At 71.3% G+C, this 56,772-nt stretch carries 51 protein-coding genes (2 of these 51 running past the window's edge); 31 read left to right on the forward strand and 20 right to left on the reverse strand.

Features of this window, described 5'->3' with window-relative positions:
- Positions 1 to 478, forward strand: the final stretch of a protein-coding gene (locus OHS59_RS11530; protein ID WP_328493307.1) for a lysylphosphatidylglycerol synthase transmembrane domain-containing protein. Its footprint begins 578 nt before the window's first position; the window shows 478 of its 1,056 coding nt (coding positions 579-1,056); its start codon lies beyond the left edge, outside the window; it ends in the stop codon at positions 476 to 478.
- 35 nt (positions 479 to 513) lie between these two features.
- Here OHS59_RS11530 and OHS59_RS11535 read toward each other — a convergent pair whose 3' ends face one another.
- The gene (locus OHS59_RS11535; protein ID WP_328493308.1) at positions 514 to 981 is read right to left on the reverse strand and encodes an RpiB/LacA/LacB family sugar-phosphate isomerase; all 468 of its coding nucleotides are present in this window, start codon (positions 979 to 981) and stop codon (positions 514 to 516) included.
- A gap of 63 nt (positions 982 to 1,044) precedes the next feature.
- Positions 1,045 to 1,914 carry a LysR family transcriptional regulator gene (locus OHS59_RS11540; protein WP_328493309.1) on the reverse strand — a complete coding sequence of 290 codons (870 nt, stop codon included), beginning with the start codon at positions 1,912 to 1,914 and terminating at the stop codon, positions 1,045 to 1,047.
- A gap of 81 nt (positions 1,915 to 1,995) precedes the next feature.
- On the opposite strand from OHS59_RS11540, the gene OHS59_RS11545 reads away from it, so the two are divergent.
- A complete protein-coding gene (locus OHS59_RS11545) occupies positions 1,996 to 2,370 on the forward strand; it encodes a DoxX family protein (RefSeq protein ID WP_328493310.1) in 375 nt (124 codons plus the stop codon).
- A gap of 2 nt (positions 2,371 to 2,372) precedes the next feature.
- Here OHS59_RS11545 and OHS59_RS11550 read toward each other — a convergent pair whose 3' ends face one another.
- The 4 genes from OHS59_RS11550 to OHS59_RS11565 form a co-directional block, all read right to left on the reverse strand.
- Positions 2,373 to 3,389 (reverse strand): ion transporter, encoded by a 1,017-nt coding sequence (locus tag OHS59_RS11550; protein ID WP_328493311.1) that lies wholly within the window; start codon positions 3,387 to 3,389, stop codon positions 2,373 to 2,375.
- Between the two features lie 156 nt (positions 3,390 to 3,545).
- Positions 3,546 to 5,102: an LCP family protein gene (locus OHS59_RS11555; protein WP_443061424.1), complete on the reverse strand. Its 1,557-nt coding sequence runs from the start codon at positions 5,100 to 5,102 to the stop codon at positions 3,546 to 3,548.
- Between the two features lie 197 nt (positions 5,103 to 5,299).
- Complete coding sequence (locus OHS59_RS11560; RefSeq protein WP_328493313.1) at positions 5,300 to 6,232, reverse strand: M56 family metallopeptidase; 933 nt, start codon at positions 6,230 to 6,232, stop codon at positions 5,300 to 5,302.
- A gap of 6 nt (positions 6,233 to 6,238) precedes the next feature.
- The gene (locus OHS59_RS11565; protein WP_328493314.1) at positions 6,239 to 6,673 is read right to left on the reverse strand and encodes a BlaI/MecI/CopY family transcriptional regulator; all 435 of its coding nucleotides are present in this window, start codon (positions 6,671 to 6,673) and stop codon (positions 6,239 to 6,241) included.
- Positions 6,674 to 7,058: 385 nt separating this feature from the next.
- Between OHS59_RS11565 and OHS59_RS11570 the strand changes: the two genes are divergently transcribed.
- Together OHS59_RS11570 and OHS59_RS11575 are read left to right on the forward strand one after the other, a co-directional pair.
- Positions 7,059 to 7,634 (forward strand): TerD family protein, encoded by a 576-nt coding sequence (locus OHS59_RS11570; protein ID WP_328493315.1) that lies wholly within the window; start codon positions 7,059 to 7,061, stop codon positions 7,632 to 7,634.
- A 183-nt stretch (positions 7,635 to 7,817) separates the two neighbouring features.
- Positions 7,818 to 10,703 carry an NACHT domain-containing protein gene (locus OHS59_RS11575; RefSeq protein ID WP_328493316.1) on the forward strand — a complete coding sequence of 962 codons (2,886 nt, stop codon included), beginning with the start codon at positions 7,818 to 7,820 and terminating at the stop codon, positions 10,701 to 10,703.
- A gap of 16 nt (positions 10,704 to 10,719) precedes the next feature.
- Here OHS59_RS11575 and msrB read toward each other — a convergent pair whose 3' ends face one another.
- From msrB to OHS59_RS11595, 4 genes are all read right to left on the reverse strand, one after another.
- Positions 10,720 to 11,127 carry a peptide-methionine (R)-S-oxide reductase MsrB gene (msrB, locus tag OHS59_RS11580; RefSeq protein ID WP_328493317.1) on the reverse strand — a complete coding sequence of 136 codons (408 nt, stop codon included), beginning with the start codon at positions 11,125 to 11,127 and terminating at the stop codon, positions 10,720 to 10,722.
- A 28-nt stretch (positions 11,128 to 11,155) separates the two neighbouring features.
- Positions 11,156 to 12,556: a UDP-N-acetylmuramate--L-alanine ligase gene (murC, locus tag OHS59_RS11585; RefSeq protein WP_328493318.1), complete on the reverse strand. Its 1,401-nt coding sequence runs from the start codon at positions 12,554 to 12,556 to the stop codon at positions 11,156 to 11,158.
- A gap of 185 nt (positions 12,557 to 12,741) precedes the next feature.
- Positions 12,742 to 13,215, reverse strand: coding sequence for an indole-3-glycerol phosphate synthase (locus OHS59_RS11590; protein WP_328493319.1), 474 nt, complete (start codon positions 13,213 to 13,215; stop codon positions 12,742 to 12,744).
- A gap of 134 nt (positions 13,216 to 13,349) precedes the next feature.
- Positions 13,350 to 14,159 carry a pyrimidine reductase family protein gene (locus OHS59_RS11595; protein ID WP_328493320.1) on the reverse strand — a complete coding sequence of 270 codons (810 nt, stop codon included), beginning with the start codon at positions 14,157 to 14,159 and terminating at the stop codon, positions 13,350 to 13,352.
- Between the two features lie 37 nt (positions 14,160 to 14,196).
- On the opposite strand from OHS59_RS11595, the gene zapE reads away from it, so the two are divergent.
- From zapE to OHS59_RS11640, 9 genes are all read left to right on the forward strand, one after another.
- Entirely contained in the window at positions 14,197 to 15,309 is a 1,113-nt protein-coding gene (gene zapE, locus OHS59_RS11600) for a cell division protein ZapE (protein WP_328493321.1), read from the forward strand.
- A gap of 179 nt (positions 15,310 to 15,488) precedes the next feature.
- On the forward strand, positions 15,489 to 15,887 hold the full coding sequence (locus OHS59_RS11605; RefSeq protein WP_328493322.1) for a hypothetical protein: 399 nt from the start codon (positions 15,489 to 15,491) through the stop codon (positions 15,885 to 15,887).
- 154 nt (positions 15,888 to 16,041) lie between these two features.
- Positions 16,042 to 16,632, forward strand: coding sequence for a carbonic anhydrase (locus OHS59_RS11610; RefSeq protein WP_328493323.1), 591 nt, complete (start codon positions 16,042 to 16,044; stop codon positions 16,630 to 16,632).
- A complete protein-coding gene (locus OHS59_RS11615) occupies positions 16,629 to 18,137 on the forward strand; it encodes a SulP family inorganic anion transporter (protein ID WP_328493324.1) in 1,509 nt (502 codons plus the stop codon). The genes OHS59_RS11610 and OHS59_RS11615 overlap by 4 nt, the downstream gene beginning before the upstream one ends.
- 240 nt (positions 18,138 to 18,377) lie before the next feature.
- Positions 18,378 to 19,739 (forward strand): PhoX family protein, encoded by a 1,362-nt coding sequence (locus OHS59_RS11620; RefSeq protein ID WP_328493325.1) that lies wholly within the window; start codon positions 18,378 to 18,380, stop codon positions 19,737 to 19,739.
- A gap of 120 nt (positions 19,740 to 19,859) precedes the next feature.
- The gene (locus OHS59_RS11625; protein WP_328493326.1) at positions 19,860 to 20,789 is read left to right on the forward strand and encodes a PPK2 family polyphosphate kinase; all 930 of its coding nucleotides are present in this window, start codon (positions 19,860 to 19,862) and stop codon (positions 20,787 to 20,789) included.
- A gap of 128 nt (positions 20,790 to 20,917) precedes the next feature.
- On the forward strand, positions 20,918 to 21,727 hold the full coding sequence (locus tag OHS59_RS11630) for a polysaccharide deacetylase family protein (RefSeq protein WP_328499170.1): 810 nt from the start codon (positions 20,918 to 20,920) through the stop codon (positions 21,725 to 21,727).
- A gap of 104 nt (positions 21,728 to 21,831) precedes the next feature.
- A complete protein-coding gene (locus tag OHS59_RS11635) occupies positions 21,832 to 22,692 on the forward strand; it encodes an aldo/keto reductase (protein WP_328493327.1) in 861 nt (286 codons plus the stop codon).
- A 149-nt stretch (positions 22,693 to 22,841) separates the two neighbouring features.
- Entirely contained in the window at positions 22,842 to 23,603 is a 762-nt protein-coding gene (locus OHS59_RS11640) for a peptidyl-tRNA hydrolase (RefSeq protein WP_328493328.1), read from the forward strand.
- A 27-nt stretch (positions 23,604 to 23,630) separates the two neighbouring features.
- On the opposite strand, the gene OHS59_RS11645 is transcribed toward OHS59_RS11640, so the two are convergent.
- Positions 23,631 to 24,734, reverse strand: a complete 1,104-nt coding sequence (locus OHS59_RS11645; RefSeq protein WP_328493329.1) for a helix-turn-helix transcriptional regulator — start codon at positions 24,732 to 24,734, stop codon at positions 23,631 to 23,633.
- A 368-nt stretch (positions 24,735 to 25,102) separates the two neighbouring features.
- Here OHS59_RS11645 and OHS59_RS11650 point away from each other — a divergent pair, with 368 nt between their 5' ends.
- From OHS59_RS11650 to OHS59_RS11680, 7 genes are all read left to right on the forward strand, one after another.
- Positions 25,103 to 26,029, forward strand: coding sequence for a hypothetical protein (locus OHS59_RS11650; RefSeq protein WP_328493330.1), 927 nt, complete (start codon positions 25,103 to 25,105; stop codon positions 26,027 to 26,029).
- Positions 26,030 to 26,047: 18 nt separating this feature from the next.
- On the forward strand, positions 26,048 to 26,401 hold the full coding sequence (locus OHS59_RS11655) for a nuclear transport factor 2 family protein (protein WP_328493331.1): 354 nt from the start codon (positions 26,048 to 26,050) through the stop codon (positions 26,399 to 26,401).
- A gap of 211 nt (positions 26,402 to 26,612) precedes the next feature.
- Entirely contained in the window at positions 26,613 to 27,407 is a 795-nt protein-coding gene (locus OHS59_RS11660; RefSeq protein WP_328493332.1) for a DUF4142 domain-containing protein, read from the forward strand.
- A gap of 147 nt (positions 27,408 to 27,554) precedes the next feature.
- Positions 27,555 to 29,021 carry a DUF692 domain-containing protein gene (locus OHS59_RS11665; protein ID WP_328493333.1) on the forward strand — a complete coding sequence of 489 codons (1,467 nt, stop codon included), beginning with the start codon at positions 27,555 to 27,557 and terminating at the stop codon, positions 29,019 to 29,021.
- Between the two features lie 414 nt (positions 29,022 to 29,435).
- On the forward strand, positions 29,436 to 30,218 hold the full coding sequence (locus OHS59_RS11670) for a DUF4142 domain-containing protein (RefSeq protein WP_328493334.1): 783 nt from the start codon (positions 29,436 to 29,438) through the stop codon (positions 30,216 to 30,218).
- Between the two features lie 104 nt (positions 30,219 to 30,322).
- A complete protein-coding gene (locus OHS59_RS11675) occupies positions 30,323 to 31,096 on the forward strand; it encodes a TIGR04222 domain-containing membrane protein (RefSeq protein WP_328493335.1) in 774 nt (257 codons plus the stop codon).
- A gap of 150 nt (positions 31,097 to 31,246) precedes the next feature.
- Positions 31,247 to 32,821, forward strand: coding sequence for an alpha/beta hydrolase (locus OHS59_RS11680; RefSeq protein ID WP_328493336.1), 1,575 nt, complete (start codon positions 31,247 to 31,249; stop codon positions 32,819 to 32,821).
- A gap of 147 nt (positions 32,822 to 32,968) precedes the next feature.
- On the opposite strand, the gene hemQ is transcribed toward OHS59_RS11680, so the two are convergent.
- Positions 32,969 to 33,700 carry a hydrogen peroxide-dependent heme synthase gene (gene hemQ / locus OHS59_RS11685; RefSeq protein WP_328493337.1) on the reverse strand — a complete coding sequence of 244 codons (732 nt, stop codon included), beginning with the start codon at positions 33,698 to 33,700 and terminating at the stop codon, positions 32,969 to 32,971.
- 4 nt (positions 33,701 to 33,704) lie between these two features.
- On the reverse strand, positions 33,705 to 35,198 hold the full coding sequence (gene hemG / locus OHS59_RS11690) for a protoporphyrinogen oxidase (RefSeq protein WP_328493338.1): 1,494 nt from the start codon (positions 35,196 to 35,198) through the stop codon (positions 33,705 to 33,707).
- Between the two features lie 172 nt (positions 35,199 to 35,370).
- Between hemG and OHS59_RS11695 the strand changes: the two genes are divergently transcribed.
- Positions 35,371 to 36,366, forward strand: coding sequence for a DUF4349 domain-containing protein (locus OHS59_RS11695; protein WP_328493339.1), 996 nt, complete (start codon positions 35,371 to 35,373; stop codon positions 36,364 to 36,366).
- A gap of 67 nt (positions 36,367 to 36,433) precedes the next feature.
- The gene (locus OHS59_RS11700; RefSeq protein ID WP_328493340.1) at positions 36,434 to 37,834 is read left to right on the forward strand and encodes an FAD-dependent oxidoreductase; all 1,401 of its coding nucleotides are present in this window, start codon (positions 36,434 to 36,436) and stop codon (positions 37,832 to 37,834) included.
- 101 nt (positions 37,835 to 37,935) lie between these two features.
- Here OHS59_RS11700 and OHS59_RS11705 read toward each other — a convergent pair whose 3' ends face one another.
- Positions 37,936 to 38,283, reverse strand: coding sequence for a hypothetical protein (locus OHS59_RS11705; protein WP_328493341.1), 348 nt, complete (start codon positions 38,281 to 38,283; stop codon positions 37,936 to 37,938).
- 102 nt (positions 38,284 to 38,385) lie between these two features.
- Here OHS59_RS11705 and OHS59_RS11710 point away from each other — a divergent pair, with 102 nt between their 5' ends.
- Positions 38,386 to 39,207 (forward strand): rhomboid family intramembrane serine protease, encoded by an 822-nt coding sequence (locus tag OHS59_RS11710; protein WP_328493342.1) that lies wholly within the window; start codon positions 38,386 to 38,388, stop codon positions 39,205 to 39,207.
- 78 nt (positions 39,208 to 39,285) lie between these two features.
- Here OHS59_RS11710 and hemE read toward each other — a convergent pair whose 3' ends face one another.
- Complete coding sequence (gene hemE, locus OHS59_RS11715) at positions 39,286 to 40,353, reverse strand: uroporphyrinogen decarboxylase (protein ID WP_328493343.1); 1,068 nt, start codon at positions 40,351 to 40,353, stop codon at positions 39,286 to 39,288.
- 270 nt (positions 40,354 to 40,623) lie between these two features.
- Between hemE and OHS59_RS11720 the strand changes: the two genes are divergently transcribed.
- From OHS59_RS11720 to OHS59_RS11730, 3 genes are all read left to right on the forward strand, one after another.
- Positions 40,624 to 41,250 (forward strand): DUF3000 domain-containing protein, encoded by a 627-nt coding sequence (locus OHS59_RS11720; protein ID WP_328499171.1) that lies wholly within the window; start codon positions 40,624 to 40,626, stop codon positions 41,248 to 41,250.
- A 513-nt stretch (positions 41,251 to 41,763) separates the two neighbouring features.
- Positions 41,764 to 42,426 (forward strand): response regulator transcription factor, encoded by a 663-nt coding sequence (locus OHS59_RS11725; RefSeq protein ID WP_055514175.1) that lies wholly within the window; start codon positions 41,764 to 41,766, stop codon positions 42,424 to 42,426.
- A gap of 145 nt (positions 42,427 to 42,571) precedes the next feature.
- Positions 42,572 to 43,858 carry a ribonuclease D gene (locus OHS59_RS11730; RefSeq protein ID WP_328493344.1) on the forward strand — a complete coding sequence of 429 codons (1,287 nt, stop codon included), beginning with the start codon at positions 42,572 to 42,574 and terminating at the stop codon, positions 43,856 to 43,858.
- Between the two features lie 133 nt (positions 43,859 to 43,991).
- Here the strand turns inward: OHS59_RS11730 and OHS59_RS11735 are convergent, their stop codons facing one another.
- The 3 genes from OHS59_RS11735 to OHS59_RS11745 are packed head-to-tail and all read right to left on the reverse strand — an operon-like array spanning position 43,992 to position 47,193.
- Positions 43,992 to 44,855 carry a carbohydrate ABC transporter permease gene (locus OHS59_RS11735; RefSeq protein ID WP_328493345.1) on the reverse strand — a complete coding sequence of 288 codons (864 nt, stop codon included), beginning with the start codon at positions 44,853 to 44,855 and terminating at the stop codon, positions 43,992 to 43,994.
- Entirely contained in the window at positions 44,852 to 45,877 is a 1,026-nt protein-coding gene (locus OHS59_RS11740) for a carbohydrate ABC transporter permease (RefSeq protein WP_328493346.1), read from the reverse strand. Before OHS59_RS11740 ends, OHS59_RS11735 begins: the two co-directional genes overlap by 4 nt.
- Entirely contained in the window at positions 45,877 to 47,193 is a 1,317-nt protein-coding gene (locus OHS59_RS11745; protein ID WP_328493347.1) for an ABC transporter substrate-binding protein, read from the reverse strand. Before OHS59_RS11745 ends, OHS59_RS11740 begins: the two co-directional genes overlap by 1 nt.
- Before the next feature lie 159 nt (positions 47,194 to 47,352).
- On the opposite strand from OHS59_RS11745, the gene OHS59_RS11750 reads away from it, so the two are divergent.
- The 4 genes from OHS59_RS11750 (at position 47,353) to OHS59_RS11765 (ending at position 54,558) form a co-directional block, all read left to right on the forward strand.
- Complete coding sequence (locus tag OHS59_RS11750; RefSeq protein WP_328493348.1) at positions 47,353 to 49,782, forward strand: glycoside hydrolase family 2 protein; 2,430 nt, start codon at positions 47,353 to 47,355, stop codon at positions 49,780 to 49,782.
- Positions 49,779 to 50,810 carry a LacI family DNA-binding transcriptional regulator gene (locus tag OHS59_RS11755; protein ID WP_328493349.1) on the forward strand — a complete coding sequence of 344 codons (1,032 nt, stop codon included), beginning with the start codon at positions 49,779 to 49,781 and terminating at the stop codon, positions 50,808 to 50,810. The genes OHS59_RS11750 and OHS59_RS11755 overlap by 4 nt, the downstream gene beginning before the upstream one ends.
- 398 nt (positions 50,811 to 51,208) lie before the next feature.
- On the forward strand, positions 51,209 to 52,435 hold the full coding sequence (locus tag OHS59_RS11760; RefSeq protein ID WP_328493350.1) for a thiolase family protein: 1,227 nt from the start codon (positions 51,209 to 51,211) through the stop codon (positions 52,433 to 52,435).
- The gene (locus OHS59_RS11765; RefSeq protein WP_328493351.1) at positions 52,432 to 54,558 is read left to right on the forward strand and encodes a 3-hydroxyacyl-CoA dehydrogenase NAD-binding domain-containing protein; all 2,127 of its coding nucleotides are present in this window, start codon (positions 52,432 to 52,434) and stop codon (positions 54,556 to 54,558) included. The genes OHS59_RS11760 and OHS59_RS11765 overlap by 4 nt, the downstream gene beginning before the upstream one ends.
- A 200-nt stretch (positions 54,559 to 54,758) precedes the next feature.
- Here OHS59_RS11765 and OHS59_RS11770 read toward each other — a convergent pair whose 3' ends face one another.
- Complete coding sequence (locus OHS59_RS11770; RefSeq protein WP_328493352.1) at positions 54,759 to 55,790, reverse strand: hypothetical protein; 1,032 nt, start codon at positions 55,788 to 55,790, stop codon at positions 54,759 to 54,761.
- Between the two features lie 57 nt (positions 55,791 to 55,847).
- Between OHS59_RS11770 and OHS59_RS11775 the strand changes: the two genes are divergently transcribed.
- Positions 55,848 to 56,222 (forward strand): NTP pyrophosphohydrolase, encoded by a 375-nt coding sequence (locus OHS59_RS11775; protein ID WP_328493353.1) that lies wholly within the window; start codon positions 55,848 to 55,850, stop codon positions 56,220 to 56,222.
- A gap of 27 nt (positions 56,223 to 56,249) precedes the next feature.
- Here the strand turns inward: OHS59_RS11775 and OHS59_RS11780 are convergent, their stop codons facing one another.
- Positions 56,250 to 56,772 carry the 3' portion of an amino acid permease gene (locus OHS59_RS11780; RefSeq protein ID WP_328493354.1) on the reverse strand. Its footprint extends 974 nt past the window's final position, so 523 of the gene's 1,497 nt are visible here — the last part of the coding sequence; the start codon falls outside the window, past its right edge; it ends in the stop codon at positions 56,250 to 56,252.

Raw genomic sequence — 56,772 nt, forward strand, 5'->3', positions numbered from 1 at the left:
GGCCGTGGTCCTGGTCGCCGGGTCCGTCGCCGCCGGATTCGGCACGGCCGTCCTGCTCGTGACGACCGTACGTCCACTGCGCCGCCCGGCCCTCGACTGCGTGCGCACCGCCCTGACCGACGTACGGCTGCTGCACCGGCGGCCCGCCCGGGTCCTCGCTCTCTGGGGCGGGTCGGCGGCGACCCCGCTGCTGCAGGGCAGCGTGATCGCCACGGTCGGCTTCTCGCTCGGCCTGCCGCTGTCCTGGGCACAGGTGGTACTCGCCCTGCTCCTGGCCAGTACGGCGGTGGGGGCTGTGCCCGCACCCGGCGGGATCGGGCCCGTGGACGCGGCGCTGGTGTTCACCATGGTCGCGTTCGGCGCCCCCGTGGGGATCGCCGCGGCGACCGTCATCGGCTACCGCGTCCTGACGGTCTGGGTGCCGCTGCTGCCGGGCGCGCTCGTGCTGTCGGCCCTGGTGCACCGCAGGGTGCTGTGAACGGCTGCGGTCCCCGGACCCGGCCAGGGGGCCGTTCAGCCGCTGCCGGTGCTGGTGCCGGCGCCGCGGTCGAGGTCCGTCACATGTGACACGTTCTCGCGGTCGTCGGCGTCCGTGCTGGGCCCGCTGTCGAACCAGGCGTCCAGGATCTCCTTCAGCAGCGGTTCGGAGGTCAGCCGCAGACCGAGGGCCAGCACGTTGGCGTCGTTCCAGCGACGGGCGCCCCGGGCCGTGTAGGCGTCCGTGCACAGCGCGGCCCGTACGCCCGTCACCTTGTTCGCGGCGATGGACGCGCCCGTGCCGGTCCAGCAGCACACGACAGCCTGGTCCGCCCGCCCGGCGACGACGTCACGGGCCGCCGCCTCCGAACACACCGCCCACCGCGCGTCGCCCGCGGGCCGCAACGCCCCGTGCGCCAGCACCTCGTGGCCGCGCTCGCGCAGTTCCGCGACCAGCGCGCGGGCCACGGGTTCGTCCATGTCCGAGGAGACGGAGATCCGCATGCGCCGGAGACTACCCGGCGGGACGGCGGGCGTCAGCCGCGGCGGGTCGGCGGCGGACGGCGGTCAGCCGGCGCCCGTGCAGTGTGCTCCGTAGGCCGCGATCGCGATCCGGACGAAGGAGCGGAGCACGGGGTTCGTGTCGCCCTGGTTCCAGGCCACCACCACACGGCTCGGCGGCATGTCGATCAGCGGCACGACCGTGAGCCCCCGCGCCGGTACGTGGTCCAGGAGCGTCATACCGACCGTGCCGTTCCACAGAACGGCCTGCTGACATTCCTGGACGGCTCGCACCACCGGCCCCTCGCGGGGCTCCCCGCCGCTCCAGTACGACTGCCAGAGGGGGTCGGTGCCCTCCGGGAACCGGAACCAGCGGCGCCCGGTCAGGTCGGCCTGCTTCAGGCTCTCCCGGCGGGCGAGCGGATCGTCGGCGCGCAGCAGCGCCCCCACGGGGTCGGCCCGCAGTTCGCGCACGACCAGGCCGGTCTCGTCGAACGGCCCGCGGGTCAGGGCGATGTCGACCTGTCCGGCACGCAGTCCGCAGGTCGGATCGGTGAGGTCGGTCTCGCGGATCCGCACCTCCACGCGCGGGTGCCGTCGGCGGTAGGCGGCGGCCAGCCTGATCGCGCCCGGGTCGGTGCTGTCCCCGAGGATGCCGACGGTGAGGGTCGCGGAGCCGGCCGCCGCGGTCACACGTTCACGAAGGCGGTCGGCGCGGTCGAGCAGGTCGCGCGCCTCGTCGAGCAGCAGTGCCCCCACCGGAGTGAGCGCGACACCGGCGGAGGACCGGTCGAACAGCGCGGCGCCGATCTCGGTCTCCAGACGCTGGATCGCCCGGCTCAGCGGTGGCTGACTCATGTGGAGCCGGGTGGCGGCCCGGCCGAAGTGGAGTTCCTCGGCGACCGCCACGAAGTAGCGCAGCGTGCGTAGCTCCATGAGCGTCACGATACCCGTACGGTATCGAAGCGCCGGAATGGGTCTTGGACAGGTGCGGTGCTCCGGCGGTGGGATCGGGGCATGACCGACGAACTCGAATCCGTCTACTGGGTCGTTGCCGGCCTGCTCGCCCTCTTCTACCTCTACGGGGGCGGGGTGAAGGTGGTCCGCAGCCGGGAGGGGCTCCTGCCGATGATGGCCTGGGTGGACAGCACACCCATGCCGGCCGTCCGGACCATCGGCGTGATCGAGATACTCGGCGCGATCGGGCTGATCCTCCCGCCGCTGACCGGTATCGCGCCCTGGCTGGCCCTGGCGGCGGCCGTCGGGTTCGTGGTCCTGCAGATCGGCGCCACGAGGGTTCACCTGAAGCGCGGAGACCACCGGATCGCCCTCAACATCACGCTCCTCCTCACCGCCGCCGTGACCACCTGGCCGGCCACGGCCTGGCTCTGACCTCAGGTGCGCCCCGCGGGTGAGGGGACCCCCTCCGCTTCATGCGGTGGGGGTTCGGAGAAGCGCCGCAGACTCGCTTCGAGGTCGTCGAGGGCCCGTCGCGCGCTCAAGATCCGCTCCCGCAGCTCGCGTTCGGCCTCGCCTCCCGGCAACGACACCGATACCGATACCGGCGCCGGCGCGGCAGGGAGTACGCCGACCGGTCCCCCCGCCTCGTCCTCCCCCTGCTCCTGCCCGTACGCCTGTCCGTTCCCCTGCTCCTGCTCCTGCTCCTCCTCGCGCTCCAGTTCGCGGGCCTCGTCGAGGGAGCTGATGACCACCCCGATGAGCACGTTGACGAGGACGAAGGAGGCGAGGAGGACGTAGGAGGCGTAGTAGACGATGCTCCACCGGGAGATCTCCAGGCCCGCGCGGACCGAGTCGCCCAGGCCGTCCAGGGTCATCAGGAGGAAGAGGGTGAGCACAGCGCGGCCGAGGGAGCCGAAGTGTTCGGGGTCGCTCGCGGCGAAGGAGACCCAGCCCACCATCGCGTAGACGTAGAGCAGCAGGGCGCCGACGATCAGGAAACTCAGGGTGCCGGGCAGGCTGCGGCCCACGGCGACGAGGAAGACGCGCAGTTGGGGCAGGAACCTGGCCGTGCGCAGGACGCGGGCCAGGCGCAGCAGCCGCAGGATGGTGCCGTTCTCGCGGACGACGGGCAGGAAAGCGGAGAACACGACGGCCACGTCGAACAGGTTCCACGGGTCGCGGAAGAAGTCCCGTGGACGGTCCGCGTGGGCGCCCGCGCGCAGCAGCACCTCCACCGTGAAGGCCGCCAGGAAGCAGTGCTCGACGAACTTCAGTTCCCCGTGCCAGTGGTGGACGACTCCCGCGTAGGTCTCGACGCCGAGGACCAGCGCGTTGGCGACGATCAGTGCGAAGACCGCGACGGCGAACCAGCGGGCCTCGGTGACGCCGCGACAGTGTTCGGCCAGGAAACGGCGAGTGCCCGGTAAGTGCGTGGCCGCGTCTTCGGTCATCGCGCGCTTCCAGCCCCTCTTCGTGAAGTCGTACGTCACCCGCCGGAGCAGGGGCGGTCGCCGCACACTCCCGCTATCTTCTACAGTACTGTAGAAATAGGAGGCACCCGGCCCGCTCCGGACCGGGCACACCTCTCATGCGTACGAAGAGCCGGGTCACAGTATGCCGTTGGGGTCGAGGCCGGTTCCCACCACGAGGGTCACCACACCCGCGACGGCGTCCGTCCCCTGCGCGGCCCGTGTGTCGGGCAGCCGCGACGCGAGCACCTTCGCCTGCTCACCCATCCCCTGCGGATAGGTGGCCGTGGTGGCCTTGGTCGTCTCCGGGGCGTTGCCCGTGCCGACGACGGTGAAGCCGGCCTCACGCAGTTTCGCGGCGACGACGGCGGCACGCCCCGAGACACCGGTGCCGTTGAGGACCTGGACGCGGACACCGGACGCGTAGATCAAGTCGTCCTTGGAGTCTGCCTGCAGTTCCTTCTTGTCGACCTCCTTGTCCTTGGCCAGGGAGGTGAACAGGTCGTCGGCCTGCGGGTACTGCCACACGACGTTGGCCTTGTCGGCGGCCACGTCCGCCTCACGCGGGTAGTTGGGCACGGTGAGGAAGGTCAGCCTCTTGCTCGGAATGCCCTTCACCTCGGACGCCAGACCGTACAGCGGCTTGATGCCGGCCAGATCCTTGTCCGTGGTCAGGGACTTGGTGGCCGACTGCAGGAAGTCGTACAGCGAGGTCGGGCTGGTCAGCTTGGACTGCGCCTTCTTGGCCAGCGCCTCCATGAACTCCTGCTGACGGCCGATGCGTCCGAGGTCGGACCCGTCGCCGACGCTGTAGCGGGCGCGTACGTAGCCGAGCGCCTCCTCGTCCTTGACGGTCTGGCAGCCGGCCTCCAGGTCCAGGTGCGCCTTCTCGTCGTGGATGTCCTGCTCGGGACAGACCTCGATGCCGTCCAGGGCGTTGACCATGCCCTTGAAGCCCTGGAAGTCGACGGACATGAAGTGGTCGATGCGCAGTCCGGTGTTCGCCTCGACGGTCTTGATGGTGCAGGCTGCCGCGCCGGCCACCTCGCCACTGCTGCCGCCGATCGCGAACGCCTCGTTGATCTTGGCGTGGTGCGCGGTGGAGGTGGTGCCGCCGCCCTTCTCGCAGGCGGATATCCGCACCCAGGAGTCGCGCGGGAAGGACACCACCGTCGCCCATTCACGGTTGGCCGGGACGTGCATCACCATGAGGGTGTCCGACTGCATGGTGGTCAGGTCATTGCCGTACTTCGCGTTGGCGCCGTCACGGCTGTCCGAGCCGACCACCAGGATGTTCTTCGAGCCCGGACTGAGGTTGACGGGACGGTCCCCGCCGAGTTTGTTGTCGATGTCGGCGGCGCCGATGTTGCCGTTCAGGTCCTGGTATATCCAGGCACCGACCCCGGCGGAGCCGAGCAGGAGCACCGCGAACACCCCGGCCGTCCACACCAGGATCCGGCCCCGTCGCGTCAGTCTCGTCCGCCGCGCCGGACGCGCCGACCGCGACGGACCCGCCGCCCGCCCCGACCGAGCCGTCCCGCTTCCGGGCGGAGCGTGCCGCCGTTGTCCCCTACCGCCCACAGGCGCCCCTCTCCTCCGCTCGGCCGCACCCGGCCGGCCCCTGACGCACGAGCACTCGGCGCTCCCGCGTCTCCCGCATCTCCCGCGTTCCGAACGGCGAAACTCTACATTCATGTAGAGATACGGAGTGAAGCCGGGTATGTCTCACCGCGCCCGGCCGCGAACCCGCGGGCTTGCGGGCTTGCGGGCTCGCGGGCTCGCGGGCTTGCGGGCTTGCGGGCTTGCGGGCTTGCGGGCTTGCGGGCTTGCGGGCTTGCGGGCTTGCGGGGCACTGGATCACGGCGGCGGCGCGTTCGCGAGGTGCGCCGTCGTCACAACGGCGTCGCCGCGTACAGGATGAGCACCATCGTCACCGCGGAGTTCGCCGACGCCAGCGCGGACACCGCGGTCCCGGCAGCCGCGCCCCAGGCCGCGAGGCCCACCGAGGTGAACACCGAAGGCCAGTTGCGCGGCACGGGCGCGGGGCCGAGCAGGGCGGCGACCCGGCGCGGCACCGGGCCCGGCGCGGCGAGACCCGCGAGCGTGGGCACCGGGGTGCCGCGGGAGGCCAGCGCCGCCTTGCCGATCGCGCACGCCACGGTCCTGCGGCTGCCGACCGCCCGTGCGGCCTCCTCGTCCGCCCACCGTTCGGTCGTGTAGGACACGGCCGTGCGCAGCGGGCGCAGGAACGGGTTGGCGCGCGCGGCGAGTTGGGCGGCGAGCAGGAACCGGTGGTGCCAGGCGGCGAGATGGGCCCGCTCGTGGGCGAACAGGGCCCGCCGCTCGGCCGGTTCGAGGCAGGCAAGCAGCCCGGTGGTCACCACCACGCGGTCCCGTCGGCCGCCGGGAAGGGCGTACGCGTACGGCACCTCGTCGGGCAGTACGGCCACCTCGGTGCCGGGCAGGCCGGCGAGCGCCAGGTGGGCTCGGCGGCGCACCCTCCTGTGCCGCCACAGTGTGCGACCGCAGGCCAGGAGTACCGCGAACAGCGCCGGTATCGCCAGTTTCCCGGCTATCTCGTCGTACGGCACCGCCTCGCGCACCTCGGGATCCGACCAGGCGTCGGGCAGCGGGTTGCCGGGCAGCTGTGCCGTGCCGACCACCATCAGCAGCGCGAGGCACACGGTGCTGCACACCGCCATGACCACGGTCAGGCCGGTCAGCAGCCGGGTGGCGGTGCGCGGATCCAGCCGCTGTTCGGCGAGGCGCGCGATCGGCCACGCCGTCAACGGCAGGACCAGCGGCAGAAAGACGAACACCCCCATGAGGCTTCAGTCTTCCCTCTCCGCCTCGGGGTGGGCCGGTTCCGCGGCCGGTTCGCCGGCCGGTTCCGCGTCGGGGTGGGCCAGCAGTTCGCGCAGCAGCCGCTCGTCGTCCGGCTCCAGGGACGTCACGAAACTGGCCAGCACGGCCTCCCGGTCCCGCTCACCGTCCAGCACCCTGCGCATCCGGCGCGCGGCCAGCCCCGCCTCGTCCGACGCCGGCGTCCACACGAAGGACCGGCCGATCCGCTCCCGGGTCACCGCACCCTTGGCCAGCAACCGGGTCAGGATCGTGATCACCGTCGTATAGGCGAGGTCACCACCGAGCCGCTCCTGCACCCGGCCCGCCGTCGCGGGACCCTCCGCCGTACGCAGGGCCGACAGGATCTGGGCCTCCAGCTCGCCCTGCCCCCGCCGCGGGGGGCGCTGCCGCCGGTCCGTCACGTCCTGTCTCCCTTCCGCCGACTCCGAAACACGGGCGGTCCATCGTATCGACGCCGCACGGCCGGCCATGACGCCCGCGGTCCCCCCGGCGCCGCACGACGGGCCATGAAACCCACGCTCGCCGCCGGGGCCCCGGTGGCAGCGAGCGCACCGGCCCAGCCGACCGACCGCCTCACTCTCATCGGCGATTCCGTGACCGGGCGTCCCTCGCACCCCTCCCACCTCACCGTTCACCGCCCACGAGGCGGGCGGACGCCCGAGAAGCACGCCACCCCTTCCCCTTTTTCTACAGTGTTGTAGATTTTGTTTCGGGTCCCCGCCGGGCCCCTGCCACGACGCACATGCCATGACGCAATCGCCATGACGCATCGAGAAGGAGTTCGCAGTGGGAGTTTCCCTTTCCAAAGGCGGCAATGTCTCGCTCAGCAAGGAGGCACCCGGCCTGACCGCCGTACTGGTCGGCCTCGGCTGGGACGTGCGGACCACGACCGGTGCCGACTACGACCTCGACGCGTCCGCGCTGCTGCTCGACGCCTCCGGCAAAGTGCTCTCGGACCAGCACTTCGTCTTCTACAACAACCTGACCAGCCCGGACGGCTCGGTCGAGCACACCGGTGACAACCTCACCGGTGAGGGCGAGGGCGACGACGAGTCCATCAAGGTGAACCTCGCGGGGGTGCCGGCCGAGGTCGCGAAGATCGTCTTCCCCGTCTCCATCCATGACGCCGCAGCCCGCGGACAGAGCTTCGGGCAGGTCCGGGGGGCCTTCATCCGCGTCGTGAACCAGGCCGGCGGCGCCGAGATCGCCCGCTACGACCTGTCCGAGGACGCCGCCACCGAGACGGCGATGGTCTTCGGCGAGCTCTACCGCCACGGCGCCGAGTGGAAGTTCCGCGCCGTGGGCCAGGGATACGCGTCCGGCCTTGCGGGCATCGCCTCCGACTTCGGCGTCAGCGTCTGACAGGGCGCCGGCGATTGACGGGACGTCGGCGCCTGACGGGGCGTCGGCGTCCGCCACGGACAGCCCGCCCCCGGGCCTGATCCCCGGGGGCGGGCCCGGCACGACCCCGTCGGACGGGGACCCGCCGCGCCACCCGGGCGTATTCTCCGAACAGGCACTGGCACAGGCGCGAGGGGGAGCGCTATGCGGCACGTGCGATACGTGGTCTGGGGCGGCGCGTTCACGGCGACAGCGGCGGTGCTCGCCATCGCCGCCGCGAACGGGGAACTGGGCGACACCACGATCCTCACCACCGTCCTCGGCTTCGGGATCGCGGCGACAGGGCTCGCGCTGAATCTGGTGCACGCCTCCCCCTCCACCAGGGCACACCCTTCGCCCGCCGAGGTCCTGGGCACGCGCGTCGAGCAACTGGCGGCGGCCGTAGAGCAGCAGTGGCAGGCCGAGTGGCGGCTCCGGCGCCTGCAGGACCCGGAACCCATCGCGGTGCACTGGTCCTCGGCGGAACCCTGGCTGGCCGATCCGGGGGAGCCCGACGCGGACGGGGGTGAACTGGACGACCGGCTGGAGAACATCACGGCCGTGCTGGACCGGGTGGCCTCGCGGCGGCTGGTCGTCCTCGGCGAACCGGGCAGCGGCAAGACCGTACTCGCCGTCCGGTTCGCGCTGGACGTACTCGCGTCACGGGTCTCGGGGGCGCCCGTGCCCGTGGTGGTCTCGATGTCCGACTGGCGGCCGCAGAGCGAGAGCCTCGACACCTGGCTGGCGAGGTACATCGCCGGCCACTATCCCGGCGCGTCCTGGGCCCGTGAACTCCTGGACGCCGGCCGGGTGATCCCCGTCCTCGACGGGCTCGACGAGATGGCCCCTCCCCTGCGCGCCGCGGCCGTGCGCCGGCTGAACTCGGACCTCGACGACGGCCGCCCGCTGCTCATGACCTGCCGCACCGGCGTGTACGCCGAAGTCGTGCGCTCCAGCGACGTGTTCACGTCGGCGGCGGTCGTGGAACTGCAGCCACTCGGCTTCGAGACGGCGGCCGTCCATCTGCTGCGTACCGCCCGCCCCGCCCGCGGGCCCGGCGGCAGCCGCACCACCGGCTGGCACCCGGTGATCGAGCGCCTGCGGGCCGACCCCGACGCCCGCCCCTGCGCCGCGTTAGGAGCCGTACTGCGCACGCCGCTCATGGTCACCCTCGCCAGGACCGCGTACGACGACACCGAGGCCGACCCGGCCGAGCTTCTCGACGACGAAAGGTGGGAGAACCAGGCGCAGTTGGAGGCGCACCTGCTGGACGCCTTCGTGCCGGCGGCCTTCCGGGACGACAGCCGCGGAGTGGACAGGGCGCTCGACGCCCTCGGCTTCCTGGCCCGCCACCTGGAGCGGCAGCGGTCGCGCGAGCTGGCCTGGTGGGAACTGCGCCGCGAACTTCCTTTGCCGCTGCGGACGATGGGGCCCGTGCTGGTCGTCGGAGCCCTCGCCACGGTGATCATCCTGCTGACAACGGAAGCACCGCCTGGCTGGACGGTCCTCATCGCCGCCGGGTTGCTGGTTCCTCTCTGCGTCGGACAGGCACTGTCCCTGCGGGGCGACAGCGATCGCACGCGTGGCCACGGACCGGACGGATCCACGACAGCGCGGCGCGGACGCGTACCCCGTGAACTCATCTGGGTACTGGTGGGGGCCGCGCCTCTCGGCCTCGTCGTGGGCATGACCAGGAATCTCGGTCTGAGTCCCTATCCAGCTCTCCTCCAGCGATGGGAGTGGGCGGGAGCCGGCGCCCTCGCCATGGCCGGGGGCCTCGCACTCGCCACCGCTCTCGGGGTGCTCGATCTGCTGGGAAATCCGGTCCCCACCACGATTCCGCTCTCGGCCGGAAGGGGCGCGCGCTCCTGGCGCCGACGCGGTCTGGCGGTCCTGGTCGTGGCGGCAGCCACGGCGTTCGGCGCCCTCGTGCCCACCGCGCTGTATGCCCCCATCCACATCAGGGTCATCTGCGCCGCGTCCTTGGGACTGGCCGTGGCCCTGGCGCTCCGGCAGAACCCGGGCGCGGTCGGCCGAGTTCTCATCCCACGGCAGACCGCCGCCGGCCGCCGGGCCGTCCCGCGCGGTTCGGTGCTCGCCGCGGTGGGGCGCGGTCTGGTCAAGGGGCTGACCGCGGGATTCCTGCTTGGGCTGGCGTTCGGCGTCACCAACGGCACCACGCTTGCCGCCCGGGCTTCCGTGGCCCAGGACGACGCCCCCGCGCGCGGTTCGTGGCACACGTCTGCCGACGGCGGCAGAGTTTTCGTGGCCGACGGCTGGCGTCACCGGAAGCTCGCGGACGGCACCCGCGTGGTGTCCTCGTCAGGTCCCGTCCGCTGGGCCGTGGAGCGCTGGACCGACGGGGCTGTACACGCCGAGACCACGGCCTTGTTCGCCCAAGGGTGCGACGGCGCGTGCGAGACCCTGTACGACACGGTCGAGCTGCGCCAACACCCCGGTCAGGAAGAGCTCTTGGCAAAACTGCCCGACGGCACCTTCGCGCAGAGCTGGGACCTGGAGGACACTCTGCCGCCGGCCAGTCGGCGATGGCTGGAGCTGAGCACCCCCGAGCGGCTCCTGGTCCGGAACGTGAACGAGGGAGTCACGCTCGGCTTCTCCCTCGGCCTGATCAGCGGGCTGACGGTCGCCCTCCACCGCTGGCTGGTCAGCCCCACCGACATCGCCCGGGCCGGCACCCCCCTGGACGGGCTGCACGCGGACCGGGCGACCGCTGTCAGCCGCGGTGTCCTTCTCCTGGTGGTCGGCTCCCTCAGCTCGGCCCTGGCGGAGCGGTTGTGGCCGGAGACGACCTTCGCCCCGTCCTCGTTCGCGATCTGGCTGGTCACCGCGCCCCTCGCCATCGCCCTGAGCGCCTGGGGCTGGCTGCTCGTCACCCGGCTGTGGCTGTGCGGCACGGGCCGGCTGCCCTGGCGTCTGATGCGCTTCCTCGAAGACGCCCACCGCAGGGGAGTGCTGCGGCGGGCGGGTGCCCTGTACGAGTTCCGGCACGCCCGTCTCCAGGAACGCCTGGCCGCCGGCCCGGACGCATGAGACCGCGGGCGCTCCGTCAGTCCTCGGCCGGCGTCAGCCTCAGCGAGATCGAGTTGATGCAGTACCGCTGATCGGTCGGCGTCGCGTACCCCTCGCCCTCGAAGACGTGCCCCAGATGCGATCCGCACCGGGAGCACCGCACCTCGGTCCGTGACATCCCGTGCGAGCGGTCCTCGATCAGTTCGACCGCGTCGGAGTCCTTCGGGTCGTAGAAGGACGGCCAGCCGCAGTGCGACTCGAACTTCTCCGTGGAGGTGAAGAGCTCGGCGCCGCAGGCGCGACAGGAATACACACCGGTGGTCTTGGTGTCGGTGTACTCACCGCGGAACGCCGGCTCCGTGCCGGCCTGACGCAGGACGGTGTACTCGGCCGGGCTCAGCTCCGCACGCCACTGCTCGTCCGGCTTCTCGATGTCGTACGACATTCAGCTCAACCCCTCGACTCAGGTACGGCTACTTCGACAGGCGGGTCAGGATCTCGGGTCCGAGGTCCGTCACGTCTCCCGCGCCCATGGTGAGAACGAGATCACCGGGCTTCGCCATTCCCGCCACGATCGCGGGCACCTGTGACTTGTCGTGCACCGGGGTGACGTCCGCGTCCGCCGCCCACGCCGCCTCGATGATCAGGTCGCTCGTCACACCGGGGATCGGGTCCTCGCGGGCCGGGTAGATGTCCAGCACCAGCGAGGCGTCGGCGAGCGACAGTGCCTGGCCCATCTCCTTGCCCAGCTCCTGCGTGCGCGAAAAAAGGTGGGGCTGGAAGACGACCAGGATGCGGGAGTCCCCGGCGGCCGCCCGCATCGCCTCCAGGTCCGCCGTCATCTCGGTCGGGTGGTGCGCGTACGAGTCGATGACCTGCACGCCCGCCTCCTCGCCCTTGAGCTGGAGCCGGCGCTTCACACCCGTGTACGAGGCGAGGGCGGGGGCCAGCTCGTCCGCGGGGATGCCCAGGGCCACGCCCGCCGCCAGGGCCGCCACGGCGTTGTGGGCGTAGTGACGGCCGGGCACCGAGACCGTGAAGGTGAGCGTGGAGCCGTTCAGCTCGACGGTCACCTCGCTCTTCAGCCCCTGCGGGACCACCGACAGGACGCGTACGTCCGCGTCCTCGGACTCGCCGTACGTCACCACCTCGACGGTGTCCTTGACGGCGTCCGGCAGCCGCCGCGTCAGCTCGCGCGCGCCCTCCTGGTCCGCGGCGATCACCAGGGTGCCGCCCGGCACGATCTTGCCGGCGAACGTCTCGAAGGACTCGTAGATCTCGTCCATGGACGCGTAGTTGGCGTGGTGGTCCAGCTCCACGTTCAGCACGATCGCCACCTCGGGCGCGTACTTGTGGAAGCTGCGGTCCGATTCGTCGGCCTCGGCCACGAAGATCTCGCCCTCGCCGTGCAGGGCGTTGGATCCGGGGGTGTCGAGGTCGCCGCCGATCGCGTACGAGGGGGTCAGACCCAGGGTCGACAGGGACACGGCCAGCATCGACGTCGTGGTCGTCTTGCCGTGCGTGCCGGCCACGGCGATGGGCCGCAGGCCGTCCATCAGGCGGGCGAGGGCGTCCGAGCGGTGGACGACCGGGATGCCCAGTTCGGCGGCGCGGGCCAGCTCCGGGTTGTCCGCGCGGATCGCCGAGGAGACGACCACGCAGGTGGCGTCCGACGCGAGGTGGTCCGCCGCGTGCCCGATGTGGACCGTGGCGCCCAGCGCGCGCAGCGCCTCGGCGGTCGCGGAGTCCTTCGCGTCGCTGCCCGCCACCGCGGCCCCGCGCTGCGCGAGGATCTTCGCGATGCCCGACATCCCGGCGCCGCCGATGCCGATGAAGTGCGGTCGATCCATGGCGGTAGGAAGGCCGGGTGCCATACGTGTTTCTCCCAGGATGCGGCTGTGACGGTGAGCGCCCCCAGCCTATTCGCTACGACGCCGACCACTTCAAAGGGGCGCAGCCCCTCCCAGGGGCGCGGGGAACTGCGTGCTCAGCCACTCACGAGCCGCACCCGAAGAACCCGGGCACCCCACGGCGCCCCCGCCCAGGCACAGCGGCGGCGTTACGCCTTGCTGTGCGAGAACAGCTTCAGCACCGGCACGCCCACCTTGTGCCGCGCCCGAGAGGCCCAGTCCCGGTGGAAGAACTCCTCCACATAGTGGGGATCGGTCAGCACGATGACCTCGTCCGCCCCGACCTCCTCGACCAGCCCCTTCAGCGCGTCCAGCGGATGCGCCTCGATCAGCCGCCCCTGCGCCTCGCTGCCGCCGGCCCGCAGTGCCACCAGCGACACCTCAAGGGCCCGCTGTCCCTGCCCGACGGCCTCTTCGCCCTCGGGCGTCTCGTGCTCGCGGGCCGCCTCGTCCAGCTCGCCGAGCGCCACGTCGTCGATCGCCCGCAGCAGCCGGTCCGCCTGGTCGCCGCGGGGCTGGAGCAGTACGTGGAAGGCCACTGCCTCGTCGCCGTGCAAGGTGGTGACGAATTCCACGTCCGCGGAGGTGAGGGCCTTCTCGATCATCAATACGCTCGTGAACACGACAAACGCCCTTCTCATCCGTGGGCCGTTCGTAGACCCCTGCGGAAACCATCCTGCCCCGTGACCGCACGGGTACTGCGACTTTTAGTGTGCCCGTCGAAAGCTGACCGGAACAGCTGATTCCACTTCTTTGATCAGGTCCGACGGTAACGGCTGAAGAGGAACCCGGCCTCCTCCAACAGAGACGTCAGTTCGAACCGCTTCGGCACCGCGACCTGCGGCCCGCCCGCGATGCGCTGGGCGTCCCCGACGGTGAGCATCGGCGACACCGTCAGACAGAGCTCGTCGAGGACGCCGGCCGCGACCAGCTGGCCGAGCAGCCGGGGGCCGCCCTCCGTCAGGATCCGGCGCATGCCCAGCCCGGCGAGCGCCCGGACGGCCCGCGCGGGGTCCACGCCCGTGCCGTCGCCCGCGATCACGACCCGCGCGCCGGCCTTCTCGGCGGCGGCGACCCGGTCGGGCGGCGCCGCGGCCCCCGTGAGCAGCAGGGTGGGAAGCAGCGGCGAGGTGAAGAGCGGCAGCGAGAAGTCCAGATCGAGACTCGCGCTCACCACGGCGATCGCGGGCGCCGGGCCCTGTCCCGCCGCGGCCCGGCGCACGGCGAACTCCTCGCGTGCTCGCGCGGGGCGGTAACCCTCCTGGCGTACCGTTTCCGCACCCACCATCACGACGTCCGCGAGCGCCCGCAGCGTGCCGAAGATCCGCATGTCGGCGGCGCTGGAGATGGACTGCGAGCGCCCGTCGTGCTGGGCGGCCCCGTCGAGCGTGGAGACCATGTTGGCCCGCAGCCAGGGCTCCGGCCCCGTGGGCCCGGTGGATCCCGCGGCGGGTCCTTCGACGGCCGGCGGATAGGCGTACGCCTCGGCCAGTTCGTCGAGTCCCCATTCCCGGTCGGCTTCGGCCGGGGCTGCTGTCTCGTCGGTCACAGGGAGCAGGCGTCGCATGTCGTGCAGTCTGGCACGAGACGTAGAGTGGACAACCGTGTCAACCTCCACCACCGCCTCCGGAATCGGCCCGACGGCCGACGCGACCCCGTCGTCCCTGTGCGCCCGCGAGCCGCGCGTCCCCGCGGACCGGCTGGTCGCCGAGATGGTGCCGCCACCGCGCTTCGACTCGGTCCGCTTCGACACGTACATCCCCGACCCGAACCAGCCGAGCCAGACCGACGCCGTCCGCGTGCTGGCCGACTTCGCGGCGGGTCTGGGCGGGACGCACTCCGCCGCCTCCGGAAAGCGCGGTTTCCTCGGCCTCGGATCCGTCCTCGGCAAGAAGCCCTCGAAGGCTCCGGCGGGCCCCCGCGGTGTCTACCTCGACGGTGGTTACGGCGTCGGCAAGACGCACCTGCTCGCCTCCCTGTGGCACGCGACCCCGGCGGAGCCCTCGCTCAAGGCGTTCGGCACGTTCGTGGAGCTGACGAACCTGGTCGGCGCCCTCGGCTTCCAGCAGACCGTGCAGACGCTGAGCGGCCACCGGCTGCTCTGCATCGACGAGTTCGAGCTGGACGACCCGGGCGACACGGTCCTCGTGTCCAGCCTGCTCGGCCGGCTGGTCGAAGCGGGGGTGGCGCTCGCCGCGACCTCCAACACCCTGCCGGGCAAGCTCGGCGAGGGCCGGTTCGCCTCGGTCGACTTCCTGCGCGAGATCCAGGGCCTGTCGGCCCACTTCCGGTCGCTGCGCATCGACGGCGACGACTACCGCCACCGCGGACTGCCCGAGGCACCGGCCCCGTACTCGGACGAGCAGGTCACGAAGGCCGCGTACGCGACGCCGGGCGCCTCGCTCGACGACTTCCCGCATCTGCTCGACCATCTGGCCCGGGTGCACCCCAGCCGGTACGGCGCGCTGACGGACGGGATCGAGGCGGTCTGCCTCACCGACGTCCAGCCGGTGCCGGACCAGTCCACCGCGCTGCGGCTGGTGGTCCTCGCCGACCGGCTGTACGACCGGGAGGTGCCGGTGCTCGCCTCGGGGATGCCCTTCGACCGGCTGTTCAGCGAGGAGATGCTGAACGGCGGCTACCGCAAGAAGTACTTCCGCGCGATCTCCCGGCTCACGGCGCTGGCACGGGACGCCAAGGGACTCGTACAGGACTGACCGACGCACAGAAGTGACCGTCGTACCCCCGGCGGTTTCCGGCCTGTCAGCGTCGCTCTTCGGCCCTCTTCAGCCTCTCTTCAGGGTGAAACGTTAAGTTAACCCTGCAAACAACTTCCCGAGTTAACGTTCGTGTCAGCAAGGGAAGACATGACCTGGAGACGACGGAGAGGGGGCCCATGCGACGAGGTACGACGGTCCGCACACTGTTCGCCGTTCTCGCCGCCGTCCTGCTGGCCCTGCAGCTCTCCGCCTCCACCACGGCGTTCGCACCGACGTTCGCATCCGCGCACACGACACAGCTCGCCGGCCCCGGTGACGGCCCCCAGACCAGGGCCGAGTTCGTCACCTGTGGGGACACCTCGCACTCGCACGGCCCGACCGGCCCGCTGCGCACCCGCGAGCGGATCCGAGTCGCGGACCACGTCACCCCGGCCGCCGCGCGCCTCCTGCTCTGCAAGGACGTCGCGGTCGCCCACGAGGACCCCTCGCACACCGCGGCCCCCGCGGCGCACCACCGCGCGACGAGATCCTCCGCGGCCCACTCCTCGGCAGCCCTCCAGGTCTTCCGCTGCTGAGCTGACCACCGGGCACGAAGCGACTCCGACCTGACCCACCCCTCACCACGCCACGTCCGCCGAGCGCGTCGACGTGGGGTCATGTCGCCGTACCCGCATGCGCTCCGTTTTGTAGGCCGACGCGCTCGTGAAGCGCGCCAGGAGGAACTGACACATGCAGCCCCTCATCGATCACGCACGCTCCTTCCGCAAGCAGTCCGCGGACCGCCCGGAGGAGTTCGCCCGGCTCGCCGAAGGCCAGTCCCCGCAGGTCCTGTTCATCACCTGCTCCGACTCGCGGGTCGTCCCGGCCCTGATCACCGGAGCCCGGCCCGGTGAACTCTTCGAACTGCGCACCGCCGGCAACATCGTCCCCCCGCACACCTCTTCGCAGCCCACCAGCGAGGCCGCCACCGTCGAGTACGCGGTGGAGGTGCTCGGAGTCTCGGACATCGTCGTCTGCGGCCACTCCCACTGCGGCGCCGTCGGCGCGCTGGTACGCGGCGACGACCTGACCGCCGTACCCGCCGTGCGCGACTGGCTCGCGCACTCGACCCCTCGGCCCGAAGGCGCCACCGAGGACCCGACCGTCACCGAGGCCGTGCAGAACCACGTGCTGACGCAGCTGCTGCGGCTGCGCTCCTACCCATGTGTGGAGCGGCGGCTGACGGACGGTCACCTACGTCTGCACGGCTGGTTCTACGAGGTCCACACCGGGTCCGTCCTCGCGCACGACGTCCGCTCCGACTCCTTCGAGGCGCTGTGAGCGCCGCGACGGGCACCCCCACGACCACCGGTGGGACGGATCCGGCCCGGCGTACGCGATTCCCCTTCCTGCGGCAGGACTTCGCCGCCTCCCTGGTCGTCTTCCTGGTGGCCCTGCCGCTGTGCGTGGGCGTCGCCGTGGCGTCGGGCGTACCCGCCGAACTCGGCCTGATCACCGGCATCGTGGGCGGTCTGGTCACCGGCCTGCTGCCCGGCAGCAGCCTCCAGGTCTCGGGCCCGGCCGCGGGCCTGACCGTGCTGGTCTTCGAGGCGGTGCGCGAGTACGGACTCGCCGTGCTCGGTGTCATCGTCCTGGCCACCGGGCTGATCCAACTCGCCATGGGCGCCATGAAGTTGGGGCGCTACTTCCGGGCCATCTCGGTGGCCGTCGTGGAGGGCATGCTGGCGGGCATCGGGCTGGTCCTGATCGCCGGCCAGCTCTACTCGGTGGCCGGCGCCGAGGCCCCGGCCTCGGGTCTGGACAAGCTCGCCGGGCTGCCCGGTCTGGTCGCCGACTCCGCCGGATCCACCACTGCGCTGGTGTCCTTCGGGCTCGGCGCGGCCACCGTCGCCGTACTCGTGCTGTGGAGGCACCTGCCGAAGAAGGTCCGTACGGTGCCGGGGGCGCTCGCCGCGGTGGCCCTCGCCACCCTCGCGACCCTGGCGTTCGACCTGCCCGTGGCGACGGTGGAGGTGCGCGGGCTGCTCGACTCGATCCAGCTGCCGGGCCTCGAAGCCGTCGGCGGGCTGGCGAGCGTGGGGGTGCTCGGCACGATCGTCGCGTTCGTGCTGATCGCGTCGGCGGAGTCGCTGTTCAGCGCCGCCGCCGTGGACCGGCTGCACGACGGGCCGCGCACCCAGTACGACAAGGAACTGATGGCCCAGGGCGCGGGCAACACGGTCTGCGGGCTGCTCGGCGCGCTGCCGATGACCGCCGTGATCGTGCGCAGTTCGGCAAACGTGTCCGCGGGCGCCCGCACCAAGGCGTCCCGGGTGCTGCACGGGGTGTGGCTGCTGCTGTTCGCGGCGCTGCTGCCCGCCGTGCTCGCCTACATTCCGCTGCCCGCGCTCGCGGGCATCCTGGTGCACGCGGGCTGGAAGCTGATCCCGCTGCGCTCGGTCGCGGTGCTGTGGCGCGGACACCGGGGCGAGGCGCTGATCCTGGTGGTCACCGCCGTGTCGATCGTCGCGGTGAACATGTTCGAGGGCGTGCTGATCGGGCTCGCGCTCGCCGTCGCCAAGACCGCCTGGGAGGCCTCGCACATCAAGCTGGAGGTCATAGACAAGGGAGCGGGCCCGGTGCAGGCGTACCTGACGGGCAACGCCACCTTCCTGCGGCTGCCGAAGATATTGGACGAGTTGGAGGGGCTGCCCAAGGACCGCCCGGTGACGGTGGACCTGTCCGGGCTCCATCACCTGGACCACGCGTGCCGGACGGCGCTGGAGAACTGGTCGCAGCGGCACAGCGCGGCGGGGACCGAACCGGTGAAGGTCACCGCCGCGTAGGCACCTCGCGGCGGACACCGGGCCGTGCGGCCCGGCACCGTGGCCCGGTGCGGGACTCCGAGGAGTCCCGCACCGGGCCTTTCGGGCTGCCGGGTCTCCGTGCCGTCCGGCCTTCGCGCTGCCCCGGTCGACGGACGGTTCGTGAGAACGCCACGCTACGCGCGTGGTTCACGTGATCGGGACCGCGTGATACACACAGGCGGGTCACGTTCTCCTGTCCGCCAACAGGAAGGTTGCCCCATGTCCGCAACACGACGCGAAGTCCTCGCCCGCTCCGGTGCCCTGGGAGTCGGCATCGCCTTCACCGGCGCTGTGTCGGAACTCTTCACAGGTACGGCCGCCGCGCTCGGCCACTCCGGATACGGCCCCCTGCTCCCCGACCCGGCAGGCCTGCTGGATCTGCCGAAAGGTTTCCGTTACCGGGTGCTGTCCCGCGAGGGCGACCAGCTCCGCTCCGGCGAGGGCCAGGTGCCGAGCAACCACGACGGCATGGCCGCCTTCGGCGGCAGAAACGGCCGCGTCCACCTGGTCCGCAACCACGAGAACCGCGTCACCGGCAAGATCCCGGTCCCGACGGTCGACGGCCTCACCTACGACCCCGCGGGCAAGGGCGGCTGTACGGCGCTGACCCTCGACGCGCACGGAAAGGTGGTCGGCGAGCGGGTCGCGATCGCCGGTACGGCCGTCAACTGCGCAGGCGGGCCCACCCCTTGGGGAACCTGGCTGACCTGCGAGGAGACCGAGGACAAGGCCGGCACGAACGGCTACACCAAGGACCACGGCTTCATCTTCGAGGTCGACCCGGTGGACCCCCACCGCACCGGGGCCGTGCCGCTCACCGCGATGGGCCGCTTCCAGCACGAGGCGATCGCCGTCGACCCCAAGCGCGGCATCGTCTACGAGACCGAGGACGCCTTCGAGAGGCCGTTCGGCCTCTTCTACCGTTTCCTGCCCAAGAAGCCCGAGGGCGGCCGCGGTTCGCTCCGCGCGGGTGGCCGGCTCCAGGCGATGCGCGTGCCGGGTGTCCCGGACCTGTCCTCGATCCAGGAGACGGGTGCGAGCTTCGACCGCGTCGAGTGGGTCGACGTACCGGACCCGCTCGCGGCCGAGACCCCCATCCGCTTCCAGGACTTCGGCCCGAAGGGCATCACCCACGCGCAGAAGCTGGAGGGCTGCTACTGGGGCGGCTCGTCCGTCTACTTCGTGTCGTCCTTCGCGCACAGCAGCGAGGGCTCCGCGGGCGACCACTTCGGTCAGATCTGGCGGTACGACCCCGAGGCCCGCCGGCTCACGCTGGTGATCGTCTTCGGTCCCGACACCGACGTACAGCTGCCCGGCGAGTCCCCCGACAACATCTGCCTCGCCCCCAGCGGCGGCCTGATGGTCTGCGAGGACGGCGGGGGCGCGCAGCACGTGTACGGCGTGACCCGGCGCGGCGAGGTGTACCCGATGGCCCGGGGGCGGCAGAACATCGGCACGCCGGAGGCCCCGGAGTGGGGCGAGTTCGCGGGTGTCACCTTCTCGCCGGACGGCCGGACGATGTTCGTGAACTGCTACACCCCGGGGACGACGTTCGCGGTGACGGGGCCCTGGCACAGGTAGCGACCTTCGGTCCGGGGGGTACCCGGACGGTCCCAGCGGTCCGCGGGGGCGGGTGCGCCGCAGGTAGCGGCCCCCGCCCCCGCGGCGCAGGATCGAGAGAACCGCCCGAAGGGATGCGCGATGGCCGAGAAGGACAGCAAGGACAGGAAGAGCCGCAAGGGCGGCAGGGGCGGGGCGGGCGGCACGGGCAGGGTCGAGGAGACCGCCGTACGCGACCTGCTGCGCGTCCCCGTCGGGGAACGGATCTCCCTCTCCTCGTACGACACCTCGGCGGCCCCCGGCGGGACCGCGGCCCCCAGGTCCAAGACCGACGGTCTCGCCGCCATCACCCGGATGGCCGAACCCCTCGCCAACCTCCAGGAACGCCTCTGGGCGGCGAGCACGGCCGGTGACCGCCGCCGGATCCTGCTGGTCCTCCAGGGCATGGACACCAGTGGCAAGGGCGGCACGGTCAAACACGTCATCGGGCTCTTCAACCCGGTCGGCTGCCGCGTCCAGGGCTTCAAGGCGCCGACCCCCGAGGAGCAGCAGCACGACTTCCTCTGGCGCGTCAGGAAGCGGCTCCCCCAGCACGGCGAGATCGGCGTCTTCGACCGCTCCCACTACGAGGACGTCCTCATCGGCCGCGTCCGCGAGCTGGCCCCGCGCGGCGAGATCGAGTCCCGGTACGGCCGGATCAACGACTTCGAGCGGGCCCTCGCCGACGACGGCACGGTCATCGTGAAGTGCTTCCTGCACATCTCGTTCGAGGAGCAGCGCCTGCGCCTCCTGCGCCGGCTCGCCAACCCGCGCAAGCACTGGAAGTTCAGCCCCGCGGACATCGACGAGCGGGCCCTGTGGCCCGCCTATCAGGAGGCGTACGAGATCGCCCTCGAACGCTGCTCCTCCGACGCCGCCCCCTGGTACGTGATCCCCGCCGACCGCAAGTGGTACCGGAACTGGGCCATCAGCCGACTGCTGCTGGAGCATCTGACGGCCATGGACCCGCAGTACCCGGAGCCCGACTTCGACGTGGAGGAGTGCCGGAAACGGCTGCAGGAGGAGGGCTGACCAGCACCTCCCTCCACTCGACACCGAAAGCGATATAACCGGATTTTCCTATTTGCCCGGTTAATGTCGCCCGCGTGAACACCTTCCTGCCCCTGAAGACCCTGAAGGCTCCGAAGACCCCGCAGGCCCTGAAGAGAGTCACCGCCGCCTGCGTGGTGGGCGCGGCCACCCTCACGGCATGCGGCGCTCCCGAGGCCCCGCGCGCCGCCACGGTCCCCGCGCCCGCCGTGAGCGCGCCCTCGCGGCCGCCCACCCTCGCCCCGGGTCCGGGCGGCCTGACCCCCGTCTTCACCCGTGCGGCCCGGGCGCGCGACAGGACCGTAGCCCTGACCTTCGACGCGGACATGACGGCCGACCAGGGGCCCCGGGCGGCCGCCGGGGAACGGTTCGACAACCCGCGGCTGCTCGGGACCCTGCGACGGCTCAAGGTGTCGGCGACCGTGTTCATGACGGGGCGCTGGGCCGAGGAGTACCCCTCGCAGGCGCGGGCCATCGGGCGCGATCCGCTCTTCGAGGTCGCGAACCACTCCTACAGCCATCACGCCTTCACCGAGGACTGCTACGGGCTGCCGACCGTTCCCGCGTCGGGGATGCGGGCGGACGTGGAGCGGGCGTTCACCGCGTTCCGCAAGGCGGGGATCGCGCACCCGATGCCGTACTTCCGCTTCCCTGGCGGGTGTTACGACCGGCGGGCGCTCAAGGCGCTGAGCACCACCGGCGTGACGGCCGTGCAGTGGGACGTGGTGAGCGGGGACGCGTTCGCGACGGACGCGGGGGCCGTGGCACGGCAGGTGCTGGACGGCGTACGGCCCGGTTCCGTGGTCGTCATGCACTGCACGCGCAGCGCGGCCCCCGCGACCGAGGAGGCACTGCGCACGATCGTCCCCGAGCTGCGAAAGCGCGGGTACAGGTTCGTGAAGGTGTCGGAGCTGATCTGATTCATCGGCCGTGTCGCTCAAAGCGATCGCATTCTCTTGTTGGACGGTAAAAACGTCTCGGTGGAGGCTGGGAGTCACCGAACGAATCCCCAGGAGGAACCTCCATGCAGACACGCACCATCGGTGACGTCCGGGTCGGAGCGATCGGTCTGGGCGGGATGCCGATGTCCATCGAGGGGCGCCCGGACGAGGCCCGTTCGGTCTCGGCCGTCCACGCGGCGCTGGACGCGGGCGTCACGCTCTTCGACACCGCGGACGCCTATCACCGGGACGCCCACGAGGTCGGTCACAACGAGTCCCTGATCGCCCGCGCGGTGGCCTCGTACGGCGGCGACACCTCGGACGTGCTGATCGCGACGAAGGGCGGCCATCTGCGTCCGGGCGACGGCTCGTGGACGCTGAACGGCTCGCCGGAGTATCTGAAGAAGGCCTGCGACGCCTCGCTCGGGCGGCTCGGCGTCGAGGCCATCGGGCTCTACCAGTTCCACCGGCCGGACCCGAAGGTCCCCTACGCGGAGTCGGTCGGCGCGATCCGCGACCTGCTGGACGCGGGCAAGATCCGCTTCGCGGGGGTCTCCAACGCCGACCCCGAGCAGATCCGGCTGGCCGACGAGATCCTCGGCGGCCGGCTGGTGAGCGTGCAGAACCAGTTCTCGCCCGCCTTCCGTTCCAGCGAGCCGGAGCTGGAGCTGTGCGCGGAACTCGGCATCGCGTTCCTGCCGTGGAGCCCGCTGGGCGGTATCTCGAAGGCCGGTGAACTGGGTTCGCGCTTCGCCGTGTTCGCGGAGGTGGCGAGCGAGCACGGGGTGAGCCCGCAGCAGGTCACGTTGGCCTGGATCCTCGCGAAGGCCCCGGTGACGATCCCGATCCCGGGCTCCTCCCGCCCCGAGACCATCCGCGACTCGGTCGCGGCGGCGGACCTGAAGCTGACGGAGTCCGAGCTGACGCGCCTGGACGCGGCGTAAAGACAAAAGATCGCGCGGTTCCCCGCGCCCCTGGGCACCCAGGGGCGCGGGGAACCGCGCGACCGGCCACGACGCACGCACACGTCATGTCACCGCCCCCGCGCGCAAGCGCCCCACCCCGCCGATCACCCGGCTGGCAGACTGGGGGCGTGAGCAGTGACGAGACGACGGCCGCTTCGGGCGCCGCACAGGACAGCCCCTTCCGGCACGAGCAGACCGCCCGCGACGAGGCACCGCAGTTCGTGCTGCCGCTGGTCGTCCGTATCGAACGGAACGAACCACCGGCGCGTACGGACGCACTGGAGACCGCGGCCCGCGCCGTCCTGGTCCTCCTCGGCGACGAGCGCTCACTCGGCGAGGGCGAGTGGGCGCAGGCCGTCCACGACTGGCAGGACGCCCGGATCCGCAAGGTCGTCCGGCGGGCCCGCGGCGCCGAGTGGCGTCGGGCCGAGGCGCTGCCCGGCATCACCGTCACCGGCAAGTCCGCCGAGGTCCGCGTCTTCCCCCCGGTCCCTCTCGACGGGTGGCCCAAGGACCTCGCCCGCCTCCAGGTCTCCGGCACGGACCTCGACGACCCGGAGCCGCCCGCGGACACGGACGCGGCCACGCCCGTGCTGTGGCTGAGCCCGGACCTGGACATGTCGGCGGGCAAGGCGATGGCCCAAGCGGGCCACGGCGCCCAGCTGGCCTGGTGGGAACTGTCGGGCGAGGACCGCGCGGCCTGGCGCGAGGCGGGCTTCCCGCTCGCCGTCCGCACGGCCGGCCCCGAGCGGTGGGAGCGACTGGTCACGAGCGGACTGCCGTTGGTGCGCGACGCGGGCTTCACGGAGATCGCCCCGGGTTCCTGCACGGTGGTCGCCGACCACCCGGCACTGCGCCTCGGCCGGCCGGCGGCCGACGGACCGGAGTGACGGGGCACCGCCTCGACCCGCGCCCCCTCAGCCCCGGTTCCCGCCGCGCATGCGGCCGTCCATGGTGAGCGGCGGCCGGTCGAGGTAGGGCAGGTAGTAGCGCAGGAAGAGCTCGGCGGTGAGTTCACGACGGCTGCGTACGCCCGCTTTGTCGAACACCTTCCTCAAGTGGTCCTGAACCGTGTACTCGGTGATGTGGAGCGTCGCGGCGACCTCCGTGGTGGACCGGCCCAGGAGTACCTGCTGGGCGACATCGCGCTCGCGGGGCGAGAGGCCGTACGCGTCGAGCACGATGGCGGCCAGCTCGCCGGGTCGGCTCAGGTTGAGCGAGACGTAGGTGAGGGTCTCACCGCCGGAGCCGCCCGAGCCGTCCGGACCGCCCGCCTCCTCGCGCCACGCGTTGAGCGTGATCCAGTGCCCGGAACCGCTCAGGGCACGGGAACTCACCTGCGTGCCCGGAGCGCAGGCGCGCGCCTTGCTGCCGATGGCCTCCAGGCACAGCGGGTAGGCGCGTCCCGGTGCCGGGTGGGCCTCCTGGATCAGGCCCAGCCAGTGGTCCGCCGTGGACGTGCAGAGGCGGATCCGGAGATCGTCGTCCAGGACGACGAGGCCGGGCGCGTCCGGTACGTCGCCGCGGTCGATGCCCGCCAGCAACAGCGACCGGCGCAGGGCCAGGGCGGCCGGTGAGCTGATCGCGGCGGCGACCTCGACGTCCGCGTCGCTGAAAGGCCGTGACCCCTCGGCGCGACAGAGGACGAGCAGCCCCCAGGTCCGCGGGCCGTCCCGCAGGAGGACCCGCAGTTCGTCGGCGAGCCCTTCGGGCCGCAGAATGTCGCGGTAGTAGACGCTGTCCTCGATGTGCTCGCCGGTCGACCGGCTCAGCAGGCTCGCGGGTCCGGCACGGCGGGCCATGGCCCGGATGTTGTCCACGCCGGTCTGCTCCGTGTGCTCGATCTCGAACAGCCGGGGCATGACACGCTGGGGAAAGCCGTGCTCGTGCTGGCCTCCCGTGTCCAGGAACGTCGCCGGATCCAGCATGACGGCACACCAGATGTCGGCGGGAACGGACGCGGTGAGCGCCGTACCGGCCGCCTTCAGTACATCGAGCCCGGTCGTCCGCGCACCGCGCATGTGCTGCGTCAGGCCGTCTGCGACGGAATGGTGGTCCAGCGACCGGCTCGGACGACCCCGACCCGAGCGTCGGTCGGAACGTGGCTGAGAACTCACGTCCTCAGGTTACGAGCTATCCCAGATATCTGGGATGGGATCGCCGTAAATATCATCCTAACGTAGTTGATAACGAGGGGAGTTGTCGGGGGAGGCGCTTGCCGGCCTCCCCCGGCACAAGGGAGTCGGGCGACCCGGGGGGCGCGCGGAACTCAATCGTCCGGCCACCGACCACAGGACGAGCAGGAAAGGAGAGGGTGCACACCATGACGACACCGCGGGGGAGTTCCACACCCGAAGGGGATCGGGGACGGAACGGTGTACGGCATCGAGTGAACCGCGTGCTGGCCGCGTTCCTGGCGGCCATTCCGTTCGCCGCCGTTCTGAACATCTTTCAGGACTGGCTCGGCAACGGCATCAGCGCGTCGCAGACCGGCCTGCTCATCGGGGTGCTGGTACTGCTCGCCTTTCTCGTGTACTCCACCATGAGTACCTCGGCCGACACCGCGCACGAGGGGCGGCTGACCCGTAACGCGGTGTGGGCCCTGCACGACCGCATGGAGCGGTCGTTCGACGAGTTCCGGGACCAGGCGGCATCCATCAGGTACTTCCCCGCCCGGCACGGCCCCGAGGCAAGGCATCTCAAGCAGGCAGCGACGTTGTACGCCAAGGCGGGCGAGGTGATCGACACCGCCCGGGACGGCGACGAGATCCTGGCCGTCAACTCCTTCGTCGAGGTGTTCCACCGGCGCTCCGATCCCGCGATCGAGCGGCTTCAGGAGGACTACCTGCGGCGTATCGAGAACCGGCTCAGGCACGGTGCCTCCTACCACCGGCTCGTACAGCTCCCGTCCCTCGACGTCCTCGACAGTTCGTCCGTCTTCCTCTCCGACTCCATCGAGCCGAGCTACCTGGAGCACTACCGGCGGATCATCGGCCTCAAGTCGGACGCGCCCGGCCAACGGGTGTCCTTGGACGCCGTGACCGCCAAGTACCCGATCTCGTTCGTGGTCGTGAGGCGGCGGAACACCGACGGGAGCGCCGGTGGCGCGATCATCTGGCAGGTCAACGAGCACATCCAGGGCAACGGCCTGCCGGAATCCGCGAACTTCCAGCTCACGGGCATCGCCATCGTCAAGGACTCGAAGGGCGACGTCGTGCGCCATTTCCTCGACTGGTTCAAGGAACTGCAGCGTGGGCAGCGCTCCCTGGAACTCAACGACGTCCGCTCCCGCGGCGGCCGGCGCCCGGCCGCGTGACGGTCGAAGGACACCGCGGTGAACCTCCACGAGGACCTGGTCCTGAGACTCTTCACGATCGTCGACACCGAGAAGTGGGAGGCGCTTCCCGAAGTCTGCGCCGAGTCCATCCGCTACGAGCGGCCGGGTTATCCCCCGATCTGCGGAATGGACTCCCTCGTCACCTTCTACCGCACCGTACGCGTCATCGCTCATGGCAGGCATGAGATCCGTGGTTGTCTGGGCAGCGGGAACGAGGCCTGCTGCTGGGGCGGTTTCAGCGGAGTCTCCCGTTCCGGACAGGCGCTCTCCGAGGGCTTCGCGGACTGGTACCGGATCGACGACGGACTGATCATCAGCCGAAGGACCTTCTTCTACCGTCCGGCGGTCTGAGTCCGGCCGTCCGAACGTGGCGGTCCCAGTCCGGCGGTCCCAGTCCGGCGGTCCCAGTCCGGCGGTCCGGGACAGGACCGTGGAGCGACCGTCGGGAAATGTGACGCAGGAGACACGAACCATTGAACAGTTCCGCCGCCCCGTGCGTATCTTCTGGCGCTGGCCAAGTACAGATTCCCAACGACCAGTTGGTTCACATCCGGAGGCACCTGTGCGGCGTATCAACGGTACGGCCCTCGTCATCGTGGCACTCGTCGGAACGCTCGGCGCGCTCGCGTTCCCCGTGTGGTCGTACGCCGACCGCGCCGGCACGGGACCGGCGAACCTGGCCGCCGGGACCGTACCCACCAAGTGGGGACCCCTGACCGCCACCGACCGCGACCTGATCGTCCGGGTGCGGCTGGCGGGTCTGTGGGAGCTGCCCGCCGGGCAGCAGGCCCTCGAACGCAATCCCAGCCCCGCGATGAAGGAGGCCGCCGACCACCTGATCGTCGGCCACACCGACCTCGACAAGCGGGTGCGGGGGATCGCGCGGGAACTCGGCGTCGAACTGCCGAACCAGCCGAACGAGCAGCAGCAGGGCTGGCTGCAGCAGATGACCAACGCGAGCGAAGCCGACTACCCCAAGGTGTGGGCGAACCTCCTGCGCTCCGCCCACGGCAAGATCTTCCCGGCGATCGGGGCGGTACGGAACCAGACGCGCAACACGCTGGTACGTCAGCTCGCCTCGGATGCCAACCAGACGGTGCTCGACCACATCACGGTGCTGGAGAAGACCGGCGCCGTCGACTTCGAGGCGATCGCCAACGACTCGGTGGCAGGAACCACGGCCAGCCCGTCCGGTCCGGCGGCACCGGTCCCCGGCGTGGTCCCCAGCTCGGCGCCGCCCGCCGAGGCGACCGGTGACATCAACACCACGTCGCGGCCCTCCCCCGGAGCCCCGGGCACGGTCAACACGAACCGCCCCGACCCCGAGGACCCGGACGCCACGCCCTCTTCGCAGTGAGTGTCGGAACCTCAAATGTTGCTCTGAACGTCCCCGCCGATGGGTTGGGCCCCGCTCGGCGGGGCCATCACCCGGTCACGCCGGAACACAGGTCCGTCGAAGGAGACGCGCACAGGTCCTGGTGAAGCCGTGGTGAAGGAGGGGACGATGAAGAACCTGGGTACGGGAATCGGGTGGCGGCCGGAGATCGCCGAGGCCGTGGAGCGCATGCCCGGCATCGACTGGGTCGAGGCCGTCGCCGAGAACATCTGCCCCGGCCATCTCCCCGAATCACTGGTACGGCTGCGGGAGCGCGGCGTCACGGTGGTTCCGCACGGGGTGTCGCTCGGACTCGGCGGCGCGGACCGCCCCGCCGAGGGCAGACTCGCCGAACTGGCGGCCCGCGCCGAGGCCCTCGGCTCCCCGCTGGTCACCGAGCACATCGCGTTCGTCCGGGCCGGCGGGGCGCTGACCGCCTCGCCGCTCCTTGAGGCCGGGCACCTGCTGCCCGTCCCCCGCACCCGGGACGCCCTCGACGTCCTGTGCGAGAACATCCGTATCGCCCAGGACGCGCTGCCCGTGCCCCTCGCGGTGGAGAACATCGCGGCGCTGATCTCCTGGCCGGGCGAGGAGATGACCGAGGGCCAGTTCCTGTACGACCTGGTCGACCGCACCGGCGTACGCCTGCTCATCGACGTGGCCAACCTCCACACGAACCACGTCAACCGCGGCGAGGACCCCGCCAAGGCCCTCGACGAACTGCCCGTCGAGGCCATCGCGTACGTCCATGTCGCCGGCGGCTTCGAGCGCGACGGCGTCTGGCACGACAGCCACGCGCACCCCGTGCCCCCCGTGGTCCTCGACGTGCTCGCCGAACTGGCCTCCCGGGTCCGTCCGCCGGGCGTGCTCCTGGAGCGCGACGAGAACTTCCCCGAGCCGGCCGAGCTGGAGCGCGAACTGATCGCGATCCGCGAATCGGTGGAGAAGGCCGCCGCGCCCGGCGCGGCGGCACCGGCAGACACCTCGCCCGCACGAGCCGACCGCGCTTCAGAGACCGACAGCGGCCCGAAGACCGGCGGCAGTCGACAGACCGGCAGCCGCCCGCAGACCGGCAGCACCTCGATGGCCGACGGCGCCACGGAACCGGACGGTGTCACGGAGACGGACGGCGGCCCGGCTCCCGTCGAGGGCGCCGGGGTACAGGCCGCGGCGGCCACCGGGCCCGCCCGTCAGCGGCTCGCGCTGGCGCAGGCCGCCCTGCTGTCCGCGCTCGTCGCCGGGACGCCCGTGCCCGAGGGGTTCGACCGGACCCGGCTCGCCGTCCAGGCCAGGGCACTGGCGGGCAAGCGGGCCGATGTGGTGGCCAAGGTCGCCCCGGAGCTGCCGGAGCTGCTGACGGACTCGTACCGGAAGGCCTTCCTGGCCTACGCGCACGGCCACCCGATGACCGACGGCTACCGGCGGGACGCGCTGGACTTCGCCGAGCATCTGCTGCTCGACGGACGACTGGAGGACGCGGACGTGCGGCGCGGGCTGAGCGAGTGGTGGCTGGAGCGCTCGGGCCCCGCACCGCTGTCGCAGCGCCCGGCGGCCCGGCTGGCACGTGCCACACGCCGGGTCCTGCTGAGGCGTTGAGGCATCAGGGCACCAGGGCACCAGGGCTGAAGCGTTGAGAATCGGTCGACGCGGAGTGTAGAGGGCCCTCCTCGCCCGTGACATCGCTCACCCGGGCGACAGACGTACCCGGTATGTACACGAACGCGGGTCCCGTGCCTGTTCAGCGCGGCCCCGCGACGACCGGGCCGCGCGGGCACGCACCCAGCGGGCACACAGCGACTCCGGTACGTACCTGTCGCGCGCGGAGCCCGGCCGGGCCGCGACCGCCGCCCGCGGCACCGCTCCCGCCTGCGGAAACACCGTTCCCAACGGCCCGTTCAGGCTGCATACTGCATTCGTCCAAACCCGTACCACAGTTGGCGTACGCCACGAAGTAATATGCCAACCCACACCAGAAGCGCACTAACGTGCGGTGCCGCAACAGGAGGCACCATGCGATCCATCAACGCCCGCGGACTGTTCACCGGCACCGGGCTGATCATCACGGCCCTGACGGCGACCCTCGCGGCACTGGTCTTCCCGATCTGGTCGTACGCCGACCGGTCGGGCACCGGCGTGGACACGCTGAACGCCGAGACCGTGTCGACGAACTTCGGCCCGCTGTCCGCGCTGGACCGCGAGTTCGTCACGAAGGTCCGGCTCGCGGGCCTGTGGGAGCTGCCCGCCGGCCAGCAGGCCGAGGAACGCGGCACCACCAAGGCCGTGCGGACGGCCGGCGAGCACCTCGTCGAGGGCCATACGTTTCTGGACGCGCGCGTGCGCAACGTGGCCGCGCGGCTCGGCCTCGAACTGCCCAACCAGCCCAGCGAACAGCAGCGGGCCTGGCTCACCACGCTGAGCGCCGCACGGGGCGAGGAGTACGACAGGCAGTTCGCGAACATCCTCCGCGGCGCGCACGGCAAGGTGTTCGGACTGGTCGCCCAGGTCCGTGCGAACACCCGCAACTCGCTCGTCCGCGGCCTCGCCGACGACGCGAACACCACGGTCCTCGACCACATCACGGTCCTGGAGGCCACCGGCCTGGTCGACTTCGAAGCCCTGGCCCGTGACGCGGCCTCCGCGAGCGCGCCCCCGCTCACCAACTCCCCCGCGCCGCCCGGCCCGACGGCCTCGCCCAGTCCGCCCGCCCCCGCCTCGGCCTCCCCCTCACCGACCTACTCCCTGCCGCCGGCCGCGACCGCCCCACCGCCGGACGGCAAGGACAGAAAGCCGTAACAACCGGAGTGGCACCGACTCGAAACGTCACCCCATGGCGATGCTTCGTCCAAATTGTGAACAAGCCGTGGCGGAGCCGGTCCTCCGTCGCATAGAAATCCCGCATGCTCTGGGTCCTCCTCCTTCTCCTCGCCTGGGCCGCGGCGGGCATCGCCTGTACGCGCCTGTGCCTTGCCTCCGTCCGCGCCGCCGCCGCGGACGACAATCACACGCTCCAGGGACGCGGCCTGACGCTCTACGAGGCCGCGTTCCTGTCGGGCGGCCCCGCGCGGGTCGCCGATCTGACCCTCGTGTCGATGGCCCGCCAGCGCCGCCTGCTGCTCGCCCACACCGGCTGGGCGACCGTCGTGGACCCGCGTGGCCAGGACGAGATGGAGCGCTCCGTCCTCGGCGCGATAGGCCCCGACGGACAGTCCCGGATAGCGCCGGTCCGCAGGAGCGCCGCCGCCGCGGAGTCCGTACGCGCCCTCGCCGACCGTCTCGTCGCGGCGGGCCTCGCCGTGCCGGACGGTGCGCGGACCACCGTCGCGGGCGCCGTGCGCCAGGTGCGGTCGGCCGCGGCGGCCGTCCTGGTGCTGGCCGCCGTCGCGCTGCTGCTGCCCTCTCAGGTCCAGCACGAGCGGGCGCTGGTGGCCGTCTGGTTCACGCTGCCCCTCATCCTCACCATGAGCTGCCTCGCCATCGCCCGGATCGAGGTGCACCCCTACACCCGCTGGGCGTCCCCGGCCGGACAGCACCTGCTCAGCGCCCTGACCCGCCGCGCGGACACCGACTGCGACGACCGTACGTACCTCACCACCGTGGCCGTACGGGGTATCCGCGCGGTCGGCGAACCGGATCTGCGGGCGGCTTTCGGGCACCGCGAACCACACACCTGAGCGCTCGGCCTGAACGCGCGTCCGGAGCACGGGGCGCGCGCCGGACGCGCATCGGGGTCATTGGGCCGACATCCGCGGGCCGGTGCTTTACTTCGCCGAGCCCCGAACGAAGCATCCCTTCTGTTGCTGCCGTGCACTGAAGGGAAAGCGATGAGAGCCGCCGTCCTCTACGGAACAGCCGGATCCCTGGTCCTGGCCACTGTCGTCGCCGCGCCCGCCGGCAGCGCGCAGATCCGGTCCGACCGGGCCGAGCGGCACGGCACGGCGGTCGCCGCCGCACGCGCCGCCGACGACGGCATCCGCTTCGGGACGTGTTCCGAGGACCAGGACGGTCCGGGCAGCCTGCAGTGCGGCACGGTGACGGTCCCGCTCGACTACGCGCACCCCGACGGCGAGCAGATCAAGCTGACCGTCAGCCGGGTGCGGGCGACCGGCAGGGACCCGAGGAACGGCAAGCGGTCCGTCCCCCGGCAGGGTGCGCTCGTCTACAACCCGGGCGGCCCCGGCGCGTCCGGCATGTACTTCCCGCTGATCGGCATGATCCCGGAGTGGAAGCGCATCGCGTCGGCGTACGACCTCGTCGGGTACGCCCCACGCGGGGTGGGCCGCTCGGCGCCGATCTCCTGCCAGGACCCGAAACTGCTCCTGAAGGGGCCCGCTCCGTCACCGACGGACCCCTCGGAGTCGTACAAGGAGGAGCGCGTCGCCCGGGCGAAGGCCTACGCCCGTGGCTGCGTCGAGCGGTCGGGCCGCGCGATCAGGCACTTCACCTCGGTCAACAACGCCCGCGACCTGGACGTCCTGCGCGCCGCCCTGGGCGAGCGGAAGCTGACCTTCATGGGGGCGTCCTACGGCACGTACTTCGGAGCCCTGTACGCGGAACTGTTCCCGTCGCACGTACGCCGGATGGTCCTCGACTCGGCCGTGAACCCGGACCCGGCGAAGGTCTGGTACCGGAACAACCTCGACCAGTCGGCCGCCTTCGAGACCCGCTGGGCCGACTTCCGCACCTGGATCGCCGAGCACCACAAGGTGTACGGGCTGGGCCGCACGGCGGAGGAGGTGCAGCGCAGTTACGAGACGGCGCGGGCACGGCTCGCGGCGGAGCCCGCGGGCGGCGAGGTCGGGCCCGGACAACTGCAGGGCGCGTTCCTGCAGGCCGGGTACTACGACGACTACTGGCCGCAGCGGGCGCGGGCGCTCTCCGCGTACCTCAGCGGCGACCCGCAGCCGCTGATCCGGCAGGCGGCGCCGCACCCGGACTCGGTGAAGGAGCAGGAGAACGGCAAGGCCGTCTACACGGCGGTCGAGTGCAACGACGCGCCCTGGCCGCGGGCCTGGCACACCTGGGACCGCGACAACACACGCCTCGCGCGCGTGGCGCCCTTCGAGACGTGGTCCAACGCGTGGATGAACCTGCCGTGCGCGTTCTGGCCGCTGCCTCGGCAGCGGCCGCTGGATGTCCGCACGGTTCCTGGTGAGCTGGCGCCCACGCTCATTCTCGCCGCCGAGCGGGACGCCGCGACGCCGTACGCGGGGGCGCTGGAGATGCGTCGGCGGCTCTCCGGCTCCGCGCTGGTCACCGAGCGGGCGTCGGGGTCGCACGGGATCGGTGGCGGGTCCAACCGGTGTGTCAACGCCCACTTGGACGCATACCTGCTGGAAGGCCGGGTCCCGGCCGCCGGGGCGACCTGTGCCCCGCACAGGCCCCCGGAGCCCCGCTAGGGGCTTCTTGGGGGCGCGGGGAACGGCGTGACCGGCCCCTACCGGGCCTCAACGATTGCGCCGTTCCCCGCGCCCCCAAAAGACTGCGCCGTTCCCCGCGCCCCTGAAAGGCAAAAGACTGCGCCGTTCCCCGCGCCCTTTGGAAGATCAGGCCAGGCCCGCCACCAGTTCCGTCACGGACTTGCGGCGGCCCGTGTAGAACGGGACCTCTTCCCGGACGTGCATGCGCGCCTCGGACGCCCGCAGGTGCCGCATGAGGTCGACGATGCGATACAGCTCGTCCGCCTCGAAGGCGAGGATCCACTCGTAGTCGCCGAGCGAGAACGAGGCGACCGTGTTGGCCCGCACGTCGGGGAAGCCGCGGGCCATCTTCCCGTGGTCGGCGAGCATCCGGCGCCGGTCCTCGTCCGGCAGCAGGTACCAGTCGTAGGAGCGCACGAACGGGTACACGCTGATGTAGTCGCGCGGCGTCTCGTCGGCGAGGAACGCGGGCACGTGCGAGCGGTTGAACTCCGCCGGCCGGTGCAGCGCCATGTTCGACCAGACCGGATCGAGCGCGCGGCCCAGCTTCGTACGGCGGAAGAGGTTGTACGCCTCCTGCAGCTGGTCGGCGGTCTCGGCGTGCCACCAGACCATGAGGTCGGCGTCGGCGCGCAGCCCCGACACGTCGTACGTGCCGCGGACCGTGACGTCCTTGGCGGCGAGCTGGTCGAAGAGCTCCTGGACCTCGTCCGCGTAGCCGGTGCGGTCCTCCGGGAGCACGTCACGCAGTTTGAACACGGACCAGAGGGTGTAGCGAATGACCTCGTTGAGGTCCTTGGCCTTCTTGCCGGCGTTCGGGGTCCTGGCCTGGCCGGTGGTGGGGGCGTCGTCACTCATGGGGCTATTCTCCCGCTCCGCCGTGCAGGCTCTGCACCGGGTTCGCGATCAGCGCGTCCGTCAGCCGGTCGTCGCCCCGCAGCCGGTCCACGGCGGCGTTCGCGCTCGCGACGCAGGCCGGGATGCCCACGCCGTCGTACGCCGCTCCGCACACGGCGAGACCGGGCAGCCGTGCGACGTGTGCGCGGATGCGGGCCACGCGCGCGTGGTGCCCGACCGGGTACTGGGGCAGTCCGTCGTCCCAGCGTGTCACCCGGGTCTCCAGGGGCTCCGCGGTGAGTCCGGTGGCCTCGCGCAGGTCGTGGCGGGAGACGTCGACGAGGTCCGCGTCGTCTCGGCCCAGGATCGCCGTCTCGCCGTACCGGCCGACCGAGGTGCGCAGGACCACCACGTCCGGGTTCTCCTCGGCGATCCAGCCCCACTTCTGGGACGCGAACGTCGACGCCTTGATGGTCCGTCCGTCGACGGGCGGGACGAGGAAGCCGCTGCCTTCGGGGAGCGCCGTCCCGTCGCGGCGGTAGGCGAGGGTGATCAGCGCCATGGACGCGTACTCGACGGCCGTGAGCTCGGCCGCGGCGGCGGGGGCCTCGGCGGCGAGCAGTTCGGCGGCGGCTCCCGCGGGCAGGGCCACGACGACGGCGTCGGCCTCCAGCACCCGGCCGCCCGCCACGACCCGCCAGCCCTCGTGCCGTTCGGCACCGGCCGCGTCGCCCACGACCCGGCGCAGCTCCGTGACCGGCGCTCCCGTGACGATCCCGCCGCCCCGGGCGCGTACCGACTCGGCGACGGCGAGCGGCAGTTGACCGACGCCGCCCTCGATGCCCATGAAGACCGGGGCCGCCGGCTGATCCGGCCGCCGGTGGTGCGCGGCCTTCGCCTGGATCTCGCGGACCGCCTCCGTGAGCGAGGTGTGCGTACGGGCCGCCTCGAAGAGCTGGGGCACGGCCGAGCGCATCGAGATGCGGTACGCGTCGCCCGCGTAGACGCCGCCGAGCAGGGGCTCGACGAGCCGGTCGACGACCTCGCGGCCCAGGCGCTCCGCGACGAAGCCGCCCACCGCCACGTCGTCGCCGACCTCCGTGCGCGGCAGGTCGCGGTCGCGCTCGACGCGGCGCAGTCCTTCGTCGGAGAGGACTCCGGAGAGGGCGGCCGCGTCCCCGGGGACGCCCATGACGTGTCCCTTGGGCATGGGCCTGAGCTCCCCGCGCGTCCAGATCGAGGCGCCCGCCGTGTTCGGCGGCCGGAGCCGGTCCGCGAGGCCCACCTCGTGGGCGAGCGCGACCGCCTCGGGCCGTCGCGCGAGCATCGACTCGGCGCCGAGATCGACCCGGGAGCCCGCGATCGAGCCCGGCAGGAGCTTGCCGCCGAGCCGGTCCGAGGCCTCCAGGACGGTCACCCGCGCGCCGCCGTTCAGCAGCCGGTGCGCGGCGGCCAGACCGGCGATGCCGCCTCCGATGACGACGACGTGACCCGGGCCCGTACGTGTGTCTGCGTGCATGTCTCCACTGTCCCAGACCCCGCACGCCGTCCCCCGGGCCCCCGGCGGGCGAGGAGGGTATCCATGACGAGGCCGGACCGTGACCGCATCGGGACCGGATCAGGCCAACGTCGTACGGGGCTCGGGCGTCGAAGGAACGTCAGACATCACGACACCTCGGGGGTACACCGACATGCGGACACGCGGCAGCGGCAGCGGCACCAAGCGGTATCGATCGGCCCGGCCCGTCCAGGTCCTCTCGGCGCTGCTGCTCGCCGGCGCCCTCGCCCTCACGGGGTGCACGGGCGCGGACGACACCGGCGGGGACAGCTCGGCCGACAACAAGGCGGCCCCTCCGAACGCCGCGCAGGCGGGACCGGGCGCGGCCGACAGCGGCGCGGGCGGCGGCAAGGCCGAGCAGGCCGACTCGCCGACGCGGCCGACCACCCACATCATCCGCACCGCCTCGCTGACCGTGCAGGTCAAGGACGTGCCGAAGTCCCTCGCCGAGACCCGTACCACGGTCGAGAACGCGGGCGGCATGGTCGGCAACGAGACCACGGACCGCGACTCCGAGGGCCGCGAGCGTTCCCGTGTCGTCCTGCGGATCCCGGCGGACAAGTACGAGGAGGTCCTCACGGAGCTGGAGGGTTCGGGCAAGCTCATCGACCGCAAGGCGAAGGCGGAGGACGTCACCGAGCAGGTCGTCGACGTGGAGAGCCGGATCAAGTCGCAGCGGGTCAGTGTGGCGCGGATCCGCGAGCTGATGGACCGGGCCACCAAGCTGAGCGATGTGGTCACCCTGGAGGGCGAGCTGAGCACGCGTCAGGCCGACCTGGAGTCGCTGCTGGCGCTGCAGGCCTCCCTGAAGGACCGTACGAGCCTGGCCACGATCACGTTGTCGCTGTCCGAGACGCCGGTGAAGAAGGCCGCCGAGGACGACGACCCCGGTTTCGCGGACGCGCTCGGGGGCGGCTGGGACGCGTTCGTCACCATGTTCCGCTGGATCGCGCTGGCGCTGGGCGCGCTGCTGCCCTTCCTGGTGGGCACGGCGCTGCTGCTGTTCCTCTGGGTGCGGTTCCTGCGCGGCCGGACGCCGGCCCGTCCGGCCGCGGCGGCCCCGGGTACGAGCACGGGGTCACTGCCGGTGGCTCCGCCCGTCCGGCCGGAGCGCGACGACAAGGACTGAGCGAGAACGACCAGAACCGAGCGAGCCCGCGCGGGACTGAAATGCCCGGTCCCCGTAGCGTGTTCGCATGACTATGAGCCGCGAGAACCGTACGAAAGAGCGTCTGGTGGTCGTCGGAGGGGACGCGGCGGGCATGTCCGCCGCGTCCCAGGCACGCAGGCTGAAGGGCCCCGACGAGCTGGAGATCATCGCTTTCGAGCGAGGGCACTTCAGCTCCTACTCGGCGTGCGGCATCCCGTACTGGGTGGGCGGCGAGGTCGAGACCCGGGACAAGCTGATCGCCCGCTCGCCCGAGGAGCACCGGGAGCGCGGCATCGACCTGCGGATGCGTACCGAGGTCACGGAACTCGACGTCGGGGGCGGCCGGGTGCGCTCGCGCGACCTGGAGGCCGGGACCGAGGCGTGGACGTCGTACGACAAGCTCGTGATCGCGACGGGCGCCCGTCCGGTGCGGCCGTCGCTGCCCGGCATCGACGCCCCCGGGGTGCACGGTGTGCAGACCCTCGACGACGGACAGGCCCTCCTCGACACGCTGAGCCGTACGGAGGGCCGCCGCGCGGTCGTGATCGGCGCGGGCTACATCGGCGTGGAGATGGCCGAGGCGCTGATCAACCGCGGGTACGAGGTGACGGTCGTCAACCGCGGCAAGGAGCCCATGTCCACGCTCGACCCGGACATGGGCCGCCTGGTGCACGTGGCCATGGAGGGCATGGGCATCACGATGGTGAACGACGCCGAGGTCACCAAGATCCTCACCGGCGGGGAGGGGCGGGTCCGCGCGGTCGCCACGGAGGACGCCGAGTACCCGGCGGACGTGGTGGTCCTCGGCCTCGGCGTCCGGCCGGAGACCACGCTCGCCGAGGCCGCGGGGCTGCCGCTGGGCGATCACAAGGGGCTGCTGACGGACCTGGCGATGCGGGTGCGCGGCCACGAGAACATCTGGGCGGGCGGCGACTGCGTCGAGGTGCTCGACCTGGTCTCGGGCCGCGAACGCCACATCGCGCTGGGCACCCACGCCAACAAGCACGGCCAGGTCATCGGTTCGAACGTCGGCGGCGGCTACGCCACGTTCCCCGGTGTCGTCGGCACGGCGGTGAGCAAGGTCTGCGACCTGGAGATCGCCCGTACGGGCCTGCGCGAGAAGGACGCGCACCGGGCGGGGCTGCGGTTCGAGGCGGTCACGATCGAGTCGACGAACAGCGCGGGCTACTACCCGAACGCCGACCTCATGACGGTGAAGATGCTCGCCGAACTCCGCACCGGCCGCCTCCTGGGCGTCCAGATCGTCGGCCGCGAGGGCTCCGCCAAGCGCGTGGACATCGCAGCGGTGGCCCTCACGGCGGGCATGACGGTGGAACAGATGACAGCCCTGGACCTCGGCTACGCCCCACCGTTCTCCCCGGTCTGGGACCCCATCCTGGTAGCGGCCCGCAAGGCGGTGGCGGCGGTACGCAAGAGCGCCCGGTAGGCCCGTGTCCCTGAGGGCCGCAGGCCTCTTGGGGGCGCGGGGAACCGCGCGCCCAGCCCTCACCGGCGGTCAGCCGAACACGACGCCTGAAAAAGGGCCGCTCAAGCCCCTTGCGCATTCCCGTTGATCTTCTCTATGGCCTGCCGGGCCTGCTCCCCCGGCGTCCTCGACAACGAGGAGACCGCGGACACCTGAGGTCCGCCCACGGCGGGCGCGGCCGCCGGCATGGCGGACGCGGGGGCCTGCCGCGCATGCGACCCCACCTGCCGCGCCCGCAGCCGATGACTCGCCGCCTCGTCCAGTGTCACGGGCCGCTGCATGCTCGCGGCCAGCCGCCCCGCCTCCTGGCCGAGCGCGGCCACGTCCTCCCAGGACAGCCTGAGGACCACGGCGAGTTCCGCCTCGCCGTCCGGGGTTGCGATCAACGGCTGAGTGGCTCGGTCGTTCATGACCTGTTCCTCACGTATTGCTGGGATCACGGGCGGTTGCCGAAACATACGCATGCCGCCGCGTCCCCGTTCAGACTCCCGGAACCGGGGCAGGATTTCCCCGTGGTCATACCAGTCCATGACGTGAACCCGGCACGCCGCACGCCCTATGTGACGTACGTGCTGATCGCCGCCAACCTCGTGGTCTTCCTGGCCACTCCGGGGGTGGCCAGTTCGCTCACCGGCGAGAGCGGCGGTCCGGCCCAGCTGTGCCATCTGCAGGCGTTCCTGGACCACTGGGCGCTGGTCCCGCGGGAGCTGATCCACGGGCAGCTCCCGACGTCGGTCCCCACCGGTGCCGTGGGCGTCGGCTCCGGCGGACGGGGCTGTGTCGTCGGCCCGCCCGGCTACGACAAGTCGCCGCAGCTCTCGGTGCTCACGGCGATGTTCCTGCACGGCGGCTGGGTGCACCTGCTCGGCAACATGCTCTTCCTGATGATCTTCGGCAACAACATCGAGGACCGCCTCGGCCACATCCGCTACGCGCTCTTCTACGTGGCCTGCGGCTACGCGGCCGCCTACGGCTTCGCGCTCGTCAACTCGGACTCGGGCGACCCGCTGATCGGTGCGTCGGGCGCGATCGCCGGAGTGCTGGGCGCGTACCTGGTCCTCTACCCGCGGGCCAGGGTCTGGGTCCTGGTCCCGTTCCTGATCTTCCTGCCACTGCGGCTGCCCGCCTGGATCGTGCTGGGCTTCTGGTTCGGCCTCCAGGCGGTGTACTCGTCCGGCACGGGCGTCTCCCGGGCCGGCACCGTCGCGTACGTGGCCCACGTGGTCGGCTTCCTGACGGGCATGCTCCTGGCCTGGCCCCTGCGCCGGGGCACCCCGCCCCCACCGGAGCCCCGCGGCCTCCTGTGGGGCAGGAGAGCCCACCACCGCTGGTAGCCCTATCAGGGGCGCGGGGAACCACGCGACCGGCCCCCACCGGCCCGCAGGTGAAGACCGACCCGGTGGCCCCCGGCCTCAGCGCTGCGAGTTCGCGTGCACGTACTCCACGAGCCCCGTCAACGCGTCAGGGCTCATGGACGGCAGAACCCCGTGCCCAAGATTGAACACATGCCCCTCCAGCCCCGCGGCAGCGTCCAGCACCTCCTGGGCCTTCTCCTCCACGACCGAGGTGGGGGCGAAGAGAACGGCCGGGTCCAGGTTCCCCTGGAGCGCCCGCCCGGGCCCGACCCGCCGGGCGGCCTCGTCGAGCGGCACCCGCCAGTCGACGCCGACGACATCCGCCCCGGCCTCGCCCATGAGCCCGAGCAGCTCCCCCGTACCGACACCGAAGTGGATGCGCGGGACGCCGTACTCCCCGACGGCCTGGAAGACCTTCGCGGAGGCGGGCATCACGGAGCGCCGGTAGTCGGCGGGGGCGAGGGCGCCGACCCAGGAGTCGAAGAGCTGGACGGCGGAGGCGCCGGCCTCGATCTGCACCTTCAGGAAGGCGGCCGTGATGTCGGCGAGCCGGTCGAGCAGATCGGCCCAGAGCTGCGGGTCGCCGTACATGAGGGACTTGGTGTGCTCGTGGTTGCGGGAAGGACCGCCCTCCACGAGGTAGCTCGCGAGGGTGAAGGGCGCGCCCGCGAAGCCGATGAGGGGGGTCGAACCCAGCTCACGGGTGAGCAGCCCGATCGCCTCGGTGACGTACCGGACGTCGTCCGGCGTCAGATCGCGCAGCTGGTCGAGGTCGGCGCGGGTGCGGATCGGCTTCTCGACGACGGGGCCCACACCGGGCTTGATGTCGAGGTCGACACCGATGGCCTTCAGCGGTACGACGATGTCGCTGAAGTAGATCGCCGCGTCCACGTTGTGCCGGCGGACCGGCTGGAGGGTGATCTCGGCGACCAGCTCGGGCCGCATGCAGGACTCCAGCATGGGGATGCCCTCGCGCACCTTCAGGTACTCGGGCAGTGAGCGCCCGGCCTGCCGCATGAACCACACGGGCGTGTGCGGCACGGGTTCACGCCTGCACGCCTTGAGGAAGGCGGAGTCGTATGTCGCGGTCGGCTGCTGGCCCTTGGGGCGGTCAATGACGCTCACGACGAAAAGTCTCGCACGGTCGGGAGGCGCCCGGAGCCGGGGTCCGGCGCGGGCACGCCCCGGCCCGCACCTGATCCGCACCCGGCCCGCGCCCCGGCCGTACCTCCGCCCGCGCCTTCGCGAACCGGCGCGTTCAGGGGCGCTTTTCGGCAACGCGATCCGGACAGTGGTCCGGCGCACGGGTGTCTCTCCCTGCGCAAAGGCTCCGTTCCCCTTAATCTTCCCCGCATGGCTGCGGCTCAGGGACGACTGTCGGACGGCACTGGCGGAATGGACGACCCCAAGGAGGGGGAGCGGGATGCGATGGAGGCGGCTCCGCTGCCTTTTCGAGCCGCCGTCGATGCGTTGAAGGCCGCGAGGTTGCGGCCGCAGATCGAGATCGATCCGACGAAGGCACCGCGACGGCTCGCGCCGTTCGCGTACGCGCTGGAGGCCGCCGTCGTCGACGGTGACGAGGATCTGGCGGACGGGCGGCTGATCCTGCTGCACGACCCGGCCGGGCACGACGCCTGGCAGGGCTCGTTCCGCATGGTGACGCTGGTCCGCGCGGAACTGGAGGCGGAGATGGCCTCGGATCCGCTGCTGCCCGACGTGTGCTGGTCGTGGCTGACGGGTGCGCTCCAGGCCCGCGGTCTCTCGTACGGCGAGCCCAGTGGCACGGTCACCCGGGCCAGCTCCCACTATTTCGGCGGGCTCTCGGAGCGGCCCCCGGCGTCCCAGATCGAGATCCGGGCCTCCTGGACGCCGCGCGAGGGTCTGGGCGGGGTGCCCGACACCGCGTCGCATCTGGCTTCCTGGTGCGACCTTCTCGCCCAGATCGCCGGGCTGCCTCCGGCGGCGCCGGGTGACGCGTCGATCGTCACTCTGCCGCAGCGGCGGGGGCCACAGAGCCGCTGAGCGCTCCGCTGAGCGGCTGGAGTTCGTCTGCGGGTCCGCTGTGGCCGGTCGCGCAGTTCCCCGCGCCCCTCAGGGGGCTTGTCTGAAGCCGTGCCTCCATGGGAGGTGCGGCTTCAGTCGTGTGCGGGGCTCTTCCATGCGCTCGCGGTCAACCTTCCGCCGGGTCTCCCTCTTCCGGGGTGCCGCCGGAGGGTGGTGAGCCGTGTGAGCGCCCCGAATGCGCTCCTGTGACCTTCCGACGCGCCCCCGAACCGGCTGCGGCCTGCACGAAAACACGTTTGCCCTTTTATCGATACGACCACTTTCAGCCCCGTATCGAAGCGGAGCGGACTCGTTTCGATCTTCGGATGATCGATCGTGCGTCCGAATTGCACGCATTATTACTCACCAAATCGTGATCATTCTCTAAAGGCGGACGTGTTTGATGCCGAAGACCTCTGTGACCTTGAAAGCACGGTTCGTCCCGGCTTCATCCCCACAGCCGGTCCCCCGTCCCGCACCCCCGGAGGCCTGGTGTCCGTTCTCCTTGAGCAGCCCGCAAGCCTGGTCGCCTACCGCCCGAACAAGCCGACCGCGATGGTGGTCGTGGCCGACCCCCGCGTGCGCTCCACCGTCACCCGCCACCTGTGGGCGCTCGGTGTTCGCGACGTGATCGAGGCTTCGTCCGTCGCGGAGGCTCGTCCCCGCATCGGCAACCCCCGCGACATCTGTGTCGCGGACGTCCATCTCCCCGACGGCTCCGGCCTCACCCTCCTGTCCGAAACCCGCGCCGCGGGCTGGCCGAACGGCCTGGCCCTGTCCGCCGCCGACGACATCGGCGCCGTACGCAACGCCCTGGCGGGCGGCGTCAAGGGCTACGTCGTCACCGGCACCCGTACGAACGTCGGGCTTCCCACCCGGCCGGGTGTCGCCCCCATCGGCTCGGCAGCCGCCCGTATGCACCGCCGTCCCCCGGGTTCCCCGAGCCACCCGGGCGGCTACCGCGAACTGTCCGGCCGTGAGGTCGAGGTGCTCCGGCTGGTGGCGGAGGGCCAGTCGAACAAGGCCATCGGCGTCTCGATGGGCCTGTCCGCGCTGACCGTCAAGAGCCACCTCGCCCGCATCGCCCGCAAGCTCGGCACGGGTGACCGCGCCGGCATGGTGGCGGTGGCCCTGCGCACCGGAATCATCCACTGACCCCCGCCGCAACCGTCCCCTCCGCACGAACCAGGACGCTCGACTGATGCAGGATTCACCGACCTGACTGGTTTACGACCCTCAGAGGCCCGTCGACGGAACGTTCCGTCGACGGGCCTCTGTCATACACAGATACCCTTGACAGGTGACCGACGCCCAAGAGACCGCAGCAGACAGTTCACTGCGAACCACCGGAGGCGCTCCTCCGGACGACGTCGAACCGGCGCCGATCCCCCTGCTGGAGCCCCGCGACGGAATTCCGCCGGTGATCACCGACGAGAACGCGCTCGCCGAGATGATCGCGGCGTTCGCCGCCGGCACCGGCCCGGTCGCCGTCGACGCCGAGCGGGCGTCCGGCTATCGCTACGGCCAGCGCGCGTATCTGGTGCAACTGCGCCGCGAGGGCGCGGGCACCGCGCTCATCGACCCCGTCGCCTGCCCCGACCTGTCGGGCCTCGGCGAGGCGCTCTCCGGAGTGGAGTGGGTGCTCCACGCCGCCACCCAGGACCTGCCGTGTCTGCGCGAGATAGGTATGGTCCCCAGCCGGCTGTTCGACACCGAGCTGGCCGGCCGGCTCGCCGGGTTCCCACGGGTCGGCCTCGGCGCGATGGTCGAGGGCGTCCTGGGCTTCGTACTGGAGAAGGGCCACTCGGCGGTCGACTGGTCGACCCGTCCACTGCCCGAGCCGTGGCTGCGCTACGCCGCGCTCGACGTGGAGCTGCTCGTCGACCTGCGGGACGCGCTGGAGAAGGAGCTCGACCGGCAGGGCAAGCTGGAGTGGGCCCGCGAGGAGTTCGACGCGATCGCCTCGGCGCCCCCGCCGGAGCCCCGCAAGGACCCGTGGCGGCGCACCTCGGGCATGCACAAGGTGCGCCGCCGCCGGCAGATGGCTGTCGTACGGGAGCTGTGGGAGACCCGGGACCGGGCCGCGCAGCGCCGGGACATCTCGCCCGGCAAGGTCCTCGGTGACGGGGCGATCGTCGAGGCCGCGCTGGCCGTACCGGCCAATGTGCACGCGCTCGCCGCGCTGAACGGCTTCGGGCACCGGATGGGCCGGCGTCAGCTGGAGCAGTGGCAGGCGGCCGTGGACCGGGCGAAGGAGCTGCCGGACGCCGAGCTGCCGCAGCCAGGTCAGCCGCTGAACGGGCCGCCGCCGCCGCGTGCGTGGGCCGAGAAGGATCCGGCGGCCGCGGCGCGGCTGTCCGCGGCGCGGGCCGCTGTCTCCGCGCTGGCGGAAAGCCTCAACATGCCTCAGGAGAACCTGATCACTCCGGATACGGTCCGGCGGGTCTGCTGGGAGCCGCCGGCCGCTCCGGACGCGGCGTCCGTGGCCAGTGCCCTCGCGGGGTACGGGGCTCGGGCCTGGCAGGTTGCGCAGGTCACGCCTGTGCTTGTTGCCGCGCTGGCTGTGCAGGCCAAGCCGAAGGAGTAGGGGCCGGTCCTTCTGGGCCGCCCCTTCGCCCTGAGTGGTGCGGACTCTTCGCGGGCCGGCCGTCCGTCGTGGCTGGTCGCGCCCACGCGGCGGAGCCGCAGAATGACACAGCCCCGCGCCCCTGACGGGGCGCCTACTTCGTCGCGCCCCTCGTGAAGCCGTTGTAGATGTAGCGCTGGAGGAACAGGAAGACGAGGAGGGTGGGGAGGATGACCAGGACCGCACCCGCCGAGATGTTCTCCCAGTGGGCTCCGAAGGGGCCCTTGAAGCGGAACAGGGACGTTGAGATCACGCCAAGATCCTCGGACGGCATGTAGAGGAACGGGATGTAGAAGTCGTTGTAGACGGTGATCCCCTTGACGATGACCACCGTCGCGATCGCGGGCTTCAGCAGCGGCAGGATGATCTTCCGGTAGATCGTGAAGGCGTTCGCGCCGTCGAGCCGGGCGGACTCGTCGAGCGAGACGGGGATCGACCTGACGAACTGCAGGAAGATGTAGATCGAGACGATGTCCGTGCCCATGTAGAGCACGATCGGCGCCCAGCGGCTGTCGAACATGCCGAAGCTGTCGACGATCTGGAAGGTCGCCACCTGCGTGGTCACGCCGGGGACGAGCGTGGCGACCAGGAACAGCGCGACGACCAGCTTCCTGAAGCGGAACGTGTAGCGGTCGATCGCGTACGCCGCCATCGACCCGATGATCACCGTGCCGGTGACGGAGAAGAGCAGGATGAACGCGGTGTTCCCGAACGCCGAGAGCATCCGGCCGTCCTGGAACGCCGTCACGTAGTTGTCGAAGTTCAGCAGGTCGTCGGGGAGTTGCAGCGCCCCGCTGTCGTTCGCCATCTCCTTCTCGGACTTGAGGGAGGTGAGGAGGACGACGAGGAGGGGCAGCAGGACGACCACGCTCGCGACGACCAGCGACAGGTGGGTGAGGGTCCGGGCGATCCCCCGGCGTGAGGTCCGGGGCCTGCGGCTGCGGGGCGTGCGGCTCATACGAGGTCCACCTTGTCGTCCGGGACGAGGCGGCGCTGCACCCAGGTCACCGCCAGGATGATCAGCAGCAGCACGACCGCGGCCGCAGAGGCGAGCCCCGTCTTGTTGAACTGGAAGGCCAGCTTCACCGTCTGGATCACGAAGGTCTCCGTGCCGGTCGCGCCGCCGGTCATGATGAACGGCACCTCGAAGGCGGACAGCGAGCCGGAGATGGAGAGGATGACTGTCAGGCTCAGCACGGGCCTGATGCCGGGCGCGATGATGTAGCGGAACTGGTGCCAGCGGTTGGCCCCGTCCAGCTCGGCCGCCTCGTACAGCTCCCCCGGGACGGACTGGATCGCGCCGAGGAACAGGACGAAGTTGAGGCCCAGGTAGCGCCAGACGGAGACCCCGGCCAGGGAGACGTTCGCGGAGACCGGGGTGCCCAGCCAGGCGCGGTCGGAGTGGACGCCGAGCAGGCCCAGCACCGAGTCGAGGGTGCCGCCGTCCTGGAAGAAGTACAGGAAGACGAAACCGATCGCCACCCCGTTGATCAGGTACGGGAAGAAGAGCACGCCCTTGAAGAAGTTCCGGAAGCGCACGTCGAAGCTGAGGACCGTCGCGAAGTAGAGCGCGACGACGATCTGTACGACGGAGGCGGCCAGGTAGTAGCCGCTGACGAAGAAGACCTCGAACAGCTCGGGGCGGGTGAAGAGTTCGACGTAGTTCTCGGCGCCCGTGTAGCTGAGCTCGGGGCTGACGCCGTCCCAGTCGGTGAAGCTGTACGCGACCATGTTGGCGACCGGCGCGTACGTGAACGTGATCAGCAGGACCAGCGGGGCGGCGAGGAACAGCCACGGGGTGAGGCCCCGCCGCAGCCGCAGTCCCCGCGGGGCCCGGTCCCGGCCCCGGGCGAGTGCCGTGCGGGCGGCGGGCGCGGCCTCCGCGCGCCGCGCCGCCCTCTCGGCCGGGCGGCCCGTCCCGGTCGGGCCCGTCCCGGTCGTGTCCTTCTCGTTCGTGTCCGTCCCGGTCGTGTCCGCCATCAGGACCCCGTGGACTTCCGGGCCTCTTCCCAGCGCTTGCCGAGGTCGCCGAGGAAGTCGTCGAGGCTGCCCTTCCGCGCGCCGCGGGCGAGGTCGACGAGGTCCTGGCGGTAGTCGGGCTTGTAGAGGCCGACCTCCGACTCGTTGTCGATCTCCTTGACCACCGCGCCCTTCGTGTCGTCCAGCTCGATGAACCGCACGCCCTCGTCCTTGTACGGCTGCAGCACCTCGGGCAGCGGGGCTCCCTTGACCGGGGAGAGGGTCAGGTTGTCGGCCGCGTACCCGGACTTGTCGGTGAACCAGTCGATCCAGGCGCGGGCCGCCGCCTTGTGGTCGGAGTTGATGTTGACGGCCTGGTTGTAGTCGGGCGACATGGTCGCGCAGAACTTCCCGTCCCGCTGGGCCGGGAAGGGCATGAAGCCGATGTCGTCCGGGTTCGCGCCGGCCTGCTTCGCCGCCGCCCGGAACTGGGTGATCGCCCAGGAGCCGAGCCACATCGTCGCGATGTCGCCCTTGGCCAACTTGGGCTTGGAACCCTCCCAGTTGGTGGTCGTCGGGTCCTTCTCGATCAGCCCGCCGCGCACGATGTCGTACAGCAGGGTGTCGGCGACGCGCAGGTCCTCGCCCTTCGCCCACGGGTCGCCCTCGGCGAGGCGGGACGTCGCCCGCTGATCGCAGCTGACCGCGCCGTCCATGTACGTCCAGTGCGTCAGCGGCCACATGTCCTTGAAGTTCGTGTAGTACGGGATCGCGTCGGTCTTGGACCTGACGGCCTTGAGACCGGCGACGAACTCGGCGGGTGTGGTGGGCCAGTCGCTGATCCCGGCCTCCTTCCAGACCCGCTTGTTGTAGAGGAAGCCGGGGAGCGCGCCCATCGGGCTCTGCCCGTAGACCTTGCCGTCGACCGTGGTGAAGTCGGTGAACAGGTACTTCTTCGCGCGTTCGGTCTCGGCGCCGAGCGAGGCGAAGAACCTGGGATAGTCGTTCTTCTTGATCACGGCGGGGATCATCAGCACATCGCCGTAGTTCTCGGTGTTCATCCGGATCTTGACTTCGCCCTCGTAGTCCGTGAGGGCGTCGAACTCGACCCTGACCTTCGGGTAGGTCCTGTTGAACTCGGCCGCGTACTTCTTCATCGTGCCGTCCTGGACGAGGTCGGTCCGGTGGGTGAGGACCGTGATCGTGCCGGACACCTTGTCCGGGTCGTCGGGGGCCTTCGCGTCCGCGCCCTTCGACGTGCCTCCGCTTCCGGTACAGCCCGCGGCCAGCAGTGCGGCGGCGAGGAGGCTTCCGGCGATCTTCGTGCGGTGGTTCATCTGCACCAGCTCCGTTCAGGGACGGATGAGCACGGGTGGGATGGCTGGTTCCGCACTCTGGCAGCCGGTACTAAACCGGTAAAGTCCTTATTTCGCCAAGGATGCAGAAGCGTTTACTACACCTGGTCAGCATTGGCCTATACCGGTTTAGGAGTGCGCATGCTGGATGTCACGCCGATCCACGAGGGATGGATCCTGCGGCACGACGGGGCCGCGCTCCCGGCCACGGTGCCGGGCTGTGTGCACACCGATCTGCTGGCGGCGGGGATCATCCCGGACCCGTTCCTCGGGCGCGGCGAGACCGAGGTGGCCTGGGTCGGGCGGCGCGACTGGATGTACGAGACGACGCTCGCTCCGGAGCCGGGCGGGCACGAGCAGACCGACCTCGTGTTCGACGGCCTCGACACCGTCGCCGAGGTCCGGCTCGACGGTCGGCTCCTGGGCGCCGTACGGAACATGCACCGCTCGCACCGCTTCGACGTCACGGGCCTGAGCGGCCGTCTCTCGGTCCACTTCCGGTCCGCGTACGGCGAGGCCGAGGCGGTGCGCGGGCGACTCGGCGAACGGCCGAACGCCTACCCCCAGCCCTTCCAGTACCTCCGCAAGATGGCCTGCTCCTTCGGCTGGGACTGGGGTCCGACCCTGGTGACGGCCGGCATCTGGAAACCGGTGCGTCTTGAGCACTGGACGACGGCGAGGATCGCCCGGGTGCGTCCGCTCGTGACGGTCGAACAGGGCGTGGGGCGCGTCGAGTTGCATGTGGAGGTAGAGCGGTCCCGGGTGGAGGCCGGGCTCACGCTGAGCGCCCGCGTGGGCGGGTTCGAGGCGACCGTGGACGTCGCCGGTACGTGTGCGGTCGTGCGCGTCGACGTGCCGGACGCCGATCTGTGGTGGCCGCGCGGCTACGGCGAACAGCCGCTTTACGAGGTGGAGTTGACCCTCTCGGACGCGGACGGGCCGCTGCACTCCTGGCGTCGTCGCGTCGGCTTCCGGACCGTCGGGCTGGACCGCCGGGAGGACGAGCACGGCTCCGGCTTCACCTTCGTCGTCAACGGCGAGCGGCTCTTCGCCCGTGGCGTCAACTGGATCCCGGACGACGTCCTCCCCTCCCGGATCACCCGCGAGCGCTACCGCACCCGGCTGGCCCAGGCGGCCGACGCCGGCGTGGACCTCGTACGCGTGTGGGGCGGCGGCCTGTACGAGAGCGAGGACTTCTACGACGCCTGTGACGAACTGGGACTGCTGGTCTGGCAGGACTTCCCCTTCGCCTGCGCCGCCTACCCGGAGGAACAGCCCCTGCGCGGCGAGGTGGAGGCCGAGGCCCGCGAGAACGTCGTACGGCTGATGCCGCATCCCTCGCTCGTACTGTGGAACGGCAACAACGAGAACCTGTGGGGCTTCAAGGACTGGGACTGGGAGGGGCGACTGGCCGGGGACTCGTGGGGCGAGGGCTACTACCTGGGCCTGTTGCCGCGTGTGGTCGCCGAGTTGGACCCCACCCGGCCGTACACGGCGGGCAGCCCCTGGTCCGGCTCCTGGGACCACCACCCCAACGACCCGGCGCACGGCACCCATCACTCGTGGGAGGTGTGGAACCGGGAGGACTACGCGGACTACCGGCTCGAAGTCCCGCGGTTCGTGGCCGAGTTCGGCTGGCAGGCGCCGCCCGCGTACGCCACCCTGCGGCGCGCCCTGCCCGGTGAGGTGCTCGCGCCCGGCTCCCCCGGCATGCTGCACCACCAGAAGGCCGACGACGGCAACGGGAAGCTTGTGCGCGGGCTCGCCCGGCACTTCGCCGTGCCCGAACAGGGCTTCACCGAGGCCGACTTCGACCGGTGGCACTACCTCACCCAGGTGAACCAGGTACGGGCCGTCGCCGCCGGGATCGAGCACTGGCGCTCGCACTGGCCGGTCTGCGCGGGCACGGTTCTCTGGCAGCTCAACGACTGCTGGCCGGTGACCAGTTGGGCGGCGATCGACGGGGACGGCCGCGAGAAGCCGCTCCACCACGAACTGAAGCGGCTGTACGCGGACCTGCTGCTGACCCTGCGACCGCGCCCGGACGGGCTCGTACTGGCGGCCGTCAACCAGTCGGCCGAGCCGTGGGCGTGCCGAGCGGTGCTGCGTCGGATGTCGGTGGAGGGCGGGGTCGTGGCGGAGACCGTCGTGGAGTTGGCGGCGGGGGCACGGGCGGTCGCCGATCTGCGCGTACCGGAGGAGCTCGCACCGGTCGGCCCCAAGGAGTTCCTGGTGGCGGACGCGGACGGAAGCCGGGGCGGTACCCCGGGCGCGGGCCGGTCGCGGGCCCTGCACTTTCCCGTCGCCGACCGCGAGATCCCGTACCCCAGGCCGCGGTTCGACGTCTCGGTCGCCGCACCGGGACAGGTCACGGTCACCGCCCACACGCTCGTACGGGATCTGCTGCTGCAGGCCGACCGGCTGTCGCCCTCCGCCTCGGCGGACCGGGGGCTCGTCACACTGCTCCCGGGAGAACAGGTGACCATCGGGGTGCGGGGCTGGGAGACTCTGGGGGATCCGGACGCGGAGACCGTACGCTCCGCCCTGTACTGCGTGGAGCCCGCACGATGACGACACCACCCCGCGTCACGATCAAGGACGTCGCGGCCCGCGCCGGGGTGTCCAAGGGGGCCGTGTCGCTCGCCTTCAACCACAAACCGGGGGTGTCCGAGGCGACCCGGGACCGGATCTTCGAGGCGGCCCGCCAACTGGGCTGGGCGCCGAACCTCGCCGCCCGGTCGCTGGCCGGCCGGCGCGTGGACGTGGTGGGCCTCGCGATCTGCCGGCCGGCGAAACTGCTCGGGCTCGAACCGTTCTACATGGAGTTCATCTCGGGGGTGGAGAGCGTGCTGACCGAGCAGTCGTGCTCCCTGCTGCTGCGGCTGGTGCGCACGGTGGAGGAGGAGGTCGGGCTGCAGGACTCCTGGTGGCGGGGCAAGCACGTCAGCGGGTCGATCCTGGTGGACTTCCGGGCGGACGATCCGCGCGTGGCCGCCGTCGAACGGCTCGGGGTGCCCGTCGTGGCCGTCGGACACCCCTCGCTCACCGGCGGGCTCACCTCCGTGTGGACGGACGACGCGAGCGCCGTCACGGAGGCCGTGCGGTATCTCGCCGCGCTCGGGCACCGGAGGGTCGCGCGGGTCGGCGGGGCGGCCGCGCTGGGGCACACGGCGATCCGTACGGCCTCGTTCGACGCGGCGGCGCGGGCACTGGGGCTGACCGGGGCGTGGCAGGTGGCGACCGACTTCTCCGGGGAGGCGGGGGCGCGGGCCACGCGGTCGCTGCTGACCGCGTCCGCGGCCGACCGGCCGACGGCGATCGTGTACGACAACGACATCATGGCGGTGGCCGGGCTCTCGGTCGCCTCCGAGATGGGGCTTTCCGTGCCGGGGGACGTGTCACTGCTCGCCTGGGACGACTCGCAGCTGTGCCGGCTGACGCATCCGACGTTGTCTGCGATGAGTCATGACGTGCATGGGTTCGGGGCGGAGGTTGCTCGAACGTTGTTCGGCGTCATTACGGGGGTGGGGGGTGGGGGGTCGCATCCTGTGCCCACGCCTGTGCTGACCCCCAGGGGGTCCACAGCTCCGCCCCGCTGAGGGGGTTCCCCCTGAGGCCTTGGGAGTCCCCTTGGGAGGTCCCCTACGGAAGTGATGGTGAGGTCGTTCGGGGGTGCGGGTCCGTCGTGGCCGGCCGCGCAGTTCCCCGCGCCCCTGAAAGCGGGGCTGGGCCCCGGCTTTCATGCCTCGGGGACGCGGAGAACTGCGCGGCCACGCCACCCCGGCCCGCCCCGCGCCTCAGGGCGCGAGGAACCGCGCAACCGGCCCCGGCGCACCCGTGACGCACCCGTACAGGCGGCGAGAGCCATGTGACCTTCGCCGCTCCAGCCTGTGGGGGTGGGCAGGTCGGTTACCCGCAAGTAGCATGGGAGGTGAGCGCGCGCTCAGGGCGTGTGTGTCGCGCAGCAGAGCCATCCCGCATCTGGAGGAGAGCCATCGTGCCTCGTACCGTCAGGGACGTCGTCTTCGTCGACGGCGTCCGCACCCCGTTCGGCAAGGCGGGCCCGAAGGGCATCTACCACGAGACCCGTGCCGACGATCTCGTCGTGAAGGCGATCCGGGAGCTGCTGCGCCGCAACCCCGGACTCGACCCGAAGAAGATCGACGAGGTCGCCATCGCCGCGACCACGCAGATCGGCGACCAGGGTCTGACGCTGGGCCGCACGGCGGGCATCCTGGCCGGGCTCCCGCAGTCCGTGCCCGGATACTCGATCGACCGCATGTGCGCCGGCGCGCTGACCGCCGTGACGACCGCGGCCGGCTCCGTCGCGTTCGGCGCGTACGACGCCGTCATCGCGGGCGGTGTCGAGCACATGGGCCGCCACCCCATGGGCGAGGGCGTGGACCCCAACCCCCGCTTCGTCAGCGACAAGCTCGTCGACGAGTCGGCCCTCTTCATGGGCATGACCGCGGAGAACCTGCACGACCGCTACCCCACGATCACCAAGCAGCGCGCCGACGAGTACGCCGTGCGCTCGCAGGAGAAGGCCGCCAAGGCGTACGCCAACGGCAAGATCCAGCAGGACCTGGTGCCGGTCTCGGTGCGCAACACCAACCCGGAGGTCGGCGAGACGGGCTGGGGCCTGGTCACCGCCGACGAGCCGATGCGCCCGGGCACCACCCTGGAGAACCTGGCAGGGCTCAAGACGCCGTTCCGCGTGCACGGCCGGGTCACCGCCGGTAACGCGGCCGGTCTGAACGACGGCGCCACCGCCTCGATCATCGCGTCCGAGGAGTTCGCCCGCGAGCACGACCTGCCGGTGCGGATGCGCCTCGTCTCGTACGCCTTCGCGGGCGTCGAGCCGGAGGTCATGGGCTACGGCCCGATCCCGGCCACCGAGAAGGCCCTCGCCAAGGCGGGCCTGTCGATCGAGGACATCAACCTCTTCGAGATCAACGAGGCCTTCGCCGTCCAGGTCCTCGCGTTCCTGGAGCACTACGGCATCGCCGACGACGACGCGCGCGTCAACCAGTACGGCGGCGCCATCGCGTACGGCCACCCGCTGGCCTCCTCCGGCGTCCGGCTGATGACCCAGCTGGCCCGCCAGTTCGAGGAGCAGCCGGAGGTCCGTTACGGCCTCACCACCATGTGCGTCGGCTTCGGCATGGGCGCCACGGTGATCTGGGAGAACCCGCACCACAAGGACGCCGGAGGCGACAAGTGAGCACCACTGAACTCCTGAAGGGCGCAGCGGAACTGTTCCCCGACGAGGTCGTGACGTCGGCGCACGTACGCCACCTCGACCTGCCGTTCGGCGCCGGGCGCTTCGCGCTCATCACGCTGGACAACGGCTTCGACCACACCAAGCCGACCACCTTCGGCCCGGCCTCGCTGGCGAACCTGAACGCCGCGATCGACCAGGTGGAGAAGGAGGCGTCGGCCAGCGAGATCATCGGCGTCGGCGTCACCGGCAAGCCGTTCATCTTCGCCGTCGGCGCGGACCTCAAGGGCGTCGAGCTCCTGAAGGAGCACAAGGACGCGCTCGCCATCGGCAAGGGCGGTCACGAGGTCTTCAAGCGGCTGTCCGCCCTCGCGGTCCCGACCTTCGCGTACTACAACGGCGCGGCCATGGGCGGCGGTGTCGAGGTCGGTCTGCACTGCAGCTACCGCACGGTCTCCGCGTCCCTGCCCGCCTTCTCGCTGCCCGAGGTCTTCCTCGGTCTGGTGCCCGGCTGGGGCGGCTGTGCCCTGCTGCCGAACCTGATCGGCGCCGACAAGGCCGTCTCGGTGATCATCGAGAACTCGCTCAACCAGAACAAGCAGCTCAAGGGCGTGCAGGTCTACGAGCTGGGGATCGCCGACGCGCTCTTCGAGGGCGCGGACTTCCTGGAGCAGTCGCTGATCTGGACGGCGTCCGTCCTCAAGGGCGAGATCGTCGTCGACCGCCCGGTCATCGACCGCGGCGAGGCCTGGGACCAGGCCGTCGCCAAGGGCCGCTTCATCGCGGACAGCAAGGTGCACGGGGCGGCCCCGGCCGCGTACCGCGCGCTGGACATCATCGCCGCCGCGAAGAACGGCGACCTCCAGCAGGGCTTCGACGCCGAGGACAAGGCGCTCGCCGACCTGATCATGGGCGGTGAACTGCGCTCCGGCATCTACGCGTTCAACCTGGTGCAGAAGCGCGGCAAGCGTCCGGCGGGTGCGCCGGACAAGTCGCTGGCCCGCCCGGTCACCAAGGTCGGTGTCGTGGGCGCCGGTCTGATGGCCTCGCAGCTCGCCCTGCTCTTCCTGCGCCGCCTTGAGGTGCCGGTCGTGCTGACCGACATCGACCAGGAGCGGGTCGACAAGGGCGTGGGCTACGTCCACGCCGAGATCGACAAGCTGCTCGGCAAGGGCCGGATCAACCAGGACAAGGCCAACCGTCTCAAGGCCCTGGTCACGGGTGTCCTGGACAAGGCCGAGGGCTTCTCCGACGCGGACTTCATCATCGAGGCCGTCTTCGAGGAGATCGGCGTCAAGCAGCAGGTGTTCGCGGAGGTCGAGGCGGTCGCCCCGGCGCACGCGATCCTCGCCACCAACACCTCCTCGCTGTCGGTGACCGAGATGGCGTCGAAGCTCAAGAACCCCGAGCGGGTCGTGGGCTTCCACTTCTTCAACCCGGTCGCGATCCTCCCGCTCCTGGAGATCGTGCGGGGCGAGGCGACGGACGACGCCGCGCTGGCCACGGCGTTCGGTGTCGCCAAGAAGCTGAAGAAGACCGCGGTCCTCGTGAAGGACGCCCCGGCGTTCGTCGTGAACCGCATCCTCACCCGCTTCATGGGCGAGATCCAGAACGTCATCGACGAGGGCACGCCGGTCGCGGTCGCCGAGAAGGCGGTCGAGCCGCTGGGTCTGCCGATGTCGCCGCTGGTCCTGCTGGAGCTGGTCGGTCCGGCGATCGGTCTGCACGTCTCCGAGACGCTCAACCGGGCCTTCCCCGACCGCTTCACGGTCTCTCCGAACCTCGCGGCGGTCGTCAAGGCCGGCAAGCGTGGCTTCTACGTGTACGACTCCGGGAAGCCGGAGCTCGACCCCGAGGTCGCCGCGCTGCTGAAGCAGGGCGATGTCGTTCTGACGGAGGAGCAGGTGCGGGCCCGCGTCCTGGACGCCGTCGCGCAGGAGATCGGGCTCATGCTCGACGAGGGTGTCGTGGCGGAGGCTCAGGATGTCGACCTGTGCCTGATCACGGGCGCGGGGTGGCCGTTCCACCTCGGTGGGATCACGCCCTACCTGGACCGTGAGGGTGTCTCCCAGCGGGTGAACGGCAAGCCGTTCCTGGCCCCGGGCGTGGCGTCGGTCCCGGCGTAGTTTTCCTCGCCCCCGCCGCCCCTACCCGTCCCGTCACTACACGGGGGCTCCGCCCCCTCGCCCCCGAAATCGCGCTCCGCGCTCGTCCTCAAACGCCGGACGGGCTAAGGGATTAGCCCCTCCGGCGTTTGAGGAGCGGGGGTTCGGGGGCAGCGCTCCCGAGACGTGGACGGGAACGGGTAGGGGCGGCGGGGGCGCAATCAGATGCTCTGCCAGGCCTCCAGGGCCAGGCCCGGTTCGGGCTTGCGGTGGGTGAGGAGCAGCGCGCCCGTGGACGGCGCGAGAGTCGCCGCGACCACCCGCCCCTCCGCGTCCTCGGCAAGGGACACCCGCGCGTCAGCGGGGAGTTGGGGGCCCGAGTCGGTCCACCACGCCCCCGCCGACTCCTGCTCCGTCGGATACGCCGCGAACGCGACCCGCCCGCTCGCCGACCGCTGCGCGAGCAGCGTGCAGTCGACTCCGTCGAGCGTGCAGCGGACCGCGGACACCGGTCCCGGCCCCGCACAGCCGAGCAGTTCCACCGGCTCCGCGCCGACCCGCCACGCGCACACCGTGTCGTTCTCGTCCGTGTAGAACAGCGTCACGTGCTCGTCGGAGGTGACCAGCGCCCGCAGGGTCCCCGGCCGCACCGCGACCTTCAGGATCTCCTCGTCGAGGGCGGGGATGTGGCCGGGACCGGCCTGCGTCCAGCGCAGAACGCCGGCCGGCGTGGCCGCGTACAGCTCGACGAGGCCGGACGCGCGGGTCACGGCGGCGAGTTCGCCGGTGACCTCGCGGCCCTTGAGGTCGCGCCAGGGGCCCCAGCCGCCGCGTTCCTTCTGGCCGCGCATGCTGACCCCGCCGCCCTTGTTGCGTACGAAGACATGCGCGCGGCCCTCGGCGTCCACGGTCACGGCCGGTACGCCGGTCTGGTTCCCCTTGGTGTTGGGGTGCCCGAGCGGGTTCCAGTCGAGTGCGGCGAGGTGCGGCCTGAAGTGGGTCGAGTGGACGAGTCCAGCCTCGCCTGCGACGGTGGGACGCCAGGAGACCAGGTGGGCGTAGGCGTCGGCTCCCTGGCCCACGGCGAGCACCGGGTTGAGGCGCTGGTCGCCGCCGACCGCGCGGGGTGCCGTCCAGGGGCCGCCGGGACGCTGTTCGGCCCAGCACCACACCGCTTCGTCCCGCGGAGCGTAGGCGCTGAGTCTGCCGTCCCGGCCGCGTATGAGCCAGGTGCCGTTGAGTGTGCGGACCATTGACACTCCCCCACTCTAATCGGGCCGTGTGATCGCCCTCCGTGCGACCCTGGCCCGATGGACGCTCCTCCGCTTGTGATCGTCGATGCCGCCAATGTGGTCGGGTCGGTGCCCGACGGCTGGTGGCGCGACCGCCGGGGCGCCGCGGAGCGCGTACGGGACCTGCTCGTGCCGTACGCGGCCGAGGGCCTCCCGGGCCTTCCCGGGCCCCTGGAGCTGGTCCTCGTGGTCGAGGGCGGCGCCCGCGCAGTGACCTCCGTGCCCGGGGTACGGGTCGAGGCGGCGCCCGGCAGCGGTGACGACCGCATCGTGGAGCTGGTCGCCGAACACCCGGACCGCTCGCGCCTGGTGGTCACGGCGGACCGTGAACTGCGGCGCAGGGTGACGGAGTTGGGCGCCGAGGTCACGGGTCCGAGGACCGTCCGCCCGTGACCTCGCAGGCGCTGACCGGCTTCCTGACTAGCCCTGCTCGGCGGCTGCCTTCCGGTCCCGGCCGAGGCGGCTGTGCGAGCGGCCGTAGACGAAGTACACGAGGAAGCCGATGGCCATCCAGATGCCGAATCGCAGCCAGGTCTCGGCGGGCAGGTTCAGCATCAGCCACAGCGAGGCGAGGACGGAGACGATCGGCAGGATCGGCACCAGCGGGGTGCGGAAGGCGCGCGGCAGGTCCGGGCGGGTGCGACGCAGGATGATCACGCCGATCGCGACGACGACGAACGCGAACAGCGTGCCGATGTTCACCAGCTCGGCGAGTTCGCTCAGGCTGGTGAAGCCCGCGACGATCGCGATGATCACGCCGAGCAGGATGGTCGGCCGGTGCGGGGTCCTGAAGCGCGGGTGGACGTGCGAGAAGAAGCGCGGCAGCAGTCCGTCGCGGCTCATCGCGAAGAAGACCCGGGTCTGGCCGAGCAGCAGGATCATGCAGACGGTGGTGAGGCCGACGGCGGCGCCGAAGCTGATGAAGCCCGCGTACCAGGGGTGG

The sequence above is a fragment of the Streptomyces sp. NBC_00414 genome (assembly GCF_036038375.1).
Taxonomy (GTDB): domain Bacteria; phylum Actinomycetota; class Actinomycetes; order Streptomycetales; family Streptomycetaceae; genus Streptomyces.

What these genes read in the sequence shown, in the direction of transcription:
- OHS59_RS11535 (WP_328493308.1), bottom strand. Translation starts at nt 981, where the DNA reads ATGCGGATCTCCGTCTCCTCGGACATGGACGAACCCGTGGCCCGCGCG.
- OHS59_RS11540 (WP_328493309.1), bottom strand. Translation starts at nt 1,914, where the DNA reads ATGGAGCTACGCACGCTGCGCTACTTCGTGGCGGTCGCCGAGGAACTC.
- OHS59_RS11545 (WP_328493310.1), top strand. Translation starts at nt 1,996, where the DNA reads ATGACCGACGAACTCGAATCCGTCTACTGGGTCGTTGCCGGCCTGCTC.
- OHS59_RS11550 (WP_328493311.1), bottom strand. Translation starts at nt 3,389, where the DNA reads ATGACCGAAGACGCGGCCACGCACTTACCGGGCACTCGCCGTTTCCTG.
- OHS59_RS11555 (WP_443061424.1), bottom strand. Translation starts at nt 5,102, where the DNA reads ATGAATGTAGAGTTTCGCCGTTCGGAACGCGGGAGATGCGGGAGACGC.
- OHS59_RS11560 (WP_328493313.1), bottom strand. Translation starts at nt 6,232, where the DNA reads ATGGGGGTGTTCGTCTTTCTGCCGCTGGTCCTGCCGTTGACGGCGTGG.
- OHS59_RS11575 (WP_328493316.1), top strand. Translation starts at nt 7,818, where the DNA reads ATGCGGCACGTGCGATACGTGGTCTGGGGCGGCGCGTTCACGGCGACA.
- msrB (WP_328493317.1), bottom strand. Translation starts at nt 11,127, where the DNA reads ATGTCGTACGACATCGAGAAGCCGGACGAGCAGTGGCGTGCGGAGCTG.
- murC (WP_328493318.1), bottom strand. Translation starts at nt 12,556, where the DNA reads ATGGCACCCGGCCTTCCTACCGCCATGGATCGACCGCACTTCATCGGC.
- OHS59_RS11595 (WP_328493320.1), bottom strand. Translation starts at nt 14,159, where the DNA reads ATGCGACGCCTGCTCCCTGTGACCGACGAGACAGCAGCCCCGGCCGAA.
- OHS59_RS11605 (WP_328493322.1), top strand. Translation starts at nt 15,489, where the DNA reads ATGCGACGAGGTACGACGGTCCGCACACTGTTCGCCGTTCTCGCCGCC.
- OHS59_RS11610 (WP_328493323.1), top strand. Translation starts at nt 16,042, where the DNA reads ATGCAGCCCCTCATCGATCACGCACGCTCCTTCCGCAAGCAGTCCGCG.
- OHS59_RS11620 (WP_328493325.1), top strand. Translation starts at nt 18,378, where the DNA reads ATGTCCGCAACACGACGCGAAGTCCTCGCCCGCTCCGGTGCCCTGGGA.
- OHS59_RS11625 (WP_328493326.1), top strand. Translation starts at nt 19,860, where the DNA reads ATGGCCGAGAAGGACAGCAAGGACAGGAAGAGCCGCAAGGGCGGCAGG.
- OHS59_RS11635 (WP_328493327.1), top strand. Translation starts at nt 21,832, where the DNA reads ATGCAGACACGCACCATCGGTGACGTCCGGGTCGGAGCGATCGGTCTG.
- OHS59_RS11645 (WP_328493329.1), bottom strand. Translation starts at nt 24,734, where the DNA reads ATGCGCGGTGCGCGGACGACCGGGCTCGATGTACTGAAGGCGGCCGGT.
- OHS59_RS11665 (WP_328493333.1), top strand. Translation starts at nt 27,555, where the DNA reads ATGAAGAACCTGGGTACGGGAATCGGGTGGCGGCCGGAGATCGCCGAG.
- OHS59_RS11670 (WP_328493334.1), top strand. Translation starts at nt 29,436, where the DNA reads ATGCGATCCATCAACGCCCGCGGACTGTTCACCGGCACCGGGCTGATC.
- OHS59_RS11675 (WP_328493335.1), top strand. Translation starts at nt 30,323, where the DNA reads ATGCTCTGGGTCCTCCTCCTTCTCCTCGCCTGGGCCGCGGCGGGCATC.
- OHS59_RS11680 (WP_328493336.1), top strand. Translation starts at nt 31,247, where the DNA reads ATGAGAGCCGCCGTCCTCTACGGAACAGCCGGATCCCTGGTCCTGGCC.
- hemQ (WP_328493337.1), bottom strand. Translation starts at nt 33,700, where the DNA reads ATGAGTGACGACGCCCCCACCACCGGCCAGGCCAGGACCCCGAACGCC.
- hemG (WP_328493338.1), bottom strand. Translation starts at nt 35,198, where the DNA reads ATGCACGCAGACACACGTACGGGCCCGGGTCACGTCGTCGTCATCGGA.
- OHS59_RS11695 (WP_328493339.1), top strand. Translation starts at nt 35,371, where the DNA reads ATGCGGACACGCGGCAGCGGCAGCGGCACCAAGCGGTATCGATCGGCC.
- OHS59_RS11700 (WP_328493340.1), top strand. Translation starts at nt 36,434, where the DNA reads ATGACTATGAGCCGCGAGAACCGTACGAAAGAGCGTCTGGTGGTCGTC.
- OHS59_RS11705 (WP_328493341.1), bottom strand. Translation starts at nt 38,283, where the DNA reads ATGAACGACCGAGCCACTCAGCCGTTGATCGCAACCCCGGACGGCGAG.
- OHS59_RS11720 (WP_328499171.1), top strand. Translation starts at nt 40,624, where the DNA reads ATGGACGACCCCAAGGAGGGGGAGCGGGATGCGATGGAGGCGGCTCCG.
- OHS59_RS11735 (WP_328493345.1), bottom strand. Translation starts at nt 44,855, where the DNA reads ATGAGCCGCACGCCCCGCAGCCGCAGGCCCCGGACCTCACGCCGGGGG.
- OHS59_RS11740 (WP_328493346.1), bottom strand. Translation starts at nt 45,877, where the DNA reads ATGGCGGACACGACCGGGACGGACACGAACGAGAAGGACACGACCGGG.
- OHS59_RS11745 (WP_328493347.1), bottom strand. Translation starts at nt 47,193, where the DNA reads ATGAACCACCGCACGAAGATCGCCGGAAGCCTCCTCGCCGCCGCACTG.
- OHS59_RS11750 (WP_328493348.1), top strand. Translation starts at nt 47,353, where the DNA reads ATGCTGGATGTCACGCCGATCCACGAGGGATGGATCCTGCGGCACGAC.
- OHS59_RS11755 (WP_328493349.1), top strand. Translation starts at nt 49,779, where the DNA reads ATGACGACACCACCCCGCGTCACGATCAAGGACGTCGCGGCCCGCGCC.
- OHS59_RS11770 (WP_328493352.1), bottom strand. Translation starts at nt 55,790, where the DNA reads ATGGTCCGCACACTCAACGGCACCTGGCTCATACGCGGCCGGGACGGC.
- OHS59_RS11775 (WP_328493353.1), top strand. Translation starts at nt 55,848, where the DNA reads ATGGACGCTCCTCCGCTTGTGATCGTCGATGCCGCCAATGTGGTCGGG.